This window comes from Undibacterium sp. WLX3042, from assembly GCF_049544825.1.
GTDB lineage: Bacteria > Pseudomonadota > Gammaproteobacteria > Burkholderiales > Burkholderiaceae_D > Undibacterium.
In genome coordinates, this window is the sequence record NZ_CP186698.1 from 1 (window position 1) to 57,671 (window position 57,671).

Genomic DNA, 57,671 nt, shown 5'->3' on the forward strand with positions numbered 1-57,671 from the left:
TGCGTCCGAATGCGGTGGTGCCGTACAAGTCGGTAGCGGCGGTGATGGCTTCGGCACAGCGTCTTGGTGTGACCAAGATCGGTATGGTCGGCAATGAGCAGTTCTTGAAGTAAACCGTCTCAACGCTGAGTCATACAGCAGCACAATAATGAACAAAAAAAGGCAGGGAATCCCTGCCTTTTTTGCTTTCTGCCGCTGATAGCTTGCAGATAGACTGCAGAGCAATAAATATACTCCCCCCAGTATCTTAAAACGTCTTTATTTCATAATGACATGAAGAGTGATTTCTCAAAAACAGGGGGAGTATATGAAATTCAGGTGACTGCAAAAGTCTTTGCAGATCTCAATGTATTTCTTTGTCCGTAGTATCGGGAAGCTCTCTCGCAGCATCAGCTACACCACCTGCCAGCGGATGAATGCCGGCAGATTCAGGCTGTCTGAGTTCTTTCCGGCGCACCATTTTGAGTGCCAGTGCAATCAATAAAAACAACAGGCAGAGCAAAGCAATCGCTGGTGCCACCCATTTCACACCCAGCAATATCCATTGCTGATGCTCTTCTGATTGCGCAAAAAACCAGACATCCACGAAAGGCAGCGCATAACTGACCAGAAACGAAGGAGCCAGCACCAGCATGCCCGTCATCAGCGCAGCAATCAGTAACGCTGCCAGTTTCGTTAACAATGTCGTTAACAGGTTCATCTCATTTCCTTCTCTACACTCCGTCGCATCATCAGCACGTAATCACACAGAGATATCGGCACCACGCTGCGACACCGGCATATTGCCTGCCTCATCAGCGACTCCCGCTGCCCGGCTCACGGTACGGATCGCCACGTATTGCTTGCGGAATTCCAGCCCGCGCTGCGGCCATTTTTCTACATAAGCCGTCAAGGCTGGCAATGCTGACGGAAAATCCTCGCCGTTGACGCGGCAATCCGCAGCCGCCACACCGAGCTGATCACGCGATGCGAACAAGCGCACACCAAGAAACTGATCGGTCTGCAAGACATCGTGAAATGCGTCCATGCTCTCGGTGAACAAACAACAAGGGCAAAACGGATGCGCTTCTTTTTTCTTCGGTGGCGGGTTCGTCGCCAGATGCGCAACCGGTCCTAAAATCACCTGACGAAACCGCGACAGCCCGGCAAGTTCACCCCCTTCTGTCGTTTCTGCACCATTAGCCACTTTCATTTCTATCACGGTGCAATCTCGTGGCACATCACGCGTCGCATCGAGCAAAACCACCAGATCCATTTTGACCCATTGCGCAAAGCCCTCCGCGATGGCGGCAGCCTCGTCAGGACCAAGCGCGTGCTGATATTCAGAGATTCCTTGTGAAAAATACTGTGGATGCCACGCGTGTATGCGTGTGCAGGTACGAACCCGCCCTTCACCAATCACATTCGTGGTCACCGGTTGTACGGCCAGCACCAGCCCTTCCGGCAGTTGTATGCACGATGCTAAACGTTCAAATGCTATTCCGGCATCGCTGAGTGCAGCAGCCAGCACTTCCATCAACAGCGGGTCGCTCTGCATCTGCGGCGTCTGCACTGACGACGTGACAGAGGCCACCGCAGGCGAGCCAGAGCTGAACTTATTTTTGAGGGTTTTGAGAGATTGAAGCAGCGACATAAAGTAGGATCAGAAGGCAGATGAAGCGCGATTGCAGGTCACACTAAACCAGCATTGTACTTTTTTACGTCACCGCTGAGCAGCAGTGCAATAAATTCTTACACTGCATCACACCAGAACCGGCTGAACCTGGCTGCCTCGCTGCCGTGAAACCAGCGCGGCAGCTCGTCAGATCAGCTATCCAGATGTGAAATCAGCAGATGACTCAGACGTGCCGCTTCTTTCTCACGGGAGTCTGCGCTGTGCGGTGCATCCACTGATAAGCCGACGGCCAGAATATCGATCAGCAACAATTGCAAGATGCGTGAAATCATAGACAGAAAAGCGACGTTGTCTTCGGTGTGATTCACCGCCAGGCAGACGCTGGCTTTTTTTGCTAATGGCGACTGATGCGGTGCAATCGCAATCACATCGGCGCCGGCATTTCTTGCAACGTCCACCGCATTCAGCAGTTCCGGCAATTTACCGGAATTGGACACCACAATCACGACATCACCGGGATTGAGTAATTCAGCCGCCATCATAAACAAATGCGCATCGCCGTAATTCGCAGTCGGAATACGGAAGCGGAAAAACTTGTGCTGCCCGTCAAGCGCGACCGCGCGGGAATTACCCATCGCATAAAATTCGACCTTCTTTGCCTTGCGCAATAAAGCGATCGCCTGATCTATCGCGTGTACTTCCAACTGATCGCGGAAATTCAAAATCGCCGACACGGTGTTATCGATCACTTTGGCACTCAGATCGTGGGTACTGTCATTGCGCCTGACCTGGCTGTGACGTACCGGAATGGTTCCGGTCAGACTGCTGGCAAATTTCAGCTTAAAATCGGCGAGGCCGGTGAAGCCCAGCGAGCGGCAAAAGCGAATCACCGTCGGCTGACTGACATCGGCCAGACGCGATATTTCGGCAATGGCTTCATTCAATACGGTACGCGGATTTTCCAGTATCAGCGCCGCAACGCGACGCTCTGCCGGGCTCAGCTGCAGTTGTATCTGTTGTATGCGGTCCAGCAAAGAACTGTCACCGCTGCGCCCGCGCAGATGCTCAGACAAGATCGCTGAAACGCCGTAAAAAGCCGGATTCGGTGTGGTAATCACATACGTTGGTATTTGCGCCAGATAGCTGCTGAAGCGTCCTTTCGCCTCGAAACGACTACGGAATGGCGAAGTGGCGAACTTTTCTCCCATCAGCGGCACGATGCCGCCGCCGATATAAATACCTCCAAAAGCACCCAGCGTCACCGCCAGATTCGCAGCGAAACTTCCCAGCATCGCGCAAAAACACTCGAGAGTCTCAAGGCTGAGTGGCTCGGCTTCATGTAAGGCTGCATGCATGATTTCCTGCGCCGATAAGGCGCGCACCTGCTGCTGATGCCGCGCTGCCAGAGCACGATAGATCAGCTCTAAGCCGGGGCCGGAAATCAGACGTTCAGTTGAGACGTGCGGCCATTCTTTCCAGGCAAATTGCAAAATCGCATATTCACGTTCATCGCAAGGCGCGAAGTTGACATGCCCACCTTCGGAGCCGAGAGTAACGAAACCGTCAGAGGTCGGTATCAGTCCGGAAACTCCCAGACCAGTGCCCGGGCCAAGTACACCGATCACGGATTTTTCGACAGCAGTACCACCGCCGACCTGCATCACATCGCTTGCCTGCAAGCCGGGCAAAGACATCGCCAGCGCCGTAAAGTCGTTCACGATCAGCAAGGTATATAAACCGAATTCGCGCCGCACCGCTTCAATAGAAAAAGCCCAGTCACGGTTCGTCATGCGGACATCATCGCCGTCAATCGGATTGGCAATCGCAAACGCTGCATGTTGAATACGGCTTCCCTGATGATCATGCAGGTAAGCACGGATCAAGGGCACGATGCCGCTGTAATCATCACATTTCAATACTCGCACTGCAGAAAAAATTCCGGGTGCCGTTTCCAGAGTAAAGCGGGCATGGGTCGCGCCGATGTCCGCCAGTAAACGTGGGCCACCGGAAAACCCGGCGCTATGATGTTCTGCGTGTTCTGCGTATGCAGGTCCTGCCAACGTGTGTTCTGCCATGTTTTTTATTGAATTCATTTCCGGAATTTGATCACACCAAGATACTGTCTTCGCCATGCTTTATGGGGCGACAAAACGATATGCAATTTACCACAGCCTATATCACTTGCTGCATATTGTGACCTCATCCGCCGCTCATTTGAAGCACTAATTTCACTGCCTTACCAGCCTTCCACGGCATATCGAGCCGCACTTCACTGCTAGCCTGATCCCAGCTGAACGCGACCGGCCGATTTTGCAGCAGTATGTTTTTCGGTGCCGCAGCGATATTGTGGATGACGATCTGCACGTGCCTGTCGATGGCGGCGCTTTTTTTACCATACACGGCGTTCATCGTCAGAACCAGTTCACCTTGAACATCTTGCCTGAGTTGACGGTAAGCACTGCGAAATTTGATCTGCGTGTATGCGCCTTGTTCAAATGCGTTCGCCGTCATTCCGTCATCGTCGTACAACTGCCCCTGAGAAGCAGGAACGGCGGGGTCGTGATAGTAATGTAAATCAAAGGCCCGGGTTGAATATTCCCGGGTATTTTGCATAGGCTTTGCCATCGGAATGAAAGCACCGCCACGAACAAAAACCGGGATATGTTCACGAACAATATCGATGCTCTGGCGGTTGCCTGCTGCATAAGCCTGTCCCGTATAAAAATCAAACCAGTTACTGCTGGCCGGAAAATAAATATCGGCTTTTCTCTGACCTGCGTTCAGCACCGGATGCACCAGTAAATCATGTCCCCACAGATAACTGTCGGACGCCGCGCTAAACGCCGGATTCATTGGTTCGGCAAAAAACAGCGGACGCATCAGTGGCCAGCCATGCTGATTATTCTCAAATGCCAGCGTATAGTTGTACGGCAGCAGGCGGTAGCGTAACTCGATAGCCGCTTTGGCAAGCGCCCGCGTCGCAGGCTCACGCAACACCGGTTCTGAGGCAACTTCCTCCTGTGCATGCGGACGGAATACCGGTTGAAATACACCATATTGCAACCAGCGTGTATATAGCTCGTCATCCAGATTGGCACCGGCAAAACCGCCAAGATCAGAATGCATGTATGCCATACCCTGCATACCCATTTGCAGCGCAATTTCGGGTTGCGAACGCAAACCACCCCAGGTCCGGTTCACGTCGCCCGACCACGGAATCATGCCGAAACGCTGCGAGCCGGAATAACCCGCGCGCATCAGAATGAAAGGCCGTTCTTGCGGATAGTCTTTGCGGTAGCCTTCCGCAATCAGTTTCGCCCATTGATGCCCGTAAATATTGTGGACCTGATCTGCCGAGCCGGTTTGATGCTGCAGACCGGAAGGATGCACTTCAGGTTCGCCCAGATCACCCCACCATCCGGCGACACCTTCGGCTTTCAGGTTTTTATAGATATTCCAGAACCAATGCTGCGCGTGCTTATCGAACAGATCAATCAGGCCGGTGTGACCAAAATAAAAGTCATAGGTATAAGGCTGGCCATTCTTATCTTTCGCCAGAATATTTTCTGCAACGGCTTCTTTCCATCTGGCCGAACTGGTCAGGATAAACGGTTCCGTAATCAGTATGGTTTTGACGCCTTGTTGCGCAAAGTCGGCAATCATTTTTTTGGGTTGCGGGAAATTATCGCGATCAAACGCAAGATTGCCCATGGTTCCTTTGATCTCTTTACCGAACCAGTACAGGTCAAAAATAATCGCATCGACAGGAATTTTTTCTTCCTGATATTTTGTCAGCACTGAACGTGCCTCGGATTCTGAATGATAACCAAAGCGGCTGGCGAAATTACCAAAAGCCCAGCGCGGTGGTAACGGCTGCCGGCCCGTCAGCTGCGTGTACGCAGAAACGATGTCTTGCCAGCTATCGCCCGCAATCACCTGATAAGTCTGACGTCCGCTCAGGCTCTCATAGGCAAGCAGATTATTTTTTTTACTATCGAGATCAAGAAATCCTGTCGTCGGATTATCAAAATGTATGCCGTACATTTTGGAAGAAAAAACCAGGGGCATAGCAAAATTCATTTGCTCTGAATGTTCTTCGTAACCGTAATGTGCCTTGTTATACAAAGGTAAGCGATAGCCGCGCCGGTTCATGCCAAGGGCGCGGGCACCTGCGCCATATAAAGCCTCGTCCCGATCCAGGCAGAAGTCCAGACTTCGCCCCTGTGCCAATTGCTGATAACCCTGATGTTCTGCAATCAGGGCTTTATTTTTGTAGGTATAACTGATCTGGAATGGCGCACGATTGATATGAACTGCCATGTTGCCGGCGATATAGCTGAGATGCTGGGCATCAGTACGAAGCTGTGCCTTGATTTTTTCCGGCTTCAACACCACCGCATGCGAAGTTTGCTGAAATTGTTCACCCGCTGGGATAAAACTCGTCTCGATAATATTTTTTGTGTACGGCTTAAATAGATAGCGGCCATCATTCGTTACCACTTCGAGATAGGCAGGCTGGACAGAAACACGCTGTATGCTGCGGTTGAAATTTTGGGCGGCAAGATCAGTCACACAAAACTGCATCAACAGCGCCAGCGTTGCCATGCATGAGATGCGTTTGAAATGGGTTTTCTGTTTCATGGTGCATCCTGTGCAATCAGAGCAATCGGAAACTGGCTCGCAAAAGTCACGCGGCCGTTAATGACGATTGCAGTCTTTCCTGAATAATGGTCACGTAATCGCTGACCATCGGAAAATATGCCGGCAACTGAAATCGGATTATCCTGATGTGCAGGTAAATCTAAGGCCACCACTACCTTATCGTGCCGCCCGTGGTCGTCGTACGTGCGCTTGAATGTATAAGGACGATCATTGATTTTCTGATGTATTCCTGCACCGATGGCAGGATGCAGCCTTCTGAATGACGCGAGTTTTTGCCAGTGTGCGAGTACATCGGCAATCCGGTAATCCTGTTGCATCGCATTGGCTTTCAGCGCGTCCCAGTTCATGAAGGAACGCAGTCTGGCATCGCCCTGCGCTTCTTTCATATCGATATCACGCGCGGTTTCGTCGCCATAATAAATCTGCGCTGCGCCCGGACTCAGCAAGAGCCGCGTCGCCGCCTCAAAAGGTTGCTGCCGTTGCAGATCGAAAGGTGTACTGTCATCGTGAGAGCTGATGTAATTGAGAACCGAGTAACCTCGCAGATCGCCGTGCAGTCGCGCTGAATACGTGCTGAAGAGCTGCTCACGGTCTTTCTTCGCATCAGACTTGAAGCCAAAATTAATCAGATTATCAAAACCGTTTTGGTAAAAATTAATCTGGCTGCCACCATCCATCGTGAACTTCTGGCCTTCAGTGATCGAATAACCATAAACTTCTGCGGTCATAAAAAAAGGCGTGTCTCCAACCTTCTTCAGCGGATTCGCGGTTTTCCACTCCTCATAAGCACTGCTGGCGAGTTGCTTCAGTTCTTTCCAGACTCCCGGCTCAACGTGCTTGACGGTATCGGCGCGAAAGCCGTCAACACCGTATTTCCGTATCCAGTCGGTATGCCATTTCATCAGATAATACTTTGGCGCACGCGGATAGCCGGTACGTTGAAAAAATTGATCAAGCTCGCCGATTTCTTTGGCATAACGGCCTTCGGCTTTCCATTTATCGATCAGAAATGGCGGTAACGGCGTCGACTCATTACTGTCGGTACGGATATCCGGCAAACCTTGCACCAGCGTGCAACTGACGGTACTGGCCACATCCTTGTAAGTACAGACTGGTGTATGGCGCACCCAGCTGTCTGGCCAGGCAGTATCTTGCTCAGTCTGCGGGCCGACGTGATTCATGACGATATCCAGCAAGATGCGTATGCCATGTGCATGCGCGGTATCGACCAGTTCGCGCATATCGGCCTCAGTACCGAGATTGGCATCAACGCTGGTGAAATCGCGCGCCCAGTAACCATGAAAACCGTATGATTTGCCGCTGCCTTCATCGGTTGCACCATGTATCTGTTCAACTGGCGGTGTCAGCCAGATCGCATCCACACCGAGCCGATTAAAATAGCCTTCTTTTATTTTCGCTGTAATACCGGCCAGATCACCGCCCATATAGCCACGCAATGGTGCTGCGTCTTTTTTTCTGCCGTAAGCAAGATCGTTCGCTGGATTCGCATTATAAAAACGATCAGTCAGCAAAAAATAGATCGTCGCGTTATCCCAGGTAAACAAAGGCTGCAGAGGCGATTGATGGCTGCTTGCATGGCGTCTGCCGATACCGCTGTTTTTTTCGTTCTGAGAAGTTTGATTGCCATCACTCTGTGTGATAACCGAAGGCGATGCGGCTAAGCTGCTGAAACTCAGGAACAACAAAGGAATAAAAAACTGGAGAGATGTTTTCATGGCGAAGCTCTTACCGGTAAAGGCGGAATCGGGACAGAAAAGAAAGAAAAGTATCAGGTTGCGCCGGAGGAGATCGGAGACATCGCAACCTGATTGCAAATCAGCAGCAGCGTCGCGGTTTATCTGTGCGACGCATCTTTGACAATCAGTGTCAGCACACCGGCCAGTATCATGCAGGCACCGCCAAGAGCCAGGGTTTGTATGGTGTGCCCGTGAAAAAATGTTCTGGTCACGTATCCCAGCAACAAGCCACTGACAATTTGCGGAATCACGATAAAGAAATTAAACACGCCCATGTAATATCCCATCTTTTCGGCCGGTAATGCGGCGGCAAGTATCGAATACGGCATAGTCAGGATACTTGCCCACGCAATACCTACACCTATCATAGGCAAGAGCAGCCATTCTTTTTGCGTAATCAGGAACATACTCATCAAGCCCAGACCACCAAGTACAAGACAAATCAGATGCACCGTTTTTTTGCTGGTCAGGCGAGCGAAAACCGGCAGCAAGAATGCCGCCAGCGCCGACACAGCATTGTAGACGGCGAACATGGTGCCGACCCAGTTTCCGGCATCCTGGAAAACAGCAGAATGAGAATCTGTCGTACCAAATACCTTATCGGCCACTGCGGACGTGGTGTAGATCCACATCGCAAATAAAGCTATCCATGTGAAAAATTGGACGATCGCCAGTTGCACCATGGTCTGTGGCATCTGGCGGAAGCCGGCAAAGATCTCCAGCATGGCGTGAACGATACCGGCTCTCTGATGACGTTCCGCCTCAAATGCCTGTAAATCAGCGGGTGGTAATTCATGACTGAGAAAGACCGTCCACATCACCGCCAGAAAATAGATAGCTCCACCGGCATAAAATGAATAACGAACCGTATCCGGAATCGCACCATGCGGCGATACATTACTGAAACCGAATACATCTGAAAACAGCGTCGGCAATAAAGAGGCAATGACCGCGCCACAACCGATGAAAAAAGTCTGCATGGCAAAGCCAGCGGTCTGCTGTTCAGGATTCAGCTTGTCGCCAACAAACGCGCGGAAAGGCTCCATCGACACATTGATTGCGGCATCCATCAGCCACAGTACCAGGACCGCCATCCATAACGCAGACGAATTCGGCATCAGGAACAAGGCCAGCGAAGCGAGAATTGCGCCGATAAAAAAGAATGGGCGGCGCCGTCCCCACTGCGGATGCCAGGTGTTATCGCTGAGATAGCCGATTACTGGCTGTACCAGCAGGCCGGTGACCGGCGCTGCCAGCCAGAATAAAGGCAGATCATCCGGACTTGCACCCAGAGTGGAAAATATACGGCTGGTATTGGCGTTCTGTAATGCAAACCCGAACTGTATCCCGAAAAATCCGAAACTCATATTCCACAGCTGCCAAAAAGACAGATGTGGTTTATTGGTCAAACTAGGCATCTTGGTGTCCCCGTATTATGTGTCAGGCCGGTTGAGCTCTGGTGCCACCAGCTCAGCGCCTTCACATTTTATGCTTGGTTGTTTCAGATGATCAAAGCAGGCTTCTTCATCTGAAAAAACCCTTCTCCGGTGTAGGCCAGAGAAGGGTCTGATTCACTACTGTGCTGATCCAGGATCAATCACATTTTGTAATTGATACCGACAAACATCTGGCGACCATACTTCTGGTAGCCGCGTGGACGATCAGGAGAGCCTGAATAGGTCTGGAACGCAGTATCGGTCAGGTTATTCACCTGGAACAGCAAGGAAGCACCTTTCGCGAATCCGCTCGAAATATCGTAGCCGAGTTGCAGATCGACGACATTATCCGCTTTCACAAATGTCAGCTCGTTCTGTCCTCCAGGACCACCGATTTCACCAACGAAATCGCTGCGGCGACGCTGACTGATACGTGCTGAGTAGCCGTTCTTTTCATAGTAAGCCGTGACATTGGCAACGCTCTTGGAGAGACCAGGTAAAGGAATGTTCTGGCTACCGAAGCGGCTGTCTTTGATGGAAATAGCACTGTTCGTCAACGAAAGATTCGCTGTCAGACCGAAGCCATCCAATACCGGCGTCAGCAAATCCAGCGGCAGAGATGCGGCCAGCTCCAGACCTTCGAGTTTGCCGCCCTGACCATTGACAGGCTGAGTAAATGTACCGATGTTGGTCGTCGCACCGGCGATATTCATGGCCGAGAAATCATAAGGCGTTGTTTGCTTGTAGATATATGATTTCAGGTTTTTATGGAATATCGCTGCAGAAATATACGCTTTCTTACCGAAATATTTTTCGTAAGAGAGATCGATATAATCCGCTTTCCAAGGATCAAGCTGCGCATTACCGCCGTTACCGCTTGGTGTTCCTGTTTTACCGTTAGACAAGCCAACTTCACGCGCTGCATTTAATTCATCCAATTTAGCGCGGGCAATCGATTTACCGATACCAAAGCGGAGCACCTGATCGCCAGGTAAATTAGCTGCGAGATTCAGACTCGGTAATACATCGGTATAAGTTTTTCCGTCGGTAATCGGTACGAGAGCCGCGATAGGCCAGGACAACAGCGCGTTCGATGTTGACGACTGGTCAGTACGCACGATCTGCGCACCGATATTACCGGTCAGCGGAATATTCGACACCATCGTTTCCAGATTCAGTTTTGCATAACCGGTCGTGACTTTTTCGGTCAGAGACCAGTTTTTCGTCGCGCCCCATGGATTCAGAACAACGGCTTTGTAAGGACCAAAATTAGACGCCAGAACACCGGGAATATCCCAGCTCAGCGTGCTTGGCAAACCAATGAAGCTGAGATCCTGAGGATTGTACAAAACACTGGAAGAAAACGTGCCTGCGCCGATTTTATCGAAACCGGTTTCCAGATGTTCTTTCGTCTTTTCACGTTTGGAGTAATTGATACCAGCTTCTGCACTGGAGATAAATCCATCGGTAAAATCACGTTTCAGACTGAAGCGTATCGAATTGAGCTTATCACTCAGCGACGGAACGTTCACATAACCGTCACCAAATTTACCGCCTATGCTGATCGCGGAAGGATCGGAGAGACTGTCGGCAAAAGTAATGCTGGGAATGTCACGACCGTTCAGATAATTGTAGGAGATATTACCTGCGCTACGGCCAGAGTTGATCTCAATGAGTTTTTCATGAATGTTCGCCGATGAATGACTAAAATCCGCGACAGCAGTCCATTGATCAACAGTGAATTTATTATTCCAGCCAAATGCTTTGATGTCGCTCTCTTTGGTGAACCAGTTATTCCGGATCACAGGGCTGGCATTGATCGTACCACCTACAGCAAGCCCGTTAACAATATTCAGATTCGAGAAATTCGCGCCGGACCAGCTTTCCAACGGGACTTCAACACCGCGGCGAATTTCGTTTTGCGATAACTTGGAGTAATACGTGTCCAACGTGGATGTGAAATTTTTTGATGGCCGCCATTCGAGTACGCCGATCACGCCATCGCGCTTGGAATTACCAGTGATCGCCAGGCCTTTGATACCCTGTGGTGCTTTAACGCCAGCCGGAACGCCGTTATTACCCTCGACCCAGTTCCAGGTTTCAAAGAAATTGTTGACGTTCGGTTTATCGCTGTGCGCGATACCAACCGCCAGACCGATGGTGCGATTCGCAAACTGATCAATATAAGATGCACTGAAACGGTTACCTGTACTTGGTGCGCCAGGACTTTCGCTGCCGAGAGAATTTTTCTCGCCGCGCGCATTGAGGGAAATAGTGCGTCCGCCGAATGCCAGCGGCTTAACAGTCTGCAAATCGACCGTGCCAGACAGACCTTGTCCAACCAGAGATGAGTCCGCCGTTTTGTATACAGTCACGCCGTTGATCAGTTCCGAAGGATACTGGTCATATTCAACCACACGACTGGCACTGGTACTGGCCTGTTCACGACCATTCAGTGTGACGGTGGACAAGTCGCCGGAAGTACCGCGAATACTGATTTGTTGTGCCTGACCATTGACCCTTTGTGCAGACAGACCAGGTAAGCGCGCAATTGATTCGGCAATACTGGTATCAGGCAATTTACCGATATCTTCAGCAGAAATCGCTTCGACAATGGAATTGGAATTTTTTTTCACACTGATCGCATCTTCGATACCCTTACGGATACCTGTGACAACAACAGTATTTTCTGCAACCTGCTGCGCATGTGCAATACCGGTCAGACTCAGAACCAGTACTGCACAACCTGCCGCAACAGGACTCAACTTAAAACCCGGGCGCGCAAATTCCTGCCCCTGCTCGCGCTTCTGCATAGCGTGCTTCATGTAATGTCCCCTCGCTCTTATATTTGATCATCACCTCAAGAGTGATACTTTTCTTCAAAGTGCACTCAGAACCCTCAGTTCCGAAAACAATTTTGTACTAAAACTAGATTATCTGTCAAACGGAGACTACAAAAAACTACTTAACTAATCAAAACACCCAGAAATACTAGGGAGAACGGGGTATAACCTCGTTGCATTTCGTCCACAAACAGTAAGCTGGAAATGTAGTTCAACTACTTTCAGGGTTTTATCCGGTCATCTGGCAAAGTCATTACTCCGATTCATGCGCGCATCACTCAATCTGTCCTGCTTCCACCGGGGCATCCTGGATATCCAGATCCGGGCGCAAAAGCCGGAAAACGAGCGCCGCTATGATATATTCGCAGTCGAAAATATCTGCGTCAGACTGGGATCGCTGATCGGTACTGACCTGCGGGTATCGGACATGATTGCAGTAAATATCGCCGCGGGCAGTTCAGCCTCAGCGGCAATCCCAAAAAGAAAGTCACAATGAATCACAAATTAAGTATTGATGAATACGATGCGCTGGAACAAATCAGCAAACTGCCTAAACACGTGAAACCCAATGCCTGCATAGGCAGAAATACGAAACGTCTGACCGGTATCAAACTGGTCGCGTACCGTAAGGACGGCAGCCTGGAACTGACTGAAAACGGCCGTCAGGTTCTGTTCATCAAACAATGCATCGATGGTCTGCGTTCGATTGCGAACGATAACGGGACCAAGTTGTCTGCGCCTGTCGCCATATTTCTTGAGAAAAAAGGGCACATACAAATCAATCCAGACTCCGGACAGCATGAAATCAGTCAGCGCGGTATGGAATGTCTGGCCGATATCGAAGCCAACAACCAGAAAGCCTGAACTACCGCGAACTGCGATATCGCGCTGATACCTCTGCGCCACATCAGATTACTGAAATAAAAATGCCGCCTGTCTTAACGACAGAGCGGCATTTTTATTTGAACACCACCGATATTCCCGACAAGCTTTCAGAACTCGCCCTGACGGGAACCCGCAGACCTGCGGGACAAATAAGCTGCAAGTAACAGACTGCACAGTACGAGCAACATCACGGACGTATTACCCCAAAGTGCGTAGGGTGTCATGCCTTGCCGCCCCTGCACTTTGGCTTGCAGAATTCCCTGCTGCAGATACGGAAGCTGATTAACAAGCTGGCCACCAACGTCAATCACGGCAGTCGCACCGGTATTTGTCGCTCTCAGCATCGGACGTCCCGTTTCCAGAACGCGCATCACTGAGAACTGTAGATGCTGAGGTATCGCGATAGAATCGCCATACCAGGCCATATTCGAGACGTTCAGCAACAGGCTGGCAACCTCTTTACCTGCGCGGTTCTGTGATGCCAGTTGCGCAGCGATCTCATCCCCGAACAAATCCTCATAACAGATATTCGGCAATACAAACTGATCGCGCACTTGCATCGGTACCTGAATCGCATCCCCCTTGGTAAAGTCGCCCAGGGGAATATGCATAAGATCGACAAACCAGCGGAAACCAAACGGAATAAATTCACCGAAAGGCACCAGATGATGTTTGTCGTAGCGATAGGCTTGTTGCTCATGCCGGGGGGAAAAACCTAAAACACTGTTTGCATAACGACTACCACCATCGTGAACCGCCAATCCTATCAGAACCGCACTCTGATTTTTTTGCGCAAAGGTATTGATGGCGGGCAGATAATCCGGCGGCAACTGCGATGACAACATCGGCAATGCCGTTTCCGGCGTGACGACCAGATCCGCTTTCGATTGCAGTATCAGATCATGGTAGAGGCGCAGAGAATCATACAGATGTGCCTGATCGAACTTTTTATCCTGCTCGACATTTCCCTGTATCAGACTGATGGTCAGAGCTTGTCCCTGCGGCTGGGTCCACGTGATCTTGTGCAGATAATGACCTCCGCCAAACAATAACACCACCGCAGCCAGAACCGGCAGACGCAGGCGCTTACTGTCTGAGCAGATCATCAGCCCCAATGCACCTGCGCAGAATGCAACGAGCCAGCCCAGACCGAGTACGCCGATAACGGGCGCATACCCTGCCAGAGGACTGGATGTGTGTGCGTAACCGGTGATCGCCCACGGAAAACCAGTGAACAAACAACCGCGCAGCCATTCGTTCAGCAGCCATAAAGGTGGGAATATCAGTAAGGCACAGACTTCTGCCGGAACCCGCCAGCGCTGCCGTATCCAGGCGAGAGCCGCGGCACACAGTCCGGCAAACAAGGCGAGATAGAATGCCAGCAAGGCCAGAGCAATGACGGCAAGAAAAACAGGCATGCCGCCATAACGCGTCATTGCTACCAGCAGCCAACTGGTCGCTGTGAAGAGACTGAAAAAACTAAACACCCATCCCAGTGCCGCAGACTGGAGGACAGAAAACGCCTGTTGCCGCGGCCCTAGCAACAGCGCGACGAACACGGCCATGCTGAGCAATTGCAGCGGCCATAAACCGAAAGGGGCAAAGGCAGATACGGTTACCACTCCGGCCACCGCCATGACGAGCAGCGCCGGACCGAAAGACAAAGCCGAAAGCAAAACAGCAGGTGACAATCGTTTCAGCAAACCAGCCTCATTCTTTCAACGCATTTGCCGGTCGCTGCTCAACTTGTACAATCTGTACCTCAACCGCATCAGCACGTAAGACCTCAAAATGCAGTCCGCCGATTTCAAACTCGTCACCTTTGTGCGGCACCTGCCCAAGATGACGTATAAGGAAGTCACTGATGCTTTCCAGTTCATTCCCCGGCATATGTACGCCAAGAACGCTGTTGAACTGTTCCAGCTCAGTCAGACCTTTAATACGCCAGCGTTTGCCATTGCCTTTATTTTCCAGCGCCAGAATATTGTCTTCTTCTTCATCGAAGTCGTATTCATCGTCAATGTCACCAACGATCTGTTCCAGCACATCTTCAATCGTAATCACACCTGCGATGCCACCGTACTCGTCGACCACCATGGCCATATGGTTATGGTTGGCACGAAAATCCCGTAACAAGACATTCAGCCTCTTCGACTCGGGTATGTAAATTACAGGGCGCAGCATATCCCGGATATCGAACACTTCTTCGGCGTAATACCGCAATAAATCTTTCGCCAGCAGAATCCCGACCACTTTATCAGGATCACCGTCAATAGCGGGGAAACGTGAATGTGCGGTACGCAGCACCTCCGGCATCCACTCTTCCAGAGGCCGGGAAATATCGACAACGTCCATTTGGGCGCGCGGTACCATGATGTCACGGGCGGAAAGATCAGAGACCTGAAATACGCCTTCTATCATGGCCAGCGCATCGGCATCGATGAGATTGCGCTCTTGTGCATCGGTCAGAACTTCTAACAGTTCAGCGCGATTTTCAGGTTCTGGGGATATGAATGCGGTCAATCGTTCAAACAATGACCTGTGGGGTTTAAGGTCAGGTGATCTGACCTTACTAGAGTGCTCTTGCATAGGAGGCATGACGCCGTTGTTTCAATCCTACAGAATACAACAAATATGCGTGATTCCCAAATTTTGTTAAGACGCTCACATTTTTATTTCACAAAAAGATGGCGGCGGCCGGCATTACCCGCAAAACGACACTTGCTTGATTTCTTGTCATGCGTCAGCCGCCAGACAATATTCAGCTCAGGTCATCCAGATTCTCGGATTCATGAAATTTTGCATAATGTAAATGCGGCGTATCGCCTTGAAACTTCAAAATATCGACGTAGCGATGATTCCAGCGTATCGATGAGCACGGATAATAATGACGTGCCCGCTGACTCTGATTTGTCATTTCATCCAGCCCCTCAATACTCAGCACCAATGCTGCGTTGAGTTCATTCAACTGTTCTTTGGTATAACCGTATAAAGGACTCGATTCGTCGATCACATGTATCACCGTCCACCCCAGACTGAATATAGGATGATGGTCACGTTCAAGTTTCAGATCAAGAATTTTACGGAAACTGCCCGCCTCGGGCGAGGTGTGATTTTTGACCAGACGCAGTTTGGCCGATGCTTCACTGATGATATTCATACGGGCATTTGCCAGCCGTATCATCAGCAAACGCCGCCCGTCAACCATGTGACAAACGGGATGATCGGCGAAAATAATATTCGAACGCGGGCGTGAAAAGCGTGCAAACATCACACCCGTCGTCAACGCGACACTGGCCATACCGATGAATATTTCCACCGTCGAAATCACGTGCGCGTACACCGTTTGCGGATGCATATTGCCGTAGCCGACCGTTGCCAGCGTCTCTACGCTGAAGAAAAAATATCCGAGAAAATTATCCGGCGTCAGATTTGCAACCGGATGATCACCGAGTGCATACAAACCGGCAAACACCATATTGAAAATCAGATAGACCACCGCTGCGGCAAAAAAGAACATGCCCCAGCTTGATGTCATCGCATAAAAATAAATATCCTGCAGATAATGTCTGTCGAGGCCAAATGCAACTACATCGCGCCCCCCCATATTGATACGGCGACCACGATGCTGGTGAGTGCGTGGTATTTTCATACGAAAGCTCAGTCCAGATAGGGATTGGCCAGACCCAGACCCGCAAGGATCTCGATCTCAAGTGCTTCCATCTCTTCCGCTTCTTCATCCGTTTCGTGATCATACCCTTGTGCATGCAAGACACCATGAACGATCAGGTGCTGAGCATGTTCGACAACGGATTTTTTCTGTTCGCTGGCTTCGCGCTGTAAAACATCGGTACAAAGAATGATATCGGCCTGAGTGACTTCCGCGTCTTCATCTTCGGTATACGCAAATGTCAGCACGTTGGTTGCATAATCTTTACCGCGATAATCGCGATTCAATACCTGCCCTTCCTCAGCATCGACAAATCTTAAGGTCAGTTCAGCCGGAAAATATAAGGCTGCCTGTACCGTTTTACGCAACAAAGGGCGCGGCAACATTTCTTGCAAGCGCGGGTCTGCATATTGAACCGACAAGTTCAGTTTATGTTTAGAGTTATTTTTTTCTGCCATGATGATTGGAGCTGAATTGAGTCGTATTTTTTAATAAATCCAGTGCCGCGTTCTGGGCAGTGGTTCCGGCGCTCGCCGTTTCATAGGCATCAACAATGCGTCCGACCAGAGGATGGCGGACCACATCGGCGCTGGTGAACTGTGTGAAGGCGATCCCGCGCACATCTTTCAGCACGTGGCAGGCGTCGATCAGGCCACTTTTCTGACCACGCTGCAAATCGACCTGCGTCGCGTCACCGGTCACAACTGCCTTGCTGCCGAAGCCTATACGTGTCAGAAACATTTTCATTTGTTCCGGCGTGGTGTTCTGTGCCTCGTCGAGAATGATGAAGGCGTGATTCAAAGTGCGTCCACGCATATAAGCCAGCGGCGCAATTTCTATCACCTGCTTCTCAAACATTTTCTGCGTACGGTCAAACCCTAATAAATCGTATAAGGCGTCATACAAAGGACGCAGATACGGATCAACCTTTTGCGCCAGATCACCCGGTAAAAATCCCAGACGCTCACCAGCCTCAACCGCAGGGCGTGTCAGGATAATCCGTTTGACAGCATCCCGTTCCAGCGCATCAACGGCACAAGCAACTGCGAGATAGGTCTTACCTGTACCGGCAGGGCCAATACCGAATGTAATGTCGTGTTCGACCACTGCTCGCAGATACTGGGTCTGATGCGGTGTTCTGCCGCGCAAATCACTGCGGCGGGTTTTCAGTACCGGACTTTCCAGCTCCCCCGCGCTTGCTTCTTCAGTAAAATCTTCGACTGCCGCAAGCGGTGGCATTTTCTGATTCTGATGCGCAGTCTGCTCGACTAAAGCCAATTGCACTTCATCCACCGACACCGGCTTTTTTGCCAGCAAATAAAACTGCTCCAGTAATTCCAGCGCCCGTTCAGCGTTGTGTCCGCTGATAATGAATTTTTCGCCGCGACGAAAAATTGTCACATCCAGCGCGGCCGAAATCTGACGCAAATTTTCATCCAGTGGACCACATAAATGAGCGAGGCGCGTGTTATCCAGCGGTTGCGGAATAAAATGAGAAACGGGCACCGGAGTTTTGGCCATCATGCAGTCACAGTCTCGTCAAGCAATTCACCACGCAAAGAGTAATTATAGGATTCGGTAATGCGCGTATTCACCAGCGTCCCTATCAGTTCTTTGCCGCCGGCAAAATTCACCACGCGATTATTTTCAGTACGGCCTTGTAACTCATTCGGGTCTTTGACCGAAGGCCCGTCAACCAGAATGCGTTGCACCGTCCCTATCATCGCGTTGCTGTATTTCTTGGTGTTCGCATCGATCACCGCCTGCAAGGTCTGCAAGCGCCTCAATTTCAGTTCCGCTGGCGTATCATCGGCCAGATTAGCGGCAGGCGTACCCGGGCGCGGGCTGAAAATAAAACTGAAGCTGTTATCGAAACCGACATCATCAATCAGCTTCATCAGGGCATTGAAATCTTCATCTGTCTCACCGGGGAAACCGACGATAAAATCAGACGAGACTGACATTTCAGGACGCACCTGCTTCAGGCGACGCAGTACAGATTTGTATTCGATTGCGGTATAACCACGTTTCATTGCCGACAAAATACGGTCTGATCCGTGTTGCGCAGGGAGGTATAAGTGATTCACCAGCTTCGGTACTTTTGCATAGCAATCGATGAGTCTTTGTGTAAATTCTTTCGGATGGCTGGTCACGAAACGAATCCGTTCTATCTGCGGAAATTCCGCTATATATTCAATCAGCAAAGCAAAGTCAGCAATCTCGCCGTCTTCCATCACGCCACGGTAGGCATTCACGTTCTGCCCCAGCAGGGTAATTTCTTTGACGCCCTGTTCAGCCAGACCAGCAACTTCCGCCAGCACATCTTCAAAGCGGCGCGATACTTCTTCACCGCGGGTATAAGGAACCACGCAGTAACTGCAATATTTGCTGCAGCCTTCCATAATAGAAACGTAGGCCGTGGCGCCTTCCACCTTCGCCGGTGGCATGTGATCAAATTTTTCAATTTCCGGAAAACTGATATCGACCTGCGAGCGGCCGGACACGCGGCGTGCATCAATAAGTTGCGGCAGCCGGTGCAGAGTTTGCGGACCGAATACCACATCCACATAAGGTGCCCGCTTGATGATCGCATCGCCTTCCTGCGAGGCGACACAACCGCCAACACCGATCAGCAGCTCAGGTCTTTTACGCTTGAGTTCACGCAGACGCCCCAGATCCGAAAACACTTTCTCAGACGCTTTTTCCCGCACGCTGCAGGTATTAAGCAGAATCACGTCAGCGTCGTCAGGGGTATCGGTTTTCACCATACCATCGGCGGCATTCAACACGTCGGCCATTTTGTCTGAGTCATACTCATTCATCTGGCAGCCAAAGGTTTTAATAAATACTTTTTTTTGCATCATTCTTTTCTGTAAAACAGCCCGCATTCTGAAAGCAGGCATCGCAGCGGGTAATTGCCGGACTCAGGACGTATGCGTAAAGGCACAACATTCGCAGGACATTCGCTCAGCAGGAATACAACTCTCAGACTCAGATTATCCGTGCATCGGCCGACCGCAATAAAACAACTGGCGGAAACTTACTTAATTTCCGGATTTTTAAACGGTATCGGTGCCCAGACTTCTGGCTTAGGTAATTGTTTCGGCATTTCATCCGAGGTCAGTATCCACACCTTATCAATATCACCGAAAGAATTCTCTGTGTAATTCACGATAATTTTCGGCGCATCCAGGGTGGCTGCCAGCACGATCAGATTATCCGTATTGTAAATGCGGCTGGACGGAGCGAGATGACGCGGTTTGTCATCCATGCGCACATCAGGATACGAGGACATATCGAGCACACCACGCAAGGCGTTAGGCGGGAACTGACGCTGTGTCACGCCTTGCGCAAAGACTAAGCATGTCAGACCTAACAAGGCCAGCAATAAACTAAGGCGTTGGCAAATTGTAGTCAGTAACATATTTATCACTTCATTCAAAGGTAAGAAACGGAAACACTATCGTTCCGGCAAAGCTTGAAAACTCAGGCCGTCACAGCACGATCAGTCTCGATCACACCGCAGCGACAGTTTTGAGCAAGTCCTGAAATAAAATAAAAAAATTCAAAGGAATCAATTACTTAAAGTATGAATCCAGATTCTGACAAGGGCGCAAGTTTACCACAGTCGTCAGCCCTTAGAGGGAATACCTGCCGCAGATCAACGGTCACCGCAAAATCTGGGATAATGTCGCAAAAATTGATGGATGACTGATGCATACCCGCTCTCCCCGCGCCGAAAAACGTGATTTTGATACCCGCCACTTCCGCCACGCTCTGTCTCAGTTTGCAACCGGTGTGACCGTTATAACCACCAGGCTGGCAAACGGGCAGTTCCTCGGTCTTACCGCCAGTTCGTTCAACTCCGTGTCACTCGAACCGCCACTGGTTTTATGGAGCCTGGCTAATGCTGCCAGCAGCATGCCAGTCTTCAGCGGTAATTCACACTATGTTGTTAACGTGCTGTCCGCTCAGCAAGCCTGGCTGGCAGAGCAGTTTGCCAGTCGCAAAACCGACAGGTTCGAGGGGGTCGAATACACCCTGTCACGTACCGGCCATCCGATACTGAAAGGTGCCTCGGCCTGGTTTGAATGTCATAACCGCAGCCGCTATCCCGAAGGGGATCATGTCATTTTTGTTGGCGAAGTTGAACATTGCGAATTCACCCAACAAGCGCCGCTGATTTTCCACGGTGGCCAGTTTATCCACGCTGGTTCTGAATAAGCCGCCATGTTGACAATCACATCCGACGTGATCGGTTATATCGCCGCCTGCCTGACCACCGGGGCATTTGTGCCGCAAGCCTGGCTGACCTGGCGACACAAACGTGCCGAAGGCGTGTCCACAGGCATGTACATCATCATGGTATGCGGCGTACTCATGTGGATGATCTACGGCATACTGTTACACGCCTGGCCCATCATTATTGCGAACGCGGTGACGCTGACGCTGGCGATGTTTATCCTGGCGATGAAAATCATCTATAAATAAACATCGCAATAATACTGAGCACGCTGACTGAGTATCGCTACCGATGCAATCAGATCAGGCGTGCAGAATTTTTTGCAAAACATCCCGCGAATCGAATGCTGCCCGCCGTAAGCGGTCATTCACGCCCTGCCATGCCTTATCCTGCGGTACAGCTTCCACCAGAATCAGATCCGCCTGCGCATGATCGAGTTCGCGCAAGCCAGCATACAAGTCATGGGCGTAACCAGCGGCATCAGCCGGTAGCTGACGCTCAGTCAGCGCGACGATTCCCGCATGTGGTTGATAACTGAGCAAGGCGATCGTTTTTCCTCTGGCCCGCAATTGCACAGCAACGTCATCGAGCTCGGCTGCAGCCACCTGTACCACTGGCGTTTGCGGCGCGTAATGTGCATCAAGTGTGCCGGAAGCACGCGGTGCAGCGGCATCCGGGCTGGCTGGCGTAACACCGAGCACCTCCGCTAACTGAGCGCTGCTGATCTGCCCGGGGCGCAGCAATACCGGGCCATGTGTCGCCAGACGGCTCAAATCAACAATCGTCGATTCAATCCCTACCTCACTCTGACCACCGTCAAGCACGGCAGCAATCAGGCCACCCGGTAAAATTTCCTGCGTAAATTCCTCGGTCACATGCTGTGCCAGCGTCGGGCTGACATGACCAAACTTGTTTGCCGAAGGAGCAGCAACGCCGCCTTTACCGTTTTTAAAAGCAAGTAATAATTGTTGCGCCACCGGATGCGAAGGACAGCGTATACCTACCGTATCCTGTCCACCGGAAACGGCATCGGGAATATGCTCAGCGCGCTTTAAAATCAGCGTCAGCGGTCCCGGCCAGAATGCGGCAATCAGTTGATCCGCTTCTTGCGGAATATCTTTTGCCCAATAACGGATATCGGCACCGGGAGCAACATGCACGATCACAGGATGATCCGATGGACGTCCCTTGGCTTTATAAATATCAGCGACTGCGGCCGGGTTTTCAGCATCGGCCCCGAGGCCATAGACGGTTTCAGTCGGAAATGCGACCAGACGGCCAGCCTCCAGTGCCAGTGCAGCGGCGGCAATTGCGTCCGGTGTTGATGCCACTACACTCATGCCTGCTCCGGTGCTGCCAGACCTAAAATAGCGCATGCCTGATGCAGTGCCGCTTTTGCTTCGGCCATCGTCGGCGCAACAAAAGTGACATGTCCCATCTTACGCCCGCGCCGTGCTTCCGCTTTGCCGTACAAATGAAGATGCGCACCCGGTATCGCCAGTATCTGATCCCAGGCAGGTTCACGTGGCGTGTCGCTGCTGCCGCTGAACCAGACGTCGCCGAGAATATTCAGCATCGCTGCGGGTGAATGCTGACGCACATCGCCCAGCGGTAACTGCGCAAGAGCACGTACCTGCTGTTCAAACTGGCTGGTATTACAGGCATCAATGGTGTAATGACCACTGTTATGCGGACGTGGTGCCATTTCGTTGACCACCAGACTGCCATCCGTCAGCACAAAAAATTCTATGCACAGCACGCCGACGTAACCAAGTTCTTCGATGATCGTCAGTGCGGCTTTTTGCGCAGCATCGGCGACTTCGGCAGACACGCTCGGACTCGGCGCCAGCGTCGTGAACAGGATGCCGTCGCGATGCACATTTTCAGCGATAGGATAAACAACGGCCTGACCATCCACGCCACGTGCGACCAGCACGGAAATTTCATAAGCCAGTGGCAGCATTTTTTCGAGCACACAGGCCTGACCACGCATGCTGACAAACGCTGCAGCCAGTTCTTCGCGGTTACGGACACGTGCCTGCCCTTTACCGTCATAACCGAGCCGTACGGTTTTTAAAATACCGGGCAATAAATCTTCTTTGGCACTATCGACATCTTCCCGGTGCGAAATACCCCAGTGCGGCGTCGGGAAAATACCGGTGCGCAGACTGCAACGGGTAAAGAAACGCTTTTCTATCAGCCTGTCCTGTGCAATCGACACGTAATCGCCGGAAGGGGAAACGAAACCGCCATGCGCCAGTTCTCTCATACTGTCAGCAGGGACGTTTTCGAATTCAGTCGAAATATGTTTCGTCAGCGCCAGCAATGCCTGCAAACCGTCGGCACTATCGTAATCTGCCTGCACGTGATGTTCGGCGACTTGTGCGGCAGGGCAACCAGCTTCCGGTTCCAGCACGGCAACCTTGTAACCCATGGCCTGTGCTGCATGCGCAAACATGCGTCCCAGCTGACCACCACCCATAATGCCGAGGCAGCTTTTATCTGTATTTGGTAACAGAGCTTGCCGCGGACGTACTTGTTTGTCGATATTCATGATGTCTGATGAAAGTGACGCGATGCCCGGGCATCGCCAACGATTACGGGAATAAAGAGGAGAAGTACATATACTCCCCCCTTAAAATACAAAAAAGCTGCTAACGTCAGCAAAAACAAAGGAGGAATATAAATACTCCCCCGGAGTATATAAAACACCTGATGATCACTGACAGAAACAACCAGGTTCAGGAGACTTAAAATAACTTCAGTACCCGGCGTCAACCTGCTCAGTAAACATCCGGCACAAAATCATGCCAGAACGTCACACAAGAGCAATGATGTCTTATCACATCTCCCTCGCAGCAACGCAGGCGATGAGCAATGTCAACACCTGACAGCATCCTCAGACCGGCAACACCATGTCGCGGGCAACCTGGGTTTGTTTAACGCGAAAATCGATCAGCTTTTGCGCCAATGCCTCATCGGTTGTCGCCAGCATCGCGACGGCTGCCAGCGCCGCATTCGCCGCGCCTGCTTCGCCGATCGCAAATGTCGCGACCGGTATGCCTTTTGGCATCTGCACGATCGACAGTAACGAATCTTCGCCACGCAGGTATTTGGATGGTACAGGCACACCAAATACCGGCACGATGGTTTTTGCTGCAATCATGCCTGGCAAATGCGCCGCGCCGCCAGCGCCCGCGATGATGGCGCGGATACCTCGTTCGCGTGCTGTCTCCGCATAACGGAACATTTCATCCGGCATGCGGTGTGCAGATACCACCTGCGCCTCAAACGGAATACCGAATTCCTTTAATATCGCGACGGCGTTTTGCATCACATCCCAATCGGAAGAGGAGCCCATCACGACGCCCACCACTGCTTTATTCACTTGCGTCATGTTATGCCTTCAAAGTCTCACCAGTCAGACGCTCCAGCGCTTCACGGTATTTCGCTGCAGTCTTCCGGATCACTTCTTCCGGTAATGCCGGTGCCGGTGCGGTTTTATTCCAGCTGGTAATAGTTTCCAGATAATCGCGTACAAATTGCTTATCAAACGATGGTGGCGAAATACCAGTCGCGTACGAATCTGCAGGCCAGAAACGGGAAGAATCCGCTGTCAGCACTTCGTCCATCAGGTGCAGAACACCATTGTCATCCAGACCGAATTCAAACTTGGTATCGGCAATAATAATGCCGCGCGTTGCTGCATAATCTGCCGCTTCAGTGTAAAGCTGAATACTGATATCGCGGATTTTTGCCGCCAGTTCTTTACCGATCAGTTCTTCGGTTTTGGCAAAACTGATGTTCTCATCATGCTCGCCCATTTCCGCTTTCGCCGCGGGCGTAAAAATCGGCGCTGGCAGCTTGGCTGCCTGTGGCAGACCCGCCGGCAAAGTAATACCGCAAATTGCGCCGGTTTCCTGATAATCCTTCCAGCCGGAACCAATGATATAACCACGTACCACGGCTTCCACCATGATTGGTTTCAGGCGTTTAGCGACGACCGAGCGACCGCGAACCTGTTCTACTTCATCGGCAGCCACCACACTCTCAGGCGCAATACCGGTCAGATGATTCGGCACGATATGTCCCAGTTTTTTAAACCAGAAATTCGCCATCTGATTCAGAACGCGGCCTTTATCCGGAATTGGCTCATTCATGATGACATCGAATGCCGATAAACGATCACTGGTCACAATCAGCAATTTATCGTCGCCGACAGCGTAGTTATCACGAACTTTGCCACGACCTAATAATGGCAGCGAATGAAGAGTGGAATGAATTTGGGTAGTCATGATTTTTTCAGCACCTCACGGTGCAACAATTTTGATTCAGCAAAAATGCGCAGGGCGCATACTCTGCGCCCTGAGATGTGACATCAGCTTAGTTGACGATTTGCGCCAGCGCGCCTTTTTTGTATTGCTCTGCAACTTTTTCGAGAGGCATAGGCTTGATCTTCGCCGCCTGACCTTCACAACCAAAGGCCAGATAACGCGCTTTACACACCAGTTTAGCGGCTTCGCGTGCTGGTTTCAGGTAATCACGCGGATCAAATTTGCCCGGATTTTCAAACATGTAACGACGAATCGCACCTGTCATCGCCAGACGAATGTCGGTATCGATATTAATTTTGCGCACGCCGTTCTGGATGCCGATAACGATTTCTTCCACTGGCACGCCATAGGTCTCTTTCATGTCGCCGCCAAACTGACGGATTTCTTCGAGCAATTCTTGTGGTACGGAAGACGAACCGTGCATCACCAGATGAGTGTTAGGAATGCGGGCGTGGATTTCTTTGATGCGGTCTATCGCCAGAATATCGCCGGTTGGCTTGCGCGAGAATTTATACGCGCCGTGTGATGTACCGATCGCAATCGCGAGTGCATCACATTGAGTTTGTTTCACGAAATCAGCGGCCTGCTGTACGTCTGTCAGCAATTGTTCACGCGTCATTTTGCCATCAGCACCATGACCATCTTCCTTGTCGCCCATCATGGTTTCGAGTGAACCGAGCACGCCGAGTTCGGCTTCGACAGTCACACCGATAGAGTGAGAAAATTTCACCACTTCGCGCGACACTTCCACGTTGTATTCGTAGCTGGCAACTGACTTACCATCTTCCATCAGCGAGCCATCCATCATCACAGAAGTGAAGCCGGATTTAATTGCCGCCATACACACAGCTGGCGATTGTCCGTGATCCTGATGCATGACCACAGGAATATGCGGATACGCTTCAACCGCAGCTTCGATCAGGTGGCGCAGGAATGCTTCACCGGCATACTTACGGGCACCGGCAGAAGCTTGCATGATCACCGGCGCACCGACTTCATTGGCGGCTTCCATAATCGCGGTAACTTGTTCCAGATTATTGACGTTGAACGCAGGCAAACCGTAGCCGTTTTCGGCGGCGTGGTCCAGCAATTGACGCATGGATACGAGAGGCATAATTAACTCCAGAAGTACTATTAAAAAATTTAACCTGACAAACTCAGTTGTCGCCGACTTTCACTATTTTCATTGCGTTCGTGCCACCAACCTGTCCCATAGGTTCGCCCCAGGTCACGACGATCTTATCGCCCTGACTGACAAAACCTTTTTTCAGCAATACAGCTTCTGCCGCTTTCAACACCGCATCACGATCGGTCGAATACGGCGAATTGAAGGTACTGACATTACGGTACAGCGCGACTTTACGCTGGGTGACAATACTTGGTGTCAGCGCAAACAAAGGCACATTAATACTGTGGCGGCTCATCCATAAAGCCGTCGAGCCAGACTCTGTTAAAGCAACGATGGCTTTAACGCCCAGATGATGCGCGGTAAACAAAGCACCATAAGCAATCGACTGATCAATACGGGTGAACGCCAGATTCATAAAATCGGAATCGAGCTTGGATTCCTGAAATTTCTCGGCATCAAGACAAATGGCCGACATGGCTTCCACTGTCTCGACCGGGTATTTACCTGAAGCCGTTTCGGCCGATGCCATCACGGCATCAGTGCCATCCAGTACCGCATTGGCGACGTCGGACACTTCCGCACGCGTCGGCACCGCATTCACGATCATGGATTCCATCATCTGGGTCGCGGTAATCGCCAGTTTATTTGACGCGCGCGCCATCTTGATCATACGTTTTTGCAGCGCAGGCACAGCGGCATTACCGACTTCGACCGCCAGATCACCGCGCGCGACCATGATGCCATCGGATGCATCGAGAATTTCCTGCAACAACGGGATCGCCTCTGATCGCTCTATTTTGGCGATCATCATCGGCTTGTGATTATAGGCTTCGCCAGCGATGTTCGATAAATGCCGCGCCATTTCCATATCTGTCGCATTTTTAGGAAAGGAAACGGCGACGTAATCGGCCTGAAAGGACATCGCTGTCTTGATGTCTTCCATGTCTTTCACCGTCAGCGCAGGTGCAGTCAGACCGCCGCCCTGACGATTGATTCCTTTGTTGTTCGACAGCTCACCACCAATCTTCACGATGGTATGAATCTCGTTACCAGCAATCCGTTCCACCTGCAGCACGATCAGGCCGTCGTTGAGCAGCAAAATATCACCCGCGCGGACGTCGCGCGGCAAGGCTTTGTAGTCCAGGCCGACACGCTCCTGATTGCCAAGGCTGCAGTCGGCATCCAGTATGAACCGGTCACCTTCGGCAAGCTCAATACGCGTGTTTTCAAACTTGCCGATACGGATTTTAGGCCCCTGCAGATCAGCCATGATCGCGACTTCACAGCCACATTCAGCCGCAGCCTGACGCACCATCGCAGCCCGGTCAATATGATCCTGCGCCTTACCATGAGAAAAATTCAGGCGCACAACATTCACGCCTGCCTTGATCATGCGTCTGAGAGTCGCCACATCATTAGACGCGGGGCCTATCGTAGCGACTATCTTGGTTGCACGCAGCATCTGGTCTCCTGAACTCTATTTTTATAAGATGAAGCTTAAATGACGATCAACGTCAACAGCAAAGACATTACTTATTTCGCGGCACGTTGCAGCAGTATTTCAACCGCTGGTAAAGTCTTGCCTTCCAAAAACTCAAGGAACGCACCACCACCGGTAGAAATATAACCAACGCGATCTGCTATGTCGTATTTTGCAATGGCTGCCAGTGTATCTCCACCGCCGGCAATCGAGAACCCGGCTGAATCCGCAATGGCCTGCGCCAATACCTTAGTACCGTTGCCGAACTGATCGAATTCAAATACGCCGACCGGGCCGTTCCAGACGATGGTTCCGGACTTTTTAATCTGCTCAGCCAGCAAGGCTGCAGTCGCAGGGCCGATATCCAGAATCATGTCATCATCGGCGACATCAGCAACGGCTTTTACCGTCGCCGCTGCGGTCGGTGAGAATTCTTTTGCACACACTACATCGGTAGGAATAGGAACGGAAGCGCCACGTTTCGCCATCATATCGATGATGGCTTTGGCTTCTTCGACCAGATCAGCTTCCGCCAGAGATTTACCAATTTTCAGACCAGAAGCAAGCATAAAGGTATTTGCAATACCGCCGCCGACGATCAGGTTATCAACTTTATCTGCGAGCGATTTGAGGATAGTCAGCTTACTCGATACTTTGGAGCCTGCCACGATCGCAACAAGCGGGCGTGCCGGATGACCCAGCGCTTTACCCAACGCATCTAACTCTGCTGACAACAAAGGACCAGCACAGGCAATCGGCGCAAATTTTGCAATGCCATGCGTTGTTGCTTCGGCGCGGTGAGCAGTACCGAATGCATCGTTCACATAGACATCGCACAACGCTGCCATTTTCTGCGCCAGCGCATCGTCATTTTTCTTTTCGCCTTTATTGACGCGGCAGTTTTCCAGTAATACCACCTGGCCAGGAGCAACCTCAACACCGTCTAACCAGTTTTGCTTCAGCGTCACAGGCACGCCCAGCAATTCCGACAAGCGCACGGCAACGGGTGCCAGCGTGTCTTCCGGTTTGAATTCACCTTCGGTCGGGCGCCCGAGATGGGATGTCACCATGACAGCTGCACCGGCTTTCAACGCCTGTTCTATGGCAGGCACAGAAGCGCGGATACGCGTATCTTCAGTGATATGCCCGTTATCGTCTTGTGGCACATTGAGATCGGCACGGATAAAAACACGTTTGCCTTGAAGCTGATTAGCGGCGATCAGATCGCTGAGTCGGTTGAATTGCATCGTAGTCTATGGGGGCAAAGTTAAAAAGCAGTCTGCCGGCCAGCGCAGCCAACGATGAGAAATGTAGTCCTTCACTGTTGACCATCCGTATTGTTGCTGACGCGGAATAAACCGCTATTTTACCAAAGCCCCAGCGCCTGCCACAGCGTTTTCAGGGTGAATTGCATGCATACCAGTGATGTCTGCACAAATTCAGAGATAAAGCCGTGCCAGCGTGAATACCAGCATGCCAAAAATAATGGTTTGCAGCATATCTTTGCGGATCAGAAAGAAGGCTGTGGCGAACACTCCGGCGATCAGACGCGGATTATGCCAGCCGACGTCCACCTGCGCCTCGGTCAGTAGCAAATCCGGCACGATGATCGCCGCCAGCGCACAGGCAGGTGCGTAGCGCAGGGCTTCCTGTACGCGCTTGGGTAATTGAACTCGGTTTCCTGCCAGCCAGAAACTGCTTCTGGCGATAAAGGTTGCCAGAAACAATAAGAAAATAACCAGCCAGATATCAAGGGCGCTCATTGCTTGCCTTCTCCATTTTGTCGGTCACGACGTGATTCACTCCATTCTTCGACCAACATTGCTATTCCCATGCCAATCACCACTGCGAGTAAAAGCCCCAGCTTGTATGGCATACCAAATGCGAGTATTGCCACGACACCGGCCACCAGCACCCCTGCTGCTGCGGCGCGGTTCATCGTCAGCGGCAGCATGATGCAGAGTATCGCCAGTGTGCCCGCGAAGCCCAGTCCCCAGCTTGCCGGTACCTGACTACCGAGCAGAACGCCGATCACCGAACCGAGCTGCCACGCAGTCCAGTTGGGAAAAATAAGTCCCTTCAGATAAGCAAGCTTTCCTTTTGCATCGGCAAATTCAGGAAAACGCTGTATGAACAAAGTAACGGAAAAATCACCGGATAAATACCCTAGCCAGGCGCGGGTGCGCCACGGCAGATGAGAAAAATGCGGAGACAAGAGCGCTGAAAAAATCACAAACCGCAAATTCACCACCAGGGCAGTAACAAAAATCACCCATAACGGCGCATGCGCCGCAATCAGTGGCAGCGACGACAGCTGTGCCGAACCAGCGAAGACAATCAGCGTCATTCCCAGAGCCTGCGGCACGGTCAGTCCCGCCTTAATCATCGCGACACCGACCACCAGCCCCCATGCACCGACACCGAACCAGGTGGGCGCGCCCACTTTCAGCGCTGCCTTGGTCGCAGCTTGATCAGATTCAAATGACATGAGATTTTTTGCAATAGAAAAGTCCGCGATTTTACCGTTGAATCAAAAAGCACGCTGATCAGGCGACAGTAAGCTACCGGAATCCGTTAAAATTCTTATCTGCCGTTTTAACTTTATGGAATCATCATGACCACATCTACCACCGCGAATAACGTTGTCGAGCTGCAAGCCAAAGATTTGCCAGCCTACTGCCCGAATCCTGCTATGCCGCTCTGGTCCTCGCATCCCCGTGTTTTCCTGGACTTATCCCACGGCGGCTCGGCTACCTGCTCCTACTGCGGTACCCAATATAAGTTAGCGCCGGGCACCGTCGTCAAAGGACATTGATTGACTCACGTCTATGCCAGCCAAAAAGCAATTTAACGGCACCCCGGAGGAAGCAGAGGCGGCATTTTATGCTGCCCTCGCCCGCGCCGACCTCGATGCACTGATGGCGCTGTGGGCTGACGACGAAGAAATCGTCTGCATCCATCCCGGTGCGCCGCGTCTGATAGGACATGCTGCAATACGTGCTTCTTTCGAAGCTATTTTTGAACGAGGCAGTGTGCAGCTTCATACGACACAACTGCATGCTACGCATAACATGATGACCGCTGTGCACAGCGTGATTGAGGAAACAGACAAGACCAGTGACAACATGCCGGACATCCATATTCTGGCGACCAACGTTTATCTTAAAACTCCGCACGGCTGGCGCATCACTATGCATCATGTGTCGGTTGCTGCAGGCAAAGCACCACTGGATTTATTTAAAGCCAGTGTTCTGCATTGAAACTGATTGACCTATTGCGATGAAATATCTGGCTCCTGCCTGGCTACCCGGTGGTCATTTGCAAACAATTTATCCCGCCAAATGCATCCGCAAGCCAGCGGTAAGCTTCCGCCGGGAACGCTGGCAAACACCAGACCAGGATTTCATCGACGTTGATTTTGTTGATGGAAAACCGGGACAAGCTTTCGTTGTATTGTTTCACGGACTCGAAGGATCGAGCGACAGCCACTATGCCCGCGCATTGATGGCGGCTATTCAGGCACGCGGCTGGTCAGGAGCAATTCCGCATTTCCGCGGCTGTTCAGGTGAGCTGAATCAGGCGCCACGCTTTTACCATTCTGGCGATGCTGAAGAGCTTGACTGGATCATTCGCCGCCTGCATGCACAACATTCGGCAACCAATGGAGCAGCGCAGTTTTTTGCTGCCGGCGTATCGCTGGGCGGTAATGCCTTATTGCGCTGGATCGGCGAATCGCAGCAACAGGCAACAATCGTAGATGCTGCCTGTGCCGTTTCTGCACCATTAGATCTGGCACAAGGCGGTGCTTCATTATCAAGCGGCATCAACATGCTGTACACCCGTATGTTTTTAAAAACATTGAAGCCGAAATGTATGCTCAAGCTGGAGCAATTTCCGGGGTTGTTTGATCGAAATCGCTTACTTGAAGCAAAAAATTTATACGAATTTGATAATGTCGTTACCGCCCCTTTACATGGTTATCTGGATACTGACGATTATTGGTATCGCGCCAGTGCAAAACACGTGCTGAACGACATTACGATTCCCACGCTGGTGCTGAACGCAAAAAATGATCCTTTTCTTCCCGGACGGTACCTGCCGCTGACTGCAGCAAAATGTGTGCAGCTCGACTATCCTGAGCATGGTGGCCACGTAGGCTTCGTCAGCGGAAATATCCCCGGTCAGCTTGACTGGCTGCCGCAGAAAATCCTTCACTTTTTTGACCAGGCAACACATGGATGACATCGTCAAAGCAGCCATCGCAAAATGGCCTAATGTTCCGGCTTGTTATGGCTGGCTGGCACTCGATGCACGCGGTAACTGGCGTATGCGTGACGCACGCTGCCAGGCACTCAATCTGCCGGGCGACATCATCCGCCACCCCAGCTTGTTAAGTTTTATCAACCGTAATTATCAGCACGATGACAAAGGTCAGTGGTATTTCCAGAATGGCCCGCAGAAAGTGTATGTAGATCTGGCAGCAACCCCGTACATTGCCCGTACATCCGCGACCGGATTCACGCTGCACACGGGAGATACGCTGCCGCTGCCAGATGCTGCGTTTTTTAATTCAGAAGGAAATCTGATCCTCCGGTCGAATACGATACTGGCGCAATTAGACGACCGTGACCTCGCAGAGGTGAGCGGTTATTTGTATGAAAACAAGCGGCTGCTGAATGACGACGAGTTCATGGAATGGCTGGAGCGGACAAACCAGAGCAATAGCAACCCACAACTTATGTGGCGTTATCAAGGAAAAAGCGACTACGCGATTCCTGTCGCAAAGAATGAACTCGCAGACTTAATGCTGACGCTGGGTTTCCAATCTCATCCTGCAGCTGACCATCCATCTGCATGATCGCTTTACGCACCTACTTGCGCTTGCGTTCTTCAGCCAGCTCTTCTTTGTGCTGCTCTTTCCATTCCCGTTCGCGCGCATCAATCACTGATAATTCGTAGTATTGCGCATCCTTCTCATTTCTGGCGATATCAAGTTGCTGTATCGCTGCCGACCAACTGCCCTGAATCGCATAGGCTTCGGCCAGAGCGATATGTTGCAGGGCTTGTTTTCCCTGAGCGGCGTATACTTTGGCCAGCAAATTCTGGAGTTTTGCATCCTGCCGGTACATCACCAGCTGATCCCTCAGGTAGGTTCCGGCGGTCTCATATTTCTTGGCAGATAACAATGCCTCAACATATTGGTACACCAGCCCACGCGACAAGGGTAACTGCTGTATTGCCTTTTCTGCACTCGCTGCCGCCTGCTCAAACTGTTTGCTTCCCAACAGAATATCGATCTCCAGACTGGGGAACATGCTGCCGGTATTTAATGTATTTTTGTTCGCGTGCGATTTTTCCAGCCGGGTCCGCGCTTGCTCCAGTAAAACTCCGGCCTTCGCAAAATCCATCTGTTTAAAAGCAACAAATGCAAGTCCGTAAGCACCAGCAATTTTGTCCTCTTCTTTCTCAGATCTGATTTGCGTATCGAAAAACACTTTGGCATCCATCAGACCTTGTATGGTCGGATCCTGCAGCACACGTATGCGTGCCTTGGTCAGATAGAACTCCAGACTGTCGGCGCGCTGTCGGTAGCGCTGATCGAGCATTCTCGCCTGTATATCGGCGATACGCTCGCTGGTTAAAGGATGGCTGCGCAAATAGGCTGGGGCATTATCGGTGTAGTTACGCATCGAAGCTTGTAAGCGGCCAAAAAAACTGACCATGCCTGCCGTATCAAAACCACTGTCATTTAAAATCTGAAAACCAACCCGGTCTGCCTCACGCTCTGCTTCACGACTGAAATTGAGTTGACGCTGTATTGCCAGCCCCTGCCCCCCCATGGCTACAGCCATCGCCGCATCAGGACTGGTGCGCGCAGCAAGCACGGCCAGCGCCAGAGCGGCCAGCGGAATAAAAGAGTCAAATTTCTGACTCGTGAGCATGCGGGCGATGTGGCGTTGTGCGACATGTCCGATTTCATGCCCCATAACTGATGCCAGTTCGGACTCCGATTGCGCGGCCAAAATCAAGCCGGAGTGAAAGCCGATAAAACCACCCGGAAATGCAAATGCATTTAACACCGGATCACGTACCGCGAAAAACTCAAAATCATAGGTCGTCTCCCCCCTCGCATCAGGACGCGCTTCCAGCATCTTATTGCCTAACCGGTTCAGATAATCAGAAACAGGCCCATCTTCCATGAAATCCGGATCACGCCGGACACTGTTCATGATTTGTTCACCTAATTTGCGCTCCATGAGTGGCGACAAATCCTCACGGGAAGTGTCACCCAAAGTAGGTAGATTTTGCGCCTCTGCTGCTGGTGATGCGAACGGAACCGGCGATAATGCAACGAAAGCCAGCAAGCCGTAAGAGAACAGCTTTTTCTTCATGAGGTTCTTTTTTGATTCTGCGGTGCTATCATGACCCGCTGATGGAAACACTCCGAATATCTTCAACTTTTCACCCTAAATATGACTACTGAAGCCCCGAATTCCGGTCTGACACATTTTAACCAAACAGGTCAGGCACATATGGTCGACGTCGCAGAAAAAAAAGACACGCATCGTATTGCCATCGCGGCAGGGAATATACGAATGAAACCAGAGACGCTCGCCATTATTCAGCAAGGGTCTGCCAAAAAAGGCGATGTACTCGGGATCGCACGTATTGCGGCAATTATGGCAGCAAAACGAACCAGCGACCTGATCCCACTATGCCATCCACTGGCGCTGACCCGTGTCAACGTCGATTTTAACATTGCAGAAAAAACATCTTCGGTTGAATGTATTGTTCAGGTCGAAACCTTAGGAAAAACCGGCGTTGAAATGGAAGCGCTCACCGCCACGCAAATCGGCTTACTGACGATTTATGATATGTGCAAGGCAGTGGATCGTGGCATGGTGATCAGCGACGTCCGTGTACTTGAAAAACACGGTGGAAAGTCAGGCGATTGGGTGAGTCTGGCAGACCAACCGGTATAAGAGTCGCGATGCTCACGGCGCATCGCGCCTTGGCATATTCACAAAAACATCGCGATATCGCACATCAATATTGCCTTTTGCTTTCCAATAATCAAAATATTCGGGATAAAGATCTGGATGTAAGCGCTGCAAGGTTTGCATCATCCGTTCTGCTTTTTTGGGAGAACCATTCAGGACATAAATCTCAGCCATTTTATTTAAGATATGCACAAAGCCGAAACGAGGAGTCCAATGCTCTGCATAGGCGATTGTCTCTGCGGACATACCTTCTGCTGGCTCTGTCTTCATTAACTTAAAATAAGCGAAAAACTGTGGAAAGAGAGTGAACTCAGGCTGTTCCAACGCATGCAAATCGACCTTGGTACCTGACTGTTCCCATCGCAGAACGTTAAATCCTTTCACCACGCGCTGATAATCCCAGGTGACGGCTCCCATGAAAAAGACTGCCAACGCCACAACCGGAGTAATCAGTGCTTTCGGAAGCATAACGCCCCCTTCCGGCCAGCGCATCTGATGTAACATGCCCATCAATATCGCCGTCGGGAACAACACGTATCCATACCATAGAGGAAACTCAACCAGACTGTGAACAAACACCCCAATCAGACACAGAACAGCAAACTGTCTCGCTGACGTCTTTACCGGTTGCAGACCAGCGCGATAAAACCACCAGGCCAGACCGACAAAAACCAACACCGTCAAAGGCCAGCCTAATTCCGCAGCAAAATTCAGCACAATGTTATGCGCATGCTCAGCATAAGTGGACGACGGAAAATCTGCCGCAATACTCACCTGTGCCGGACCAAAGCCACTCCAGCCAACACCAGACCAAGGATGATGAGCCGCCATTGACCAGGCTTGCCTCCATAAACCCATGCGCTCGGATCTACCGCCGACATGCTCCGCTACTGAGCCACCTGAGAAACCGAAATGACTGATGATGAAAGACAAGCTAAACACCATCAGAAAATAGACCACTGGCAATAATATTAAAATCACCTTAGGTATCTGTTGACCGTTTTCTGCAATCTGCGTCTTCCAGATATAGAAACAAAACAGCGGCAGAATGATCCAGCCGATTCTCGATTGCGTCAACACTAAGCCAATGATCAGTACGCCAGTGCCTGCAACAGCCAACCCCTTGCTTATTTTCATTCTGCTATACAAGAACCATGTCGATGCAAGCGCAAAACAGAGCATGAGCGCCAACTGATTAGGCTGCGCGACATTCGCGTACGGACGGGGGAAAAAGACCGCTTTAGGGATGAACATCACCAGCGTGTCGATACGCAAACCAGTCACTTGCACAATCTGCATCGCAACGGAGAGCAATCCTGCGACAAGGTAAGCATAAGCAAACGCAAGACATAATTTTTCCGCCAGTTCTCTTTCTGCAGATAAAGAAGCTCCGACAGAATAAGCAAAAGGAAGTAAAAGCAAATACAAAGAAGGAATCAACAAGTCTTCAATATCCTGCGAATTCCCGAAAAAAAACTGGCAAAAAATAGCGACTACAATGCCCGTGCTGATCAGGCATAGTCCACTGAAACGCAGCTTCAGTTGCTCATTCAAAGATAAGCTGAATATGGTCAACAACAGGCCAAGAATGACAATGGCATCCTGATAAAACGTGCGTAAAGGATGTATATGAATTGGTAACAGGTAAGAAAAAGCGATACTCATCCCGAGAATCGCATAATTAATATTATTTTTATTTGACATTAGCGTCCCTGGAACCAGGCTTCAGTTTCAGCCAGACATGAAGTCTGCCGCATCTATAAATGCGATGCCACCTAACGAGCACCGGCCTTTGAAAGAAAAATTAACTACTTCACAAATGTGAGAATCAGAAAAAGCCGTCTTTCTTCAAGAAAAACAAAGGCTTCGCTGTGCTGCTATCAATGACGACCAACCAATCGGTACCACGGCTTAATACTGGTAAAAATTTTGCATTATCAATTGTATGACCAGTCTTGTTCAGTTGACGCTCTATTTCGAGCTTACTTTCCGGATATTTTTTAATTAAGGTATCAAGGGTTCTGGCAACGCTCAAAACCTTGGTCTGAGAGTCAGCATAAGGTTGCCAAAAAGAAGGTCTGGTACCAATGTCATAGCCCGAAAAAGCGCGGAAAGCAGCATCAGATTTTTCGACTGCATCTTTATAATCGCGGACACCCAATAATACAGGCCCTGTCAGAGACAGACTGCGCATATCCGCCCGTGCCTGAGGCAACTCATTGATATCAACATCATTCGCCGTTACGACACGAAACTGCGAACCTTCAAAGACCATCGCAACCGGGCGTGCGATATAGACCACGTGAGCGCCGTAGGTCAGGCCTGACACCTGCAAAATACTGATCACAAGAATATCACGTAACAACTCTGCTCTTTTCTTCTTTTGATCAAACGCCACGAATGTCAGTAATGGCCCCAAAACAATATCGACAGAAATCACTATCCATATCAGCTGCATCCCTCCACAGATATCTGCGTATTGACCGGGATACCACAAAAATAAAATAGTTCCAGCGACCATAGTGGCAATGATGGCGGATACCAGTAAATGCAACCCTGATGCACGTAAGCGGAAAACTAATCCAGACATAATCAAGCTGCCAATAAACAAAAAAAAAGCACTCAGTGTGAATGCCTTTGGTTACAAGATTAAGAAAATACAACGATGACGATCATTGCGCAGCAATGGTCTTTCTCTGATATGGATTGTAAACTAATCCACCTCAATGCTGAGTATCTCAGACAGACAAAAATTGAGCTCAGACACAACAAAAATCAGACTTCATCAACAGTAGCTTATTTACATGCCTGAGGCAGCCATTTCAATTCGATATCAGTACCAGCACTGGCGCTGCAATCCCAGATTTTCCCACCGTCCGGGGTTTTAAATACCAATTTCTTAGTTTCCGCCTGACCATAAGTCATCACCGAGGTGATACTGCCTTCAGGATAAGTTCCTTGCACAGCACTATCAATTTTTGAATATTTGCCTACCAGGGCAACATTAATTTGCTTTGCATCAGGATCTTTTTCCACCAGACCAGGCCATTCCTTATTTTCATAACCATAAACGGCGATCGGCCCCTTCACTCCCCCGATCAACTCGACAGCTTCCGCGACCTGAGCCCTCGTCGTGTAATCCAGGTATGAAGGTAATGCTATTGCGGCCAAAATACCGATAATTGCAACCACAATCATCAGTTCGATCAGGGTAAAACCTCTTTGAAACCGCTGTTTATACATGGCAATCTCTCGGCAAGAAACAACTCGAAAAAAAAGGTGCCGAAAACAGCACCTTTCATCAGACAGCAAAACACAAATTACTTACATGCTTGTGGCAACCACTTGATGTCAACAGTAGTACCAGCACCGGCACTTGTACAACTCCAAGTCTGACCACCATCCGTAGTTTTGAATTTAACCAGCTTGTCTTTAGCCTGACCGGATGACATTGTCGCAACAGTAGTACCTGTTGGGAATGTACCATCCACAGTCGCCGTCACAGCAGAATACTTACCTGTCAATGTTGCAACGATTTGCTTCGCTGTTGGATCTTTAGCAACCAACGAAGTAGGCCATTCATTATTTTCGTAACCGTAAGCAGACAAAGGTGACTTCAAACCACCGAGCAACTCAACCGCTTCAGAAACCTGAGCGCGTGTCGTGTAGTCATTGTATGCAGGCAACGCAACTGCAGCCAGAATACCGATAATCGCTACAACGATCATCAATTCAATCAAGGTAAAACCTTGTTGTACTTTTTTAACCAATTTCATAGATTTCATATAGTTCTCCTAATAACAATTTAAAAGAATGACCCTGTCCACCTTACAGCAAACTGTGTGCCAGCTATTTAACATTAAGTCACAAGAGCAAATTAGCGTTAATGTTGTTCATACACTTCAAAATAAGTGACGTTCTACGTTAATAAGTGACATTTTTTGTCAATCACTTACATTCAAAGTCGGAAATACTCTGTTTGTCGACTGTTAAACACTAAATTGCATGTGAGTACCACTAATATCAATCACATCACCATGCTGTAAGGTATGTGGCTGTTCTGACAGCAGTTGCCCGTTCACTTTCGGGAATTCTTTTCCTTCGACGTGGCGAACAATATATCTGTCCGTTTGCCTTGCAATTGCAATCACTTGCGTCCCAGGACTTCCCACGGTCGTCACCGCTTTTGTCAACACCAACTCCTTACCCGCATTAGCACCATTGATCACTTTTATTTTCGCCGGAGCCTGCTGCCCTGAAACCGCGGAAGAGACTGGCGTGACCTGAGCGCTCTTTTCTACCTGAAAGCGCAGTTTGTACTTGCCAATATCGATAACATCATCGTGCTGAAGTAGATGCTTCTTGACTGGCTGATTATTAACCAGAGTGCCATTGGTACTACCCAGGTCAAGAACAAAAGAACCATTCGGTGTAGTATCAATCGCTGCATGTTGACCACTGACTGTCAGGTGATCGATAACTATATCGTTCCCGACGCGTCGACCTATCGTAATACGGGATTTGTTTATACTGACTTCTTGCTGCACCAACCCATTAAAGGTGACGATGATCTTCGCCATACATCCTCTCACTTATTCAATTTTCCAAAGATTGCCGGAATAACAGCTTTTGAATCCAGGACGGACTATGTACCGCCTTTAACCTGAACAAAACAACCGATATGTTATCGAAACCACCCTCGATGTTTGCAGAATCAACCAATGCTCTGCAGCAGACAGATAAATCATCTGCATATCGCTGTAACATTGCGTGAATCTGGTGATCATCAAGCAAGTCTGTCAATCCGTCAGAGCAAAGCATATAAATATCAGAATCTTCTGACTGATGAACACTCAGGTCAATTTCGATGTTGTCCTGAATACCTACGGCTCGCGTAATCAAATTTTTGATTGATGAAAAACGTGCCTGGGCTTCTGTAATTAAGCCAGCATTGATCTGATCCTGAAGAACGGAGTGATCCTCCGTCATTCTTGTCAACACATGGTGACGATAACGATATGCCCTGGAATCGCCGACGTGTGCGAACAAAATCTTATCCTGAATGCAGCACGCTGCAACGACTGTTGTCCCCATACCAAAACATTCTGGATTTTCCCGTGAAGTCTGCACGACCTGGCGGTTTGCCAGAACAATAGCGTCTGACATCCAGCGCGATACATGAATTGACTGAAAACCCAACTTTGAATACCAGGCAGAATCCAGTTTTTCGCAGAGATAGTCAGCAACGACTTGCGTTGTCATAGCGCTGGCGACTTCTCCCGCCTGATACCCTCCCATACCGTCAGCAAGCACCGCGCAACCGTAATCCGCACAGACAACGATGGCGTCTTCGTTATGCTTCCGTACCCGTCCGACATCTGACAGGGCAGCAAATTCTAGTACATACTGATGTGGCATCGACAAATAGCACTCATTGATTGCTGACTCTGGCTGGAAACCAGAACGATTAGTTTATTTAATATTACCTATCACCGCGAAGCTTAACATTAAGGTATTGAGTTTGCACTGTCTGTACTCAAAAGCAAAGTATACGCGCGAAAAAAAACCGCGAAAATCGCGGTTTTTTTTGGGGATGAATAAAATCCGTTTTACAGCATCGCTTTCAACAAGCGCGCCATCTCAGATGGATTCTTCGTTGTCATAATACCGCAAGATTCCATGATATCCAATTTTGCTTGTGCTGTATCAGCACCGCCGGAAATCAAGGCACCAGCGTGACCCATACGCTTACCCGGAGGCGCGGTTACCCCCGCGATAAAGCCAACTACCGGCTTCTTCATATTGTCTTTAATCCAATATGCAGCATTCGCTTCGTCCGGACCACCGATTTCACCAATCATGATCACTGCATCTGTATCAGGATCATCATTGAACATCTTCATGATATCGATATGTTTCAGACCATTGATAGGATCGCCACCGATACCAACGGCGGAAGATTGACCCAAGCCCAGCGCTGTCAACTGACCGACCGCTTCATAAGTCAGTGTACCGGAGCGGGAAACCACGCCAATACGACCTTTACGGTGAATGTGGCCTGGCATAATACCGATTTTGATTTCGTCAGGTGTGATCAAGCCTGGGCAGTTAGGGCCAAGCAATTTTGTTTTGCTACCGGCTTTTGCCATGCGGTCTTTCAACATCATCATGTCGCGAACAGGAATACCTTCTGTGATACAGATCGCCAGATCGAGATCCGCTTCAACCGCTTCCCAGATCGCAGCCGCTGCACCAGCTGGCGGAACATAGATCACAGAAACGGTTGCGCCCGTTGCTGCTTTCGCTTCAGAGACATTTGCGTAAATTGGAATACCTTCGAAATCTTCACCAGCTTTTTTAGGATTTACACCTGCAACGAAGCAGTTTTTGCCATTCGCGTAATCGCGGCACATACGTGTATGAAACTGGCCAGTTTTACCAGTGATCCCTTGGGTAATAACTTTAGTGTCTTTATTAATCAGGATGGACATAGTGATTCCTTGCAATAATTAAGCGTGAGCTGCAGCAGCGGCAACAACCTTCTGTGCTGCTTCTTCCATCGTGTCAGCAGAAATGATAGGCAGACCTGAGTCAGCCAGCATTTTCTTGCCGATGTCTTCATTTGTACCCTTCATGCGTACGACCAGAGGTACTTGCAGGGAAACAGCTTTAGACGCAGTAATCACACCTTCTGCGATCACGTCGCAGCGCATAATACCGCCGAAGATATTAACCAGAATCGCTTTCAGACCAGGATTTTTCAACATGATCTTGAATGCTTCAGTGACTTTTTCTGCTGTTGCACCACCACCTACGTCAAGGAAGTTAGCTGGCTCACCACCGAACAGTTTGATCGTATCCATGGTTGCCATCGCCAGACCAGCACCGTTCACCAGACAACCGATGTTACCGTCGAGGGAGATATAGGCAAGGTCAAATTTGGACGCTTCGATTTCGGCCGGATCTTCTTCATCCAGATCGCGGTAAGCAACGATTTCTGGCTGACGGAACAAGGAGTTAGCGTCGAAGTTAAACTTAGCATCCAGCGCGATCACTTTACCGGAACCAGTCAGAATCAAAGGATTGATTTCCGCCAGAGAGCAATCTGTCTCCATGAAAGCTTTGTACAAGCCTTTTAACTGAACGCGGGCGTCTTCAATAGAGCCCTCAGGTACACCGATTTTACGGGAAATGTCGTCGGCTTCAGCGTCTTGCAGACCATTGGTCGGATCAATCGCGATGCTGTGAATCAGTTCTGGATGCTTCTCTGCAACCTCTTCAATATCCATACCGCCTTCGCTTGATGCCATCAGAACCACGCGCTGACTTACGCGATCAGTCACCATACTGACGTACAGTTCTTTTTTGATGTCAGCACCTTCTTCGATCAGCAAGCGACGAACTTTCTGGCCTTCAGGACCAGTCTGGTGAGTCACCAGCTGCATGCCCATGATCGCATCAGCGTATTCACGTACTTGCTCCAGAGATTTTGCGACTTTTACGCCACCACCTTTACCGCGGCCACCTGCGTGGATTTGTGCCTTGACTACCCAGACTGGCCCACCCAGAGTTTCAGCCGCTTTAACGGCTTCTTCAACGGACATGCATGGGATACCGCGTGGTACGGTCACTCCGAATTTGCGGAGGATTTCTTTACCCTGATACTCATGAATTTTCATACAACTTCCCTTCAGACACTGAGGTATAAATAATTAAAAAACAAACTAGCTGGGTGATTTTGCATTGGGCGCAGATTTTGCCCAACGCGGGTAATACTGAACAACAGCCGGGCCATCCAGACGCAAAGCATGGCATCGGTCAAGCTGGAATGGTTGTTGAGATTCAGTTGAGCTGCTGGCGCCATCACGGGTATCAATGACATCACCAGCAAAAGCCTGGATAGCAGCAGTTGGAAGAACAAAAGCAAGCTCTGTCAGATGAGAGCAACCGTTAACACCCGACATACGCTCTTTAACTCCCTGACGAAATTGTTTCATCAGATTGAGACCAATCAGCTTTTTATAATCAGCCTCTATCGCCTCGCAATATCCGGGATAAGGAACAGCCGCAGAACGAGCCAGCACATCAACGATATTTAACTGTAAGTCGATAGTCACTCGCAAATGGAGATCATGCAAAGCCATCCCCTCTGGCCTGATGCCAGAAGCGAGCGTAATATCACGGGTTTTATGATCCGTAATGTGCGCGTCGAGATCCCACAATCCATCGTTCCTGGCGAACGCAGATATGGAAATCGCACGTGTATGCTTCAACGTACGGTGTATTTCAGGATTGGATGAGGGCATCATGCCTTGTTAGCGGCTTACTTTATAAAAAGCCACAATTGCGTGTCGCTACCGCAGCTTCTACGGTAGCAGCCGCTCCTGCGGCGCTGCAAAAAACCTGCGGATTCTAGCACAGCTAATTAGCCAACTCATATTCCGGCTCATTTTTTTTTGCGCGTTGAAAACAAAGATTTACCTTACTAATCATTATCTGGGCGTTCCGCCTTCATAGCGATTTGAACTGATCTGCCGGAAAAACCTCTCTGTTGCAAAAACCTGCTTTGCTTGACACGCTCATTCTGATCTGCAGGCGGACGGGGAAATTTTCGATGCAACACCTCGATGGCCCGACTCACTTCAGACTCAGCTAATTCGGACTTAATTCGGGACATTTCAAGCGCATTAACGTTGTGACTTTGCAACTCAGCCAAAATACGATGATTACCAAAGCGACCTGAACGCCGGTTAATCAACGAATCAGAGAATCGTTCTGCCGAAAGAAAGTTATTGACTTCCAGCCAATCGAGAATTGCATCGACGTCATCCCCATCTTCCGCGTAAGAAGATAATTTTCTGAATAATTCGACACGGCTGTGTTCACGCATGGATAAATACCTGAGTGCCCGCCCTTTAAGACTTAATTTCTGCATCATTATTTACACAAAACAAAAGCCGATAATCCTTGAAGAAAGAATTATCGGCTGATTGTTATGTCCTTAAAATAACCTGAACGTATCCTTAGCTCGCGTCCGCATTAATCGCTGGCAATAAAGGGACGCCGAGATGTTCACGCACCTTGTTTTCAATTTCATGCGCAAGATCCGGACGCTCTTTCAGGAAATTACGCGCATTATCTTTACCCTGACCAATACGTTCGCCATTGTAGCTGTACCACGCGCCAGCTTTTTCAATAATTTTAGCGTCCGCGCCCAAATCAAGAATCTCCCCTTCTCGGGAAGTTCCTTCGCCATACAAGATATCAAAATGTGCTTCTTTGAATGGAGGCGCAACTTTATTTTTGACGACTTTGACCTTTGTTTCGTTACCAATGACTTCATCGCCGGCTTTAATGGAGCCTGTGCGGCGTATATCCAGACGCACTGACGCGTAAAATTTCAATGCATTACCACCGGTCGTTGTCTCAGGGCTACCGAACATCACACCAATCTTCATACGAATCTGGTTAATGAAAATGACCAGCGTATTTGTCCGCTTAATACTGCCAGTCAGCTTACGCAAAGCCTGAGACATCAGACGGGCCTGCAAGCCAGGTAAAGAATCGCCCATGTCGCCCTCAATTTCAGCACGCGGCGTCAAGGCAGCAACCGAGTCAATAACCACCAGGTCAACACTACCCGAACGCACTAATGCATCTGTAATTTCCAATGCTTGCTCACCAGTATCGGGCTGAGAAATCAGCAGATCATTGACGTTCACGCCCAGCTTTTGGGCGTAACCGACATCTAAAGCGTGCTCAGCATCGATAAATGCGCAAGTACCACCAATTTTTTGCATCTCAGCTATCGCCTGCAGAGTCAGCGTGGTTTTACCTGAAGATTCAGGACCATAAATTTCAACCACACGTCCCCGTGGTAAGCCGCCAACACCTAAGGCAATATCCAGACCGAGTGAGCCAGTGGACACAACCTGCACCTCTTCCACCGCAGCACCATCGGCCATGCGCATGACCGATCCTTTACCAAATTGCTTCTCGATTTGCGCCAATGCTGCCGCGAGCGCCTTGCTCTTTTCTGAGCTGTTGTCAGGTTTCTTATCGTCCATAGAATCTTTCATTCAATAAGCAACGGGTGGAAAAATAAATAGTCACTATCAGTAACTACGTTTAACAGTACTGTATAAAAAAACAGTGATTTATGCAAGCACGATTTTTATTTTTTGCGCATATTATTAACAGCATGCTCAATGTCCGTCGAAATTATCGAAATTCACTTAACTCTGAATTTTGTTTAGCTAACTCTGAACTTTTAAGGTCACTGGAAACCGCACCCGATTACGGGAATCAAAGAGGCGTATTTTCCAGCTACCAGAAAATTCAAAGTTAACTGATTCATTTGTTCAGAATTCATTATTCATCCCAAATATAAATCGCTGATTTTCATAAACATGTAATTCAGCTTTAATTGAATATCGACACTAAAACCCGAAGGTACCATTTGCATCAATGTGACTTAGGACGATAGTAATAGCGCACTCCCGACGACATAAAAAAAGGAGGCAAAGCTAACGCTGTTACCCCCTTGGATACCGCCAATGCAAAAATCAGTTATTTCGCAAATTTCTGCGCAAGCTGGTTTATTTTTTCGGCTCTCTTCTGCAGTTTTTCGGCTTCCTCTGCCGCCGCCTGCTGCTGACGTTTGAGTTTTGCCTCCGCCTGCGAACGCTCAGCGTTTTTCTTAGCACGTTCTTTCAGCATTTCTTCTGCATGCGCTTTATGCATTTCTTCCAAAGGCTCTGCAGGATTGCCATCGAGATCAAAGCGGGTTGTCGCTTTGATGGTCTTTTGCAGGTAACGCGTTGATTTCGTATGATAAGCAAGTACCATCCGTAAAACTTTACGGGGAGTTTCGGGCAATCTGGCAAGGATTTGCTTATCTATGCCTATCGCAAGCGGCTCATTATTGAGAAACACCGGGAATGTCTCTTTTAAGGTGCTCAACAGGGCTTGCGCTTCAGAAACGGGAATAGACTTGCTTTTGGTATTCATGAATTTAGGAAACTTAATTTCAAAGGGGCAAAGCATAACATAGCAGCCAGACAGATACCCTCAAATACTCAGCCGATCATCACGGCAAACGCTGTCATTTGAGTTATGGCTCAATGCTATACGCAGTCTGAAAAAGGGGGAAAGTATATGAAGCTGTACAAAAATCAAATTATTGATGCGTATGTGCCTGCAGATATTCAAGAAACGAAGTCGCAACAGGCGATAGCCTTTTCCCTTTCAGGTAAACAATATACCAGCTGGAATGTACCGGAAAACTACTGACATCCAGCACTGTAAGCGATTGATCAACTAAATGTTCACCCAGGGCGTGTGTGGATAAAATCGCCAGCCCCATTTCTCCCGCCACTGCTTGCTTGATCGCCTCATTACTTCCTAATTCAAGTCGAACGACCGGCGTAAATCCCTGCGCGGCAAAATGTTGATCACAAGCGAGCCTCGTCCCTGATCCGCTCTCACGCAGAATAAATCGTTCTTTGCTTAGTTTTTCCAGAGGGATCCGTTTCCGGTTGACCAGAGGATGCGACAAAGGCGCAATCACAACAAGGGGATTGGGCAAAAAGACCTGCTGCACAACATCGATATCTTTCGGTGGGGCAGACATGATGTAGATGTCGTCGCTGTTATCGCGTAATCGTTGCAAAACACCATCGCGGTTCTGCACTTCCAGTGCAATATCGATTTCAGGAAAGTCACGACAAAATTTTCCTAATAACCGGGGAATAAAATATTTTGCAGTACTCACCACAGCCACCCGCAAACGACCTCGCTGATATCCTTTCAGACTATCGATACGCTGGCCGAAAGAAGCCCATTCATCCGCTACCGCCCGCGCAGTTTTTGCCAGTTCTTCCCCAGCCTGGGTGAGGAAAATTTTTTTACCAATGACTTCATATAACGGTAAGCCAATTTCGTCGGTCAGCTCGCGCATCTGCATCGATACCGTCGGCTGCGTCACATGAAAGTTGCGCGCAACCGCGCTGATACTCAACTGCTCTGCGAGTTCGGCAAACAAGCGTAATTGGCGAAAAGTCACATTCATAGATTATTACTGATGATTATTAACATAAAAATTGATTTTACCTGATGATTTAGTCTGGGTAGTATGACGCCAGAATTTTTAGGGGAAATTTATGTCCAGTTTGCGCGATCCAGCTATTTTATTTTTCATCTTCGGCATCTTTGCCGGTCTTATCAAATCTAATCTGACTATTCCTACACACATCTCCCGATTTTTATCGCTGTACCTGTTAATGGCACTGGGTTTAAAAGGCGGCTTTGCACTGAATCATTCCGGATTAAATTTACAAATCATCAGTAGTCTGGGATGCGCTGTTTTTCTGGCACTGCTGACCCCGGCTCTAGGATATTTTTTCCTGAAACGGCTAGTTCCTAAACTCGACGCTACCGCCATCGCCGCCACATACGGATCCGTCAGCGCAGTGACTTTCATTACGGCCGTACAGTATCTGGAAAGCAGGCATCTTGAATATGGCGGCCACATGGCGGCGGCGATGGCCTTAATGGAATCACCGGCAATTATTTTTGCTGTGATTCTGTCAAATACGATCAGGCAGAGGCAAACCGCAAATCAGACAGGAGCGCTATCGTCCATTAAAAGCGTTTTACATGAATCTCTGACGGATGGCGCGCAACTATTGCTGTTAGGCGCAATGCTGGTGGGTATCATCTCCGGCGATGCCGGTAAGACTGCAATGCAGCCATTTTCCGGTGACTTATTTAAAGGCATGCTTGCATTTTTTCTGCTGGATATGGGGCTGATGACTGCAAAAAGCTTCGGTAACCTCAAAGGCAATTCGCCATTGGTTATCAGCTACGCGGTACTCGCCCCGATTTGTCATGCCACTATTGCTTTAATTCTCTGTATGCTGCTGCATATTCCATCTGGTGACGCAGGCTTGTTGATGGTACTGGCTGCAAGTGCCTCGTACATCGCGGTTCCGGCTGTGCTGCGTTACGCAATTCCAGAGGCATCACCTTCGCTCTATCTTGGCATGTCTCTTGGTATCACTTTTCCGCTGAATATCTTGCTTGGCATTCCAACTTATATGAGCGCGGCAAGATTTGTTCTCGGTTAAAGAACAAACAACGGAAAGAATATTTCGGACAACAGAAGTCAATACATATCGGGCAATGAGCGCGCCTTTCTTAGACTAATGCTGCAGGAACCTATCACATTCAGTGCCGGTTTTGAGAGGTCGCACGCAAATTCAAACAGTTTAGAAATTTATTGCGCCATTAAATCTACACAGACCTGAATTGCGCTAAAGTTGAGCTAATATTAATTGCTGGAAATCGCATTGCGGACAATGGATAAAGTCAGCTATACAGATTGCGTTTATCTGTTTCCCAGCAGAGTCAACTTGGTTTGGAATATTCATTATGCGTATTTTATTGGCAGAAGACGACAGCGTTCTGGCGGATGGGCTGACCCGCTCGCTGCGGCAATCAGGATATGCGACCGACTGCGTCAGTAACGGGCAAGAAGCAGATTCAGCATTATCCACTCAGGACTTCGATTTATTGATTCTGGATCTCGGCCTGCCCAAAATGAGCGGACTGGAAGTGCTGCGCCGTTTGCGCGCCCGCAACTCACATCTGCCTGTACTGATCCTGACTGCAGCCGACTCGGTAGAACAGCGTGTGAAAGGTCTGGATTTAGGTGCTGATGATTACATGGCAAAACCATTCGCTTTGTCCGAACTCGAAGCGCGTGTCAGAGCCCTGACGCGCCGCGGAGCAGGTGGTGGCCCCACCGTGATCAAACACGGGCCGCTCAGTTACGATCAGGTCGGCAGAATTGCATATATTCATGAACAGATGCTGGATTTGTCCGCACGCGAACTCGGCCTGCTGGAAGTGTTATTGCAAAGAACCGGACGCTTGGTCTCGAAAGAACAACTGGTCGATCACCTTTGCGAATGGGGCGAAGAAGTCAGTAACAATGCAATCGAAGTGTATGTGCATCGCCTGCGTAAAAAAATCGAAGTCGATGGCGTCAGAATTGCGACGGTCAGAGGGTTGGGCTACTGCCTTGAAAAATTCTTTGTCGCGCCTGCTGCCAAACCGGCCAATACAGATACCGGACAGTAATGAGTAAGGACAGCGGCATCGCTGATGCATCATCGACTTCTGCGCCATCTGCGTCAGAAAATATGCTATTGCAGCAGCCGGAAGAAAAGATCCAGCGCTCTTTATTTGGTGAGATTCTTGACTGGATGCTCGCGCCATTATTGCTGCTGTGGCCTATGAGTATCGCCATCACTTATCTGGTCGCAAAGTCAATCGCAAACCAGCCTTTCGATCGGGCACTGGAAGACAAGGTACTGGTACTCGCGCAACAGGTCAAAGAATTTGATGGTCAGGCGATTACCCAATTATCCAAACCGGCACGCGATATTTTGCGGGCCGATGATCTCGATAATATTCATTTTCAGATAAAAAATGCCAAGGGGGATCTGATCGATGGCGATCAGGATATTCCTGCGCCTACCGATGAAGAACGCCCTGCTGCCGGTAATATTCAGTTCAGAAATCTGAGTCTGCGCGGTATCGATTACCGTATTGCGTACAGTTATATTGACCTGTCGCCACCGACAAAAAAAAACGCAACGCCGGAATCGTCGCAGATCATGATACAAGTCGCGGAAACGCTGGAAAAGCGTGCCGTTCTGGCAAATGAAATTATCAAGGGCGTGGTACTGCCGCAATTTATTATTCTGCCGATCGCACTGGCGCTGGTCTGGTTCGCGCTGAGCCGCGGTTTATCGCCACTGGCCGAATTGCAGCAACGCATACGTGCGCGTCGGCCGGATGATCTCAGTCCTATCGATTCGCGCCAGGTTCCGGAAGAAATTACGCCACTGGTCAACTCTTTAAATGACATGCTGGCGCGTCTGGCACAAACGATAGACATACAAAAACGCTTCATCGCGGATGCTGCGCACCAGATGAAAACACCGCTGGCCGGGATGCGTATGCAATCTGAATTAGCTTTACGACAAACCGATCATGAAGAAATCCGGCGCTCACTGTTACAGTTATCGACCAGCTCAGAAGCCGCGACCCGTCTCATCAATCAATTACTGACACTGGCTCGGGCAGAAAACCTGACTCCGGCTACGCGACCGCTGGAGCAAGTGAACTTGAATGAACTGGCGATGAATGTCGTGCGGGACTGGATACAGGCTTCATTCGCAAAAAAAATTGATCTGGGTTTTGAACAACCCGATTTCCCCATCATCATATTTGCCAATCCCCTGATGCTACGGGAAATGCTGAGCAATCTGATCGATAACGCAATCCGGTATACTCCGGCAGAACACAGCATCACAGTTAAAATCAGCATGAATGAACAGCAGGCGCTGGCGATCATCGAAGTGGAAGACAACGGCCCCGGTATTCCGGTCGCTGAACGTGAACATGTGTTTGAACGTTTCTATCGTATCCTCGGCAGCAATGTGCAAGGTAGTGGACTTGGCCTTGCCATCGTCAGGGAAATCGCACAGCAACATGGCGCGCAGATAGAAATTCTCGATAATCCGCATCCGCAGGCCCCACAATTCCCCGGTACCGTTTTCCGTATTTCGTTCCGATTAAATCCCTTTGATGAATTCATTGGCGAAGCGTGAAATGAAGACACCATCGACACCAACACCGGAAAAAAAGTCTGCGCCACGTCATTACTGGCGAGGCACCAAAAGACTGACGACGGCGCTGTTGTTATGCTGGGGATTGCTCAGTTTTTTCAGTCTTTTTTTTGCGCGGGAACTATCCGAATGGCATTTCTTTGACTGGCCGCTGTCGTTTTATCTGGCAGCACAGGGGCTGACGCTGAGTTACGTTCTGATACTCGCGATTTACTCGATAGGCATGCGATGGATACAACGCTCCCGACAAGACGATAAAGACGGATAAGTACATGTCTCAACAAAAACGTTTTACTCAGAGATTAACCTCGTACTATCTTTGGTACACCTTACTTTTTTTTATTTTTCTGATCGTCTTGACGATACTGGAAAAAGAGGGTGTGCCTCGGGTCTGGATAGGCTATCTGTTTATGTTCGCGACCATCGTCATTTATGCGGGCATAGGACTGGTCAGCAGAACCTCGGATATTGCCGAATACTATGTCGCCGGAAGACGGGTGCCGGCGGTATTTAATGGCATGGCGACCGCTGCCGACTGGATGTCTGCTGCCAGTTTTCTGAGTCTTGCCGGAGGACTGTATTTGCAGGGCTTTGAGGGGCTGGCTTACATCATAGGCTGGACCGGCGGATTTTGTCTCGTTGCGATGCTGATTGCCCCGTATATCAGAAAGTTTGGCCAATATACGATTGCAGACTTTCTGGGAACGCGATTTGCCGGTAAGCCAAATACCAATATGGTACGCATTCTGGCGGTACTCGCGACCGTATTCATTTCCTTTATCTATGTGGTTGCACAGATTTATGGTGTCGGTCTGATCACCTCGCGTTTTACCGGGGTGGATTTTTCGGTCGGTATTTTCCTCGGGCTGGCCAGCATATTGGTTTGTTCATTTCTGGGCGGCATGCGTGCGGTCACATGGACGCAGGTGTCGCAATACATCATCATCGTGATCGCGTTCATGATTCCGGTTGCGTGGCTGTCTGCCAAGCATACCGATAATCCTTTTCCGCAAATATCCTACGGTGCATTTCTGCCTGAACTGGCAAAAAAAGAAGCACAGTTCGATAACAGTGCGAAGGAAAAAGAAGTCAGGAATATTTATAAATTACGTGCGGATGAATATGACAAGAAAATTCAGCAACTTCCGGAATCATGGGAATCAGGACGCGCGAAACTACAGAAGAATCTGGACGAACTGAAGGCAGGAAATGGCTCATTAATCGCTATCAAGACCGCCAGCCGGGCTCTGGCAAGCTACCCGGCATCACCTGCCGATGCAAGAAACAGCTGGGCTGAAGCACGCAATTCCTATCTGCAAAAATCCAGATCCGGCTTTGCACAATACACACCTTATGCGGCCAAAGACAAGGCTGAATCCGATATCAAACGGAATAACTTCATGGCGCTGGTATTGTGCCTGATGATGGGCACCGCCGCCCTGCCCCACGTGCTGACACGCTATTACACTACACCCTCAGTCACAGAAAGCAGAGACTCCGTATTCTGGTCTTTGTTTTTCATTATGCTGCTGTACATCACGATTCCATCGCTGGCGATACTCGTTAAGTACGATATCTATAACTCGCTGGTCGGCAGCGAATTCTCTAAGTTACCTTCGTGGGTTACGTATTGGGCAAACATCGATAAACTCAATCCGCTGGTCAGCATCACCGATATCAATAAAGACGGCATCGTACAACTCGCAGAAATCGTACTTGATGGCGACATTATTGTTCTCGCCACGCCGGAAATTGCAGGCTTACCTTACGTTGTTTCCGGTCTGGTCGCCGCTGGAGGACTGGCAGCAGCGCTGTCAACGGCAGACGGATTGCTGCTGACTATTTCAAACTCTTTGTCGCACGATATCTATTACAAAATTATTGACCCAACAGCATCCACACAAAAGCGGGTGACCATATCAAAATTACTGCTGCTCGTCGTTGCGCTGGTCGCCGCTTATGTTGCCTCACTAAAACCTGCTGATATTTTGTCGCTTATTGGTGCAGCATTTTCTGTTGGCGCGTCAACGCTGTTTCCTGCACTGATATTGGGCATATTCTGGAAGCGCGCGAACCGGCAGGGAGCTATTGCCGGCATCATCACCGGTTTCTTTATCTGCGTTTTCTATATGGTATTCACCCATCCTTTGTTTGGTGGCAGTCCCGACAATCAGTGGTGGCATATTGCACCTATCTCAGCTGGTGTATTCGGTGTTCCTGCTGGCTTTGTGGCTATGGTCGCCATCAGTCTGATGACACCGGCGCCGGATCAGCACACTGTCGAACTGATCGACTATATCCGCGCGCCCTGATTCACGCGACCGGGTTTGCTTGGCACGCTTCTTGATATAGCTAAGCTGACTCAGTCATCGTGGAACGGGACATGGCAAAATTCTTTAATGAAATGACGGCAGAAGCCGCCGGCGCAGCAGATTCGACGCGCGAGCATTATCGCGAATTCCATCACTGGTTAGCCAAACAATCGCCGGAACGTCTGCAACGCAAACGCGCCGAAGCCGATCTCAGTTTTCGTCGCGTCGGTATTACTTTCGCGGTCTATGGCGACGACGCGGGCACGGAACGCCTGATTCCTTTTGACATCATTCCCCGTATTATTCCGGCGAAGGAATGGGCGTTATTGGAAACCGGACTGGTGCAGCGTGTGAAGGCGCTGAATATGTTTATTCATGACGTTTATCACGATCAGAACATCATCAAAGCCGGAATTATTCCACCGGAACAGATCTATAAAAATGCGCAGTATCGCCCCGAGATGCAGGGCGTATCGGTTGCCTCTGATATTTATGCACATATCGCCGGCGTCGATATCGTTCGTGCAGGGCAAGGTGAATTTTACGTATTGGAAGACAATCTGCGCGTACCGTCCGGTGTCTCCTATATGCTGGAAGATCGCAAAATGATGATGCGGCTATTTCCTGAATTGTTCGCCAAAAACAAGATTGCGCCGGTAGATCATTACCCTGATATGTTGCTGGATAATTTGCGTTCGGTAGCTCCAATGGGAATCGATAATCCCACCGTCGTTGTCATGACTCCCGGTATGTATAACTCTGCCTATTTCGAGCATGCATTTCTGGCACAGCAAATGGGGGTTGAACTTGTTGAGGGCAAAGACTTGTTTGTTGACGATAACACCGTCTATATGCGCACCACGCGTGGACCAAAACGTGTCGATGTAATTTATCGCCGCGTCGATGATGACTTTCTCGATCCTCTTGCATTTCGTCCGGATTCATCACTCGGCGTTCCCGGTCTGTTGTCGGTCTATCGTGCCGGACGTGTGACCCTTGCCAACGCGATCGGTACCGGAGTTGCAGATGATAAATCGATCTACCCTTATGTCACCGATATGATTAAATTTTATCTGTCTGAGCAACCGATACTGAATAATGTGCCGACGTATCAGTGTCGCAAACCGGATGATCTTGCTTATACCCTCGCCCATCTTCCTGAACTGGTTGTTAAAGAAGTACATGGTGCAGGTGGCTATGGGATGCTGGTTGGCCCCGCCTCCAGCAAACAACAAATTGAAGCTTTCCGTCAGCGCCTGATGGCGAAACCAGAAGGCTACATTGCACAGCCAACACTAGCCCTGTCATCCTGCCCTACCTTCGTTGATAGTGGCATTGCGCCGCGACATATTGATTTACGACCATTTGTATTGTCAGGGAAAACGATATCGATGGCACCGGGCGGACTGACCCGGGTAGCGCTGGAAGAAGGTTCATTAGTCGTCAACTCGTCACAGGGTGGCGGTACCAAAGATACCTGGGTATTGGAGAACTGACATGCTAAGCAGAACTGCAGATCATTTATTCTGGATGGCACGCTATACAGAACGTGCTGAAAACACCGCCCGTATGCTGGATGTGAATGTGCAGACATCCATGTTGCCGCAATCAGCAGAGCATGCAGAAAATGGCTGGCGTGCCATGCTGGGCATTTCGGAGTTGCAATCGTCGTTTGATTTTCACTACGGCATCCTGACCAAAAAAGATGTGCTCGATTTCATGGTACGTGACCCGATGAATCCATCCTCGATTGCATCCTGTTTAAAAGAGGCCAGAGAAAATGCACGTGCGGTACGCGGCACACTGACAACTGAAGTCTGGGAAACCCAGAATGCAACCTGGTTATCAATGCAGGAAAAGCTCGCGAGCGGCATCGTCGAGCAAGACCCGAGTCAGTTCTTTGAATGGGTGAAATACCGTTCACATTTATCGCGTGGCGTAACACTGGGAACCATGCTGAAAGACGAAGCGGTTCACTTCATACGCCTCGGAACATTTCTGGAGCGGGCAGATAATACTGCACGTATTCTGGATGTGAAATTCCATGGTACGAAAGCAAAGGAACAAGCGAGGGAAAACATACAAAAGGATTTCTATTACTGGGCAGCACTGTTACATTCCGTCTCCGGATTTGAAATTTATCGCAAAGTGTACCGCGATGTGATTACTCCAGAGCGTGTGGCTGAATTACTGATGTTACGCGGCGATATGCCACGCTCCTTACTTGCTTGTATGGATGAAGTCGTCGCCAACCTCGCGGTGGTCAGTAATGATGTCTCTGCCGACACAGAACGTTTTGCCGGAAAACTGCATGCAGAATTAAAGTTCGCAAAAATTGAAGATATTCTGCGCGCTGGATTACATGGCACACTGACGGAATTCCTGGAGCGTATTTTTGAATTAGGAAACCGTATCAGTCGTGATTTTTTAGTTCCCCTGGCTGCCTGAAAATATCAGCATTCATCATGCAACTTCATATCAGGCATCAGACAAAATACAGCTACTCTGCGCCATCGTCATACACGATACAGCAATTGCATCTGACGCCGCGTGCGGAGTTGCACCAACATATTTCGCAGTGGAATATTACCGCTGCCGGGAACAGGCACGCATTCATCGATGCCTATGGCAATCATTCTCATACGCTGACGATTACCGAACCTCACAAGGAAGTTAACATTCTGGCGTCGGGCATCGTCAATATCAGTTGTCCGGATGCCGGACGCATAGTCGATGCGCAAACGTGGTCGCCATTGATCTTCACTATTCCCACCATCCTCACAGAAAGCAGTGCTGAGATTCAAGCGTTTGCAAAGCGTTGTTTACCACGTGAGCAATCAGCCTCTACTCGTGAACTGATTTATCTTGCCGAGCAGATCAGGAATACGGTTGCCTATCAGACCGGCAGCACAGTCGTCACCACCACAGCGCACGATGCATTATCGATGGGAACAGGCGTATGTCAGGATCATGCTCATTTATTTCTCGCTTGCTGTCATGTCATGGGCGTACCTGCCCGCTATGTCTCTGGATATATCGATCCGGAATCCAGCGATCACGCTGAAAGCCATGCCTGGGTGGATGTCTGGGCGCAAGATCATGACTATCACGGCTGGATCAGCATTGATGTTACCCATGTGAGGCTGATGACAGATGCTTATTGCCGTCTCGCGATAGGCCGTGATTACGACACAGCCGCGCCGGTAAGAGGCATACGGCGCGGCGGCGGCATTGAAACCTTAACTGTCAGCGTACAGGTGACACCGCAATCATGTGCTGCAGGACAGTTCAATGATGGCATGAGGTAAAATCCTGCCCGACACATCCACTAATACTCTACTCACGATTCAATATGACTTACTGTGTGGGCATACGCCTTGATGCCGGGCTGGTTTTTCTCTCTGATTCCCGCACGAATGCCGGTGTCGATCAGGTTGGCACATTCAGAAAAATGTCGGTCTTTGAAAAAACCGGTGAACGCATGATGGTCCTGATGACAGCGGGTAATCTTTCGATTTCACAGTCCATACGGGAATTACTGTCCGATTATCAGGACGCAAATGGCAACACCATCTGGAATGTTCAAAGCATGTACGATGCTGCCCGTATTCTTGGCGAAGCCGTGCGCGTCGTACATCAGCGTGATGCCAAAGCCTTATCTGAATTCGGCATCGACTTTAATGTGAGCCTGATATTTGGCGGACAAATTCAAGGTGAACGTTGCCGGCTGTTTCAGATTTATTCTGCCGGCAATTTTATTGAAGCGCACAACGAAAACACTTACTTCCAGATCGGTGAGGCAAAATACGGTAAGCCGATTCTTGACCGCGTCATCAACCCCGCAACCAGTCTCGACGATGCCGCAAAATGTGCGCTGATTTCCATGGATTCCACGCTGCGCTCCAACATCTCCGTTGGCTTACCATTGGATCTGTTGGTCTATGAGAATCATCATCTGGCCGTATCACGCTTCGTCACCATTGATGAAAAAAATCAGTATTTTCAGATGATCAGAAATAGCTGGGGCCAGCAATTAAAAGCCGTTTTTGAAGGAATAGAAGCGCCGGTCTGGGATATCAACGCTGCATCCGATACCTTAAACGATCATCATTCAACGGCATCTGCAAACAATGTTCATTGCAAACCAGTGATGGTGATGCATCCGGATATGAGTCCGGCAATTGCTGGGACGTCAAGCCTGCAATCCTTTGCAGAACAATCTGTTAATCGGCATCAGCACTGATAAGCTGATTTCTTGGTGAAATGACCGTGTTCAGACCGCAGGCTGGTGCCAGTCGCAGTCAGCGGCATGATCCTGCACCATGCCTATGGCCTGCATATACGCATAGATTATCGTTGAACCGACAAACTTAAACCCGCGCTGACGCAGGTCTTGGGAAATACGATCAGATAAAGGTGTCGTTACTATGCGCTCTCCGTGGTTCAGTATTGGTTTGCCATCGACATACGCCCAAAGATAGGCGTCCAGACTACCTGCTTCCTCGCATAGTCGCAGATACGCTTTGGCGTTACTAATGGTCGCCGCGACTTTTAAACGATTACGCACGATGCCTGGATTAGCCAGTAATTCAGCGACCTTCCCGGC

At 49.7% G+C, this 57,671-nt stretch carries 55 protein-coding genes and 1 pseudogene (1 of these 56 running past the window's edge); 18 read left to right on the forward strand and 38 right to left on the reverse strand.

All coding sequences use genetic code 11. From position 1 onward, the window contains the following. Nucleotides 1-113: pseudogene (locus tag ACPAOP_RS00005) on the forward strand (biopolymer transporter ExbD); the annotation flags it as partial. A gap of 230 nt (nt 114-343) precedes the next feature. Here the strand turns inward: ACPAOP_RS00005 and ACPAOP_RS00010 are convergent. From ACPAOP_RS00010 to ACPAOP_RS00040, 7 genes are all read right to left on the reverse strand, one after another. Then, a complete protein-coding gene (locus tag ACPAOP_RS00010) occupies nt 344-700 on the reverse strand; it encodes a hypothetical protein (protein WP_423708847.1) in 357 nt (118 codons plus the stop codon). 42 nt (nt 701-742) lie between these two features. After that, the gene (locus ACPAOP_RS00015; protein ID WP_423708848.1) at nt 743-1,633 is read right to left on the reverse strand and encodes a DUF6348 family protein; all 891 of its coding nucleotides are present in this window, start codon (nt 1,631-1,633) and stop codon (nt 743-745) included. A 173-nt stretch (nt 1,634-1,806) separates the two neighbouring features. After that, nucleotides 1,807-3,690 (reverse strand): glucokinase, encoded by a 1,884-nt coding sequence (locus ACPAOP_RS00020; RefSeq protein WP_423708849.1) that lies wholly within the window; start codon nt 3,688-3,690, stop codon nt 1,807-1,809. 124 nt (nt 3,691-3,814) lie between these two features. Next, nucleotides 3,815-6,256 carry a TIM-barrel domain-containing protein gene (locus ACPAOP_RS00025; RefSeq protein WP_423708850.1) on the reverse strand — a complete coding sequence of 814 codons (2,442 nt, stop codon included), beginning with the start codon at nt 6,254-6,256 and terminating at the stop codon, nt 3,815-3,817. Continuing rightward, on the reverse strand, nt 6,253-8,013 hold the full coding sequence (locus ACPAOP_RS00030; RefSeq protein WP_423708851.1) for an alpha-amylase family glycosyl hydrolase: 1,761 nt from the start codon (nt 8,011-8,013) through the stop codon (nt 6,253-6,255). The genes ACPAOP_RS00025 and ACPAOP_RS00030 overlap by 4 nt, the downstream gene beginning before the upstream one ends. A gap of 119 nt (nt 8,014-8,132) precedes the next feature. Beyond that, nucleotides 8,133-9,401 carry an MFS transporter gene (locus ACPAOP_RS00035; RefSeq protein WP_423708852.1) on the reverse strand — a complete coding sequence of 423 codons (1,269 nt, stop codon included), beginning with the start codon at nt 9,399-9,401 and terminating at the stop codon, nt 8,133-8,135. Between the two features lie 230 nt (nt 9,402-9,631). Further along, on the reverse strand, nt 9,632-12,295 hold the full coding sequence (locus ACPAOP_RS00040) for a TonB-dependent receptor (RefSeq protein ID WP_423708853.1): 2,664 nt from the start codon (nt 12,293-12,295) through the stop codon (nt 9,632-9,634). Between the two features lie 510 nt (nt 12,296-12,805). Between ACPAOP_RS00040 and ACPAOP_RS00045 the strand changes: the two genes are divergently transcribed. Beyond that, nucleotides 12,806-13,177 carry a hypothetical protein gene (locus tag ACPAOP_RS00045; RefSeq protein WP_423708854.1) on the forward strand — a complete coding sequence of 124 codons (372 nt, stop codon included), beginning with the start codon at nt 12,806-12,808 and terminating at the stop codon, nt 13,175-13,177. Nucleotides 13,178-13,305: 128 nt separating this feature from the next. Here the strand turns inward: ACPAOP_RS00045 and lnt are convergent, their stop codons facing one another. From lnt to ACPAOP_RS00080, 7 genes are all read right to left on the reverse strand, one after another. Continuing rightward, the gene (gene lnt, locus ACPAOP_RS00050; RefSeq protein ID WP_423708855.1) at nt 13,306-14,901 is read right to left on the reverse strand and encodes an apolipoprotein N-acyltransferase; all 1,596 of its coding nucleotides are present in this window, start codon (nt 14,899-14,901) and stop codon (nt 13,306-13,308) included. A gap of 7 nt (nt 14,902-14,908) precedes the next feature. Beyond that, nucleotides 14,909-15,787: an HlyC/CorC family transporter gene (locus ACPAOP_RS00055; RefSeq protein WP_423680977.1), complete on the reverse strand. Its 879-nt coding sequence runs from the start codon at nt 15,785-15,787 to the stop codon at nt 14,909-14,911. A 172-nt stretch (nt 15,788-15,959) separates the two neighbouring features. Then, nucleotides 15,960-16,850: an ion channel gene (locus ACPAOP_RS00060; RefSeq protein WP_423708856.1), complete on the reverse strand. Its 891-nt coding sequence runs from the start codon at nt 16,848-16,850 to the stop codon at nt 15,960-15,962. A gap of 8 nt (nt 16,851-16,858) precedes the next feature. Next, complete coding sequence (ybeY, locus tag ACPAOP_RS00065) at nt 16,859-17,326, reverse strand: rRNA maturation RNase YbeY (RefSeq protein WP_423708857.1); 468 nt, start codon at nt 17,324-17,326, stop codon at nt 16,859-16,861. Next, complete coding sequence (locus tag ACPAOP_RS00070) at nt 17,310-18,392, reverse strand: PhoH family protein (protein WP_423708858.1); 1,083 nt, start codon at nt 18,390-18,392, stop codon at nt 17,310-17,312. The genes ybeY and ACPAOP_RS00070 overlap by 17 nt, the downstream gene beginning before the upstream one ends. Further along, on the reverse strand, nt 18,389-19,729 hold the full coding sequence (gene miaB / locus ACPAOP_RS00075; RefSeq protein ID WP_423680970.1) for a tRNA (N6-isopentenyl adenosine(37)-C2)-methylthiotransferase MiaB: 1,341 nt from the start codon (nt 19,727-19,729) through the stop codon (nt 18,389-18,391). Before miaB ends, ACPAOP_RS00070 begins: the two co-directional genes overlap by 4 nt. 179 nt (nt 19,730-19,908) lie before the next feature. After that, nucleotides 19,909-20,292, reverse strand: a complete 384-nt coding sequence (locus ACPAOP_RS00080) for a hypothetical protein (protein WP_423708859.1) — start codon at nt 20,290-20,292, stop codon at nt 19,909-19,911. A gap of 290 nt (nt 20,293-20,582) precedes the next feature. Between ACPAOP_RS00080 and ACPAOP_RS00085 the strand changes: the two genes are divergently transcribed. Both ACPAOP_RS00085 and ACPAOP_RS00090 read left to right on the forward strand, forming a co-directional pair. Beyond that, complete coding sequence (locus ACPAOP_RS00085) at nt 20,583-21,092, forward strand: flavin reductase family protein (protein ID WP_423708860.1); 510 nt, start codon at nt 20,583-20,585, stop codon at nt 21,090-21,092. Nucleotides 21,093-21,098: 6 nt separating this feature from the next. Next, nucleotides 21,099-21,359 (forward strand): SemiSWEET transporter, encoded by a 261-nt coding sequence (locus ACPAOP_RS00090; protein WP_423680966.1) that lies wholly within the window; start codon nt 21,099-21,101, stop codon nt 21,357-21,359. Nucleotides 21,360-21,413: 54 nt separating this feature from the next. Here ACPAOP_RS00090 and ACPAOP_RS00095 read toward each other — a convergent pair whose 3' ends face one another. From ACPAOP_RS00095 to ACPAOP_RS00135, 9 genes are all read right to left on the reverse strand, one after another. After that, nucleotides 21,414-22,451 carry an L-threonylcarbamoyladenylate synthase gene (locus ACPAOP_RS00095; RefSeq protein WP_423708861.1) on the reverse strand — a complete coding sequence of 346 codons (1,038 nt, stop codon included), beginning with the start codon at nt 22,449-22,451 and terminating at the stop codon, nt 21,414-21,416. Beyond that, nucleotides 22,448-23,665, reverse strand: a complete 1,218-nt coding sequence (locus ACPAOP_RS00100) for a 5-(carboxyamino)imidazole ribonucleotide synthase (RefSeq protein ID WP_423708862.1) — start codon at nt 23,663-23,665, stop codon at nt 22,448-22,450. The genes ACPAOP_RS00095 and ACPAOP_RS00100 overlap by 4 nt, the downstream gene beginning before the upstream one ends. 345 nt (nt 23,666-24,010) lie before the next feature. Next, nucleotides 24,011-24,508 (reverse strand): 5-(carboxyamino)imidazole ribonucleotide mutase, encoded by a 498-nt coding sequence (gene purE / locus ACPAOP_RS00105; protein ID WP_186896536.1) that lies wholly within the window; start codon nt 24,506-24,508, stop codon nt 24,011-24,013. Nucleotide 24,509: 1 nt separating this feature from the next. Next, entirely contained in the window at nt 24,510-25,406 is an 897-nt protein-coding gene (locus ACPAOP_RS00110; RefSeq protein WP_423708863.1) for a phosphoribosylaminoimidazolesuccinocarboxamide synthase, read from the reverse strand. 88 nt (nt 25,407-25,494) lie between these two features. Continuing rightward, on the reverse strand, nt 25,495-26,559 hold the full coding sequence (gene fba / locus ACPAOP_RS00115) for a class II fructose-bisphosphate aldolase (RefSeq protein WP_423680960.1): 1,065 nt from the start codon (nt 26,557-26,559) through the stop codon (nt 25,495-25,497). Between the two features lie 43 nt (nt 26,560-26,602). Beyond that, nucleotides 26,603-28,036, reverse strand: a complete 1,434-nt coding sequence (gene pyk, locus ACPAOP_RS00120; RefSeq protein WP_423708864.1) for a pyruvate kinase — start codon at nt 28,034-28,036, stop codon at nt 26,603-26,605. Between the two features lie 71 nt (nt 28,037-28,107). Continuing rightward, nucleotides 28,108-29,301: a phosphoglycerate kinase gene (locus ACPAOP_RS00125; protein ID WP_423708865.1), complete on the reverse strand. Its 1,194-nt coding sequence runs from the start codon at nt 29,299-29,301 to the stop codon at nt 28,108-28,110. Nucleotides 29,302-29,493: 192 nt separating this feature from the next. Continuing rightward, nucleotides 29,494-29,817 (reverse strand): AzlD domain-containing protein, encoded by a 324-nt coding sequence (locus ACPAOP_RS00130; protein ID WP_423680957.1) that lies wholly within the window; start codon nt 29,815-29,817, stop codon nt 29,494-29,496. Then, nucleotides 29,814-30,542 carry an AzlC family ABC transporter permease gene (locus tag ACPAOP_RS00135; RefSeq protein ID WP_423708866.1) on the reverse strand — a complete coding sequence of 243 codons (729 nt, stop codon included), beginning with the start codon at nt 30,540-30,542 and terminating at the stop codon, nt 29,814-29,816. The genes ACPAOP_RS00130 and ACPAOP_RS00135 overlap by 4 nt, the downstream gene beginning before the upstream one ends. 126 nt (nt 30,543-30,668) lie before the next feature. On the opposite strand from ACPAOP_RS00135, the gene ACPAOP_RS00140 reads away from it, so the two are divergent. The 4 genes from ACPAOP_RS00140 to ACPAOP_RS00155 are packed head-to-tail and all read left to right on the forward strand — an operon-like array spanning nt 30,669 to nt 32,912. After that, on the forward strand, nt 30,669-30,869 hold the full coding sequence (locus ACPAOP_RS00140) for a zinc-finger domain-containing protein (protein WP_423680954.1): 201 nt from the start codon (nt 30,669-30,671) through the stop codon (nt 30,867-30,869). 13 nt (nt 30,870-30,882) lie between these two features. Next, entirely contained in the window at nt 30,883-31,314 is a 432-nt protein-coding gene (locus ACPAOP_RS00145) for a YybH family protein (RefSeq protein WP_423708867.1), read from the forward strand. Nucleotides 31,315-31,333: 19 nt separating this feature from the next. Next, nucleotides 31,334-32,296 (forward strand): YheT family hydrolase, encoded by a 963-nt coding sequence (locus ACPAOP_RS00150; RefSeq protein WP_423708868.1) that lies wholly within the window; start codon nt 31,334-31,336, stop codon nt 32,294-32,296. Beyond that, nucleotides 32,289-32,912, forward strand: coding sequence for a DUF2946 family protein (locus ACPAOP_RS00155; RefSeq protein ID WP_423708869.1), 624 nt, complete (start codon nt 32,289-32,291; stop codon nt 32,910-32,912). Before ACPAOP_RS00150 ends, ACPAOP_RS00155 begins: the two co-directional genes overlap by 8 nt. Nucleotides 32,913-32,925: 13 nt before the next feature. Here the strand turns inward: ACPAOP_RS00155 and ACPAOP_RS00160 are convergent, their stop codons facing one another. Continuing rightward, nucleotides 32,926-34,446: a M48 family metalloprotease gene (locus tag ACPAOP_RS00160; RefSeq protein WP_423708870.1), complete on the reverse strand. Its 1,521-nt coding sequence runs from the start codon at nt 34,444-34,446 to the stop codon at nt 32,926-32,928. Between the two features lie 81 nt (nt 34,447-34,527). On the opposite strand from ACPAOP_RS00160, the gene moaC reads away from it, so the two are divergent. Next, nucleotides 34,528-35,037: a cyclic pyranopterin monophosphate synthase MoaC gene (moaC, locus tag ACPAOP_RS00165; RefSeq protein WP_423680949.1), complete on the forward strand. Its 510-nt coding sequence runs from the start codon at nt 34,528-34,530 to the stop codon at nt 35,035-35,037. 12 nt (nt 35,038-35,049) lie between these two features. On the opposite strand, the gene ACPAOP_RS00170 is transcribed toward moaC, so the two are convergent. From ACPAOP_RS00170 to ACPAOP_RS00230, 13 genes are all read right to left on the reverse strand, one after another. Further along, on the reverse strand, nt 35,050-36,759 hold the full coding sequence (locus ACPAOP_RS00170) for a Wzy polymerase domain-containing protein (RefSeq protein WP_423708871.1): 1,710 nt from the start codon (nt 36,757-36,759) through the stop codon (nt 35,050-35,052). 124 nt (nt 36,760-36,883) lie between these two features. Continuing rightward, nucleotides 36,884-37,645, reverse strand: a complete 762-nt coding sequence (tfpZ, locus tag ACPAOP_RS00175; protein ID WP_423708872.1) for a TfpX/TfpZ family type IV pilin accessory protein — start codon at nt 37,643-37,645, stop codon at nt 36,884-36,886. A gap of 206 nt (nt 37,646-37,851) precedes the next feature. After that, a complete protein-coding gene (locus ACPAOP_RS00180; protein ID WP_423708873.1) occupies nt 37,852-38,298 on the reverse strand; it encodes a pilin in 447 nt (148 codons plus the stop codon). A 77-nt stretch (nt 38,299-38,375) separates the two neighbouring features. Then, nucleotides 38,376-38,840, reverse strand: coding sequence for a pilin (locus tag ACPAOP_RS00185; RefSeq protein ID WP_423708874.1), 465 nt, complete (start codon nt 38,838-38,840; stop codon nt 38,376-38,378). A gap of 204 nt (nt 38,841-39,044) precedes the next feature. After that, entirely contained in the window at nt 39,045-39,635 is a 591-nt protein-coding gene (locus ACPAOP_RS00190) for an FHA domain-containing protein (RefSeq protein WP_423708875.1), read from the reverse strand. A gap of 16 nt (nt 39,636-39,651) precedes the next feature. After that, on the reverse strand, nt 39,652-40,473 hold the full coding sequence (locus ACPAOP_RS00195) for a Stp1/IreP family PP2C-type Ser/Thr phosphatase (protein WP_423682247.1): 822 nt from the start codon (nt 40,471-40,473) through the stop codon (nt 39,652-39,654). Between the two features lie 191 nt (nt 40,474-40,664). Continuing rightward, a complete protein-coding gene (sucD, locus tag ACPAOP_RS00200) occupies nt 40,665-41,546 on the reverse strand; it encodes a succinate--CoA ligase subunit alpha (protein ID WP_423708876.1) in 882 nt (293 codons plus the stop codon). 18 nt (nt 41,547-41,564) lie between these two features. Continuing rightward, nucleotides 41,565-42,734, reverse strand: coding sequence for an ADP-forming succinate--CoA ligase subunit beta (gene sucC, locus ACPAOP_RS00205; protein WP_423680941.1), 1,170 nt, complete (start codon nt 42,732-42,734; stop codon nt 41,565-41,567). Nucleotides 42,735-42,779: 45 nt separating this feature from the next. Further along, nucleotides 42,780-43,364: a DUF2889 domain-containing protein gene (locus ACPAOP_RS00210; protein WP_423708877.1), complete on the reverse strand. Its 585-nt coding sequence runs from the start codon at nt 43,362-43,364 to the stop codon at nt 42,780-42,782. Between the two features lie 176 nt (nt 43,365-43,540). After that, nucleotides 43,541-43,993, reverse strand: coding sequence for a recombination regulator RecX (gene recX, locus ACPAOP_RS00215; RefSeq protein ID WP_423680939.1), 453 nt, complete (start codon nt 43,991-43,993; stop codon nt 43,541-43,543). An 85-nt stretch (nt 43,994-44,078) separates the two neighbouring features. Then, nucleotides 44,079-45,122, reverse strand: coding sequence for a recombinase RecA (recA, locus tag ACPAOP_RS00220; protein ID WP_423680938.1), 1,044 nt, complete (start codon nt 45,120-45,122; stop codon nt 44,079-44,081). A 502-nt stretch (nt 45,123-45,624) separates the two neighbouring features. Then, a complete protein-coding gene (locus ACPAOP_RS00225; RefSeq protein WP_423680937.1) occupies nt 45,625-46,065 on the reverse strand; it encodes a ProQ/FINO family protein in 441 nt (146 codons plus the stop codon). Nucleotides 46,066-46,234: 169 nt separating this feature from the next. Further along, complete coding sequence (locus tag ACPAOP_RS00230) at nt 46,235-47,125, reverse strand: LysR family transcriptional regulator (RefSeq protein ID WP_423680936.1); 891 nt, start codon at nt 47,123-47,125, stop codon at nt 46,235-46,237. A gap of 91 nt (nt 47,126-47,216) precedes the next feature. Here ACPAOP_RS00230 and ACPAOP_RS00235 point away from each other — a divergent pair, with 91 nt between their 5' ends. The 9 genes from ACPAOP_RS00235 to ACPAOP_RS00275 all read left to right on the forward strand — a co-directional run bounded on the left by ACPAOP_RS00235 (nt 47,217) and on the right by ACPAOP_RS00275 (nt 57,308). Continuing rightward, nucleotides 47,217-48,182, forward strand: a complete 966-nt coding sequence (locus ACPAOP_RS00235) for a sodium-dependent bicarbonate transport family permease (RefSeq protein ID WP_423708878.1) — start codon at nt 47,217-47,219, stop codon at nt 48,180-48,182. 304 nt (nt 48,183-48,486) lie between these two features. Then, nucleotides 48,487-49,197 (forward strand): response regulator, encoded by a 711-nt coding sequence (locus ACPAOP_RS00240; protein ID WP_423680934.1) that lies wholly within the window; start codon nt 48,487-48,489, stop codon nt 49,195-49,197. Beyond that, entirely contained in the window at nt 49,197-50,735 is a 1,539-nt protein-coding gene (locus ACPAOP_RS00245; protein WP_423708879.1) for a sensor histidine kinase N-terminal domain-containing protein, read from the forward strand. Before ACPAOP_RS00240 ends, ACPAOP_RS00245 begins: the two co-directional genes overlap by 1 nt. Continuing rightward, nucleotides 50,713-51,021, forward strand: coding sequence for a DUF4212 domain-containing protein (locus ACPAOP_RS00250; protein ID WP_423680932.1), 309 nt, complete (start codon nt 50,713-50,715; stop codon nt 51,019-51,021). The genes ACPAOP_RS00245 and ACPAOP_RS00250 overlap by 23 nt, the downstream gene beginning before the upstream one ends. 4 nt (nt 51,022-51,025) lie before the next feature. Beyond that, entirely contained in the window at nt 51,026-53,065 is a 2,040-nt protein-coding gene (locus ACPAOP_RS00255; protein ID WP_423708880.1) for a sodium:solute symporter family protein, read from the forward strand. A gap of 71 nt (nt 53,066-53,136) precedes the next feature. Beyond that, entirely contained in the window at nt 53,137-54,561 is a 1,425-nt protein-coding gene (locus ACPAOP_RS00260) for a circularly permuted type 2 ATP-grasp protein (RefSeq protein WP_423708881.1), read from the forward strand. Nucleotide 54,562: 1 nt separating this feature from the next. Further along, nucleotides 54,563-55,513, forward strand: a complete 951-nt coding sequence (locus ACPAOP_RS00265; protein ID WP_423708882.1) for an alpha-E domain-containing protein — start codon at nt 54,563-54,565, stop codon at nt 55,511-55,513. A gap of 17 nt (nt 55,514-55,530) precedes the next feature. Beyond that, complete coding sequence (locus ACPAOP_RS00270) at nt 55,531-56,373, forward strand: transglutaminase family protein (RefSeq protein WP_423708883.1); 843 nt, start codon at nt 55,531-55,533, stop codon at nt 56,371-56,373. A gap of 44 nt (nt 56,374-56,417) precedes the next feature. Continuing rightward, entirely contained in the window at nt 56,418-57,308 is an 891-nt protein-coding gene (locus ACPAOP_RS00275) for a peptidase (protein ID WP_423708884.1), read from the forward strand. Between the two features lie 30 nt (nt 57,309-57,338). On the opposite strand, the gene ACPAOP_RS00280 is transcribed toward ACPAOP_RS00275, so the two are convergent. Next, on the reverse strand, nt 57,339-57,671 hold the 3' portion of the coding sequence (locus ACPAOP_RS00280) for a DNA-3-methyladenine glycosylase I (RefSeq protein WP_423680927.1). 225 nt of this gene lie beyond the right edge of the window; 333 of the gene's 558 nt are visible here — the last part of the coding sequence; its start codon lies beyond the right edge, outside the window — the gene reads right to left on this strand; the stop codon is at nt 57,339-57,341.

Excerpts from the sequence above, each read along its gene's own strand:
- ACPAOP_RS00155 (WP_423708869.1), top strand. The coding sequence starts at position 32,289 with ATGGATGACATCGTCAAAGCAGCCATCGCAAAATGGCCTAATGTTCCG.
- sucC (WP_423680941.1), bottom strand. The coding sequence starts at position 42,734 with ATGAAAATTCATGAGTATCAGGGTAAAGAAATCCTCCGCAAATTCGGA.
- ACPAOP_RS00025 (WP_423708850.1), bottom strand. The coding sequence starts at position 6,256 with ATGAAACAGAAAACCCATTTCAAACGCATCTCATGCATGGCAACGCTG.
- ACPAOP_RS00145 (WP_423708867.1), top strand. The coding sequence starts at position 30,883 with ATGCCAGCCAAAAAGCAATTTAACGGCACCCCGGAGGAAGCAGAGGCG.
- recX (WP_423680939.1), bottom strand. The coding sequence starts at position 43,993 with ATGATGCAGAAATTAAGTCTTAAAGGGCGGGCACTCAGGTATTTATCC.
- ACPAOP_RS00225 (WP_423680937.1), bottom strand. The coding sequence starts at position 46,065 with ATGAATACCAAAAGCAAGTCTATTCCCGTTTCTGAAGCGCAAGCCCTG.
- ACPAOP_RS00130 (WP_423680957.1), bottom strand. The coding sequence starts at position 29,817 with ATGAGCGCCCTTGATATCTGGCTGGTTATTTTCTTATTGTTTCTGGCA.
- ACPAOP_RS00040 (WP_423708853.1), bottom strand. The coding sequence starts at position 12,295 with ATGAAGCACGCTATGCAGAAGCGCGAGCAGGGGCAGGAATTTGCGCGC.
- ybeY (WP_423708857.1), bottom strand. The coding sequence starts at position 17,326 with ATGGCAGAAAAAAATAACTCTAAACATAAACTGAACTTGTCGGTTCAA.
- ACPAOP_RS00135 (WP_423708866.1), bottom strand. The coding sequence starts at position 30,542 with ATGTCATTTGAATCTGATCAAGCTGCGACCAAGGCAGCGCTGAAAGTG.
- ACPAOP_RS00160 (WP_423708870.1), bottom strand. The coding sequence starts at position 34,446 with ATGAAGAAAAAGCTGTTCTCTTACGGCTTGCTGGCTTTCGTTGCATTA.
- ACPAOP_RS00015 (WP_423708848.1), bottom strand. The coding sequence starts at position 1,633 with ATGTCGCTGCTTCAATCTCTCAAAACCCTCAAAAATAAGTTCAGCTCT.
- ACPAOP_RS00260 (WP_423708881.1), top strand. The coding sequence starts at position 53,137 with ATGGCAAAATTCTTTAATGAAATGACGGCAGAAGCCGCCGGCGCAGCA.
- ACPAOP_RS00125 (WP_423708865.1), bottom strand. The coding sequence starts at position 29,301 with ATGCAATTCAACCGACTCAGCGATCTGATCGCCGCTAATCAGCTTCAA.
- ACPAOP_RS00010 (WP_423708847.1), bottom strand. The coding sequence starts at position 700 with ATGAACCTGTTAACGACATTGTTAACGAAACTGGCAGCGTTACTGATT.
- ACPAOP_RS00100 (WP_423708862.1), bottom strand. The coding sequence starts at position 23,665 with ATGAATATCGACAAACAAGTACGTCCGCGGCAAGCTCTGTTACCAAAT.
- ACPAOP_RS00230 (WP_423680936.1), bottom strand. The coding sequence starts at position 47,125 with ATGAATGTGACTTTTCGCCAATTACGCTTGTTTGCCGAACTCGCAGAG.
- moaC (WP_423680949.1), top strand. The coding sequence starts at position 34,528 with ATGACTACTGAAGCCCCGAATTCCGGTCTGACACATTTTAACCAAACA.
- fba (WP_423680960.1), bottom strand. The coding sequence starts at position 26,559 with ATGCCTCTCGTATCCATGCGTCAATTGCTGGACCACGCCGCCGAAAAC.
- ACPAOP_RS00185 (WP_423708874.1), bottom strand. The coding sequence starts at position 38,840 with ATGAAATCTATGAAATTGGTTAAAAAAGTACAACAAGGTTTTACCTTG.
- ACPAOP_RS00235 (WP_423708878.1), top strand. The coding sequence starts at position 47,217 with ATGTCCAGTTTGCGCGATCCAGCTATTTTATTTTTCATCTTCGGCATC.
- sucD (WP_423708876.1), bottom strand. The coding sequence starts at position 41,546 with ATGTCCATCCTGATTAATAAAGACACTAAAGTTATTACCCAAGGGATC.
- ACPAOP_RS00240 (WP_423680934.1), top strand. The coding sequence starts at position 48,487 with ATGCGTATTTTATTGGCAGAAGACGACAGCGTTCTGGCGGATGGGCTG.
- ACPAOP_RS00055 (WP_423680977.1), bottom strand. The coding sequence starts at position 15,787 with ATGCAAGAGCACTCTAGTAAGGTCAGATCACCTGACCTTAAACCCCAC.
- ACPAOP_RS00140 (WP_423680954.1), top strand. The coding sequence starts at position 30,669 with ATGACCACATCTACCACCGCGAATAACGTTGTCGAGCTGCAAGCCAAA.
- ACPAOP_RS00085 (WP_423708860.1), top strand. The coding sequence starts at position 20,583 with ATGCATACCCGCTCTCCCCGCGCCGAAAAACGTGATTTTGATACCCGC.
- miaB (WP_423680970.1), bottom strand. The coding sequence starts at position 19,729 with ATGCAAAAAAAAGTATTTATTAAAACCTTTGGCTGCCAGATGAATGAG.
- ACPAOP_RS00035 (WP_423708852.1), bottom strand. The coding sequence starts at position 9,401 with ATGAGTTTCGGATTTTTCGGGATACAGTTCGGGTTTGCATTACAGAAC.
- ACPAOP_RS00080 (WP_423708859.1), bottom strand. The coding sequence starts at position 20,292 with ATGTTACTGACTACAATTTGCCAACGCCTTAGTTTATTGCTGGCCTTG.
- ACPAOP_RS00045 (WP_423708854.1), top strand. The coding sequence starts at position 12,806 with ATGAATCACAAATTAAGTATTGATGAATACGATGCGCTGGAACAAATC.
- ACPAOP_RS00070 (WP_423708858.1), bottom strand. The coding sequence starts at position 18,392 with ATGATGGCCAAAACTCCGGTGCCCGTTTCTCATTTTATTCCGCAACCG.
- ACPAOP_RS00060 (WP_423708856.1), bottom strand. The coding sequence starts at position 16,850 with ATGAAAATACCACGCACTCACCAGCATCGTGGTCGCCGTATCAATATG.
- ACPAOP_RS00275 (WP_423708884.1), top strand. The coding sequence starts at position 56,418 with ATGACTTACTGTGTGGGCATACGCCTTGATGCCGGGCTGGTTTTTCTC.
- tfpZ (WP_423708872.1), bottom strand. The coding sequence starts at position 37,645 with ATGTCTGGATTAGTTTTCCGCTTACGTGCATCAGGGTTGCATTTACTG.
- ACPAOP_RS00210 (WP_423708877.1), bottom strand. The coding sequence starts at position 43,364 with ATGATGCCCTCATCCAATCCTGAAATACACCGTACGTTGAAGCATACA.
- ACPAOP_RS00255 (WP_423708880.1), top strand. The coding sequence starts at position 51,026 with ATGTCTCAACAAAAACGTTTTACTCAGAGATTAACCTCGTACTATCTT.
- ACPAOP_RS00250 (WP_423680932.1), top strand. The coding sequence starts at position 50,713 with ATGAATTCATTGGCGAAGCGTGAAATGAAGACACCATCGACACCAACA.
- ACPAOP_RS00095 (WP_423708861.1), bottom strand. The coding sequence starts at position 22,451 with ATGAGTGTAGTGGCATCAACACCGGACGCAATTGCCGCCGCTGCACTG.
- ACPAOP_RS00245 (WP_423708879.1), top strand. The coding sequence starts at position 49,197 with ATGAGTAAGGACAGCGGCATCGCTGATGCATCATCGACTTCTGCGCCA.
- ACPAOP_RS00110 (WP_423708863.1), bottom strand. The coding sequence starts at position 25,406 with ATGACTACCCAAATTCATTCCACTCTTCATTCGCTGCCATTATTAGGT.
- ACPAOP_RS00195 (WP_423682247.1), bottom strand. The coding sequence starts at position 40,473 with ATGCCACATCAGTATGTACTAGAATTTGCTGCCCTGTCAGATGTCGGA.
- ACPAOP_RS00020 (WP_423708849.1), bottom strand. The coding sequence starts at position 3,690 with ATGGCAGAACACACGTTGGCAGGACCTGCATACGCAGAACACGCAGAA.
- ACPAOP_RS00180 (WP_423708873.1), bottom strand. The coding sequence starts at position 38,298 with ATGTATAAACAGCGGTTTCAAAGAGGTTTTACCCTGATCGAACTGATG.
- ACPAOP_RS00270 (WP_423708883.1), top strand. The coding sequence starts at position 55,531 with ATGCAACTTCATATCAGGCATCAGACAAAATACAGCTACTCTGCGCCA.
- ACPAOP_RS00190 (WP_423708875.1), bottom strand. The coding sequence starts at position 39,635 with ATGGCGAAGATCATCGTCACCTTTAATGGGTTGGTGCAGCAAGAAGTC.
- pyk (WP_423708864.1), bottom strand. The coding sequence starts at position 28,036 with ATGCTGCGTGCAACCAAGATAGTCGCTACGATAGGCCCCGCGTCTAAT.
- ACPAOP_RS00150 (WP_423708868.1), top strand. The coding sequence starts at position 31,334 with ATGAAATATCTGGCTCCTGCCTGGCTACCCGGTGGTCATTTGCAAACA.
- recA (WP_423680938.1), bottom strand. The coding sequence starts at position 45,122 with ATGGACGATAAGAAACCTGACAACAGCTCAGAAAAGAGCAAGGCGCTC.
- ACPAOP_RS00090 (WP_423680966.1), top strand. The coding sequence starts at position 21,099 with ATGTTGACAATCACATCCGACGTGATCGGTTATATCGCCGCCTGCCTG.
- ACPAOP_RS00170 (WP_423708871.1), bottom strand. The coding sequence starts at position 36,759 with ATGTCAAATAAAAATAATATTAATTATGCGATTCTCGGGATGAGTATC.
- ACPAOP_RS00265 (WP_423708882.1), top strand. The coding sequence starts at position 54,563 with ATGCTAAGCAGAACTGCAGATCATTTATTCTGGATGGCACGCTATACA.
- ACPAOP_RS00030 (WP_423708851.1), bottom strand. The coding sequence starts at position 8,013 with ATGAAAACATCTCTCCAGTTTTTTATTCCTTTGTTGTTCCTGAGTTTC.
- purE (WP_186896536.1), bottom strand. The coding sequence starts at position 24,508 with ATGACGCAAGTGAATAAAGCAGTGGTGGGCGTCGTGATGGGCTCCTCT.